The organism is Amycolatopsis echigonensis, assembly GCF_002846615.1.
Taxonomy (GTDB): domain Bacteria; phylum Actinomycetota; class Actinomycetes; order Mycobacteriales; family Pseudonocardiaceae; genus Amycolatopsis; species Amycolatopsis echigonensis.
Genome location: NZ_PJMY01000003.1, coordinates 457,797 through 514,355 on the forward strand (window position 1 = coordinate 457,797; position 56,559 = coordinate 514,355).

General features: G+C 70.0%; 55 protein-coding genes and 1 pseudogene (2 of these 56 running past the window's edge). 16 read left to right on the forward strand and 40 right to left on the reverse strand.

Going from position 1 to position 56,559, the window contains the following annotated elements:
• Positions 1-393, reverse strand: partial view of an acyl-CoA dehydrogenase family protein gene (locus tag ATK30_RS06595; protein ID WP_101434786.1) — the beginning only. The gene continues 759 nt to the left of window position 1, outside the view; 393 of the gene's 1,152 nt are visible here — the first part of the coding sequence; its start codon is at positions 391-393; its stop codon lies beyond the left edge, outside the window.
• 98 nt (positions 394-491) lie between these two features.
• Here ATK30_RS06595 and ATK30_RS06600 point away from each other — a divergent pair, with 98 nt between their 5' ends.
• Together ATK30_RS06600 and ATK30_RS06605 are read left to right on the forward strand one after the other, a co-directional pair.
• Positions 492-1,100 carry a TetR/AcrR family transcriptional regulator gene (locus ATK30_RS06600; RefSeq protein ID WP_037356246.1) on the forward strand — a complete coding sequence of 203 codons (609 nt, stop codon included), beginning with the start codon at positions 492-494 and terminating at the stop codon, positions 1,098-1,100.
• 67 nt (positions 1,101-1,167) lie between these two features.
• Positions 1,168-2,778, forward strand: coding sequence for a succinic semialdehyde dehydrogenase (locus tag ATK30_RS06605; RefSeq protein WP_101434787.1), 1,611 nt, complete (start codon positions 1,168-1,170; stop codon positions 2,776-2,778).
• A gap of 321 nt (positions 2,779-3,099) precedes the next feature.
• Here ATK30_RS06605 and ATK30_RS06610 read toward each other — a convergent pair whose 3' ends face one another.
• From ATK30_RS06610 to ATK30_RS06645, 8 genes are all read right to left on the reverse strand, one after another.
• Entirely contained in the window at positions 3,100-6,111 is a 3,012-nt protein-coding gene (locus ATK30_RS06610) for a helix-turn-helix transcriptional regulator (protein WP_101434788.1), read from the reverse strand.
• Positions 6,112-6,592: 481 nt separating this feature from the next.
• Complete coding sequence (locus ATK30_RS06615; protein ID WP_101434789.1) at positions 6,593-6,799, reverse strand: hypothetical protein; 207 nt, start codon at positions 6,797-6,799, stop codon at positions 6,593-6,595.
• A gap of 185 nt (positions 6,800-6,984) precedes the next feature.
• Positions 6,985-7,188 carry a DUF397 domain-containing protein gene (locus ATK30_RS06620; protein ID WP_101434790.1) on the reverse strand — a complete coding sequence of 68 codons (204 nt, stop codon included), beginning with the start codon at positions 7,186-7,188 and terminating at the stop codon, positions 6,985-6,987.
• 13 nt (positions 7,189-7,201) lie between these two features.
• Positions 7,202-8,101 (reverse strand): helix-turn-helix domain-containing protein, encoded by a 900-nt coding sequence (locus tag ATK30_RS06625; RefSeq protein ID WP_101434791.1) that lies wholly within the window; start codon positions 8,099-8,101, stop codon positions 7,202-7,204.
• 426 nt (positions 8,102-8,527) lie between these two features.
• Positions 8,528-9,427 carry an acyl-CoA thioesterase II gene (gene tesB / locus ATK30_RS06630; protein ID WP_101434792.1) on the reverse strand — a complete coding sequence of 300 codons (900 nt, stop codon included), beginning with the start codon at positions 9,425-9,427 and terminating at the stop codon, positions 8,528-8,530.
• A gap of 36 nt (positions 9,428-9,463) precedes the next feature.
• Complete coding sequence (gene pyk, locus ATK30_RS06635) at positions 9,464-10,888, reverse strand: pyruvate kinase (RefSeq protein ID WP_101434793.1); 1,425 nt, start codon at positions 10,886-10,888, stop codon at positions 9,464-9,466.
• A gap of 165 nt (positions 10,889-11,053) precedes the next feature.
• Positions 11,054-11,719, reverse strand: a complete 666-nt coding sequence (locus ATK30_RS06640; protein WP_101440672.1) for a DUF2461 domain-containing protein — start codon at positions 11,717-11,719, stop codon at positions 11,054-11,056.
• 50 nt (positions 11,720-11,769) lie between these two features.
• Positions 11,770-12,996, reverse strand: a complete 1,227-nt coding sequence (locus tag ATK30_RS06645; protein WP_101434794.1) for a glycoside hydrolase family 18 protein — start codon at positions 12,994-12,996, stop codon at positions 11,770-11,772.
• 166 nt (positions 12,997-13,162) lie between these two features.
• Between ATK30_RS06645 and ATK30_RS06650 the strand changes: the two genes are divergently transcribed.
• Both ATK30_RS06650 and ATK30_RS06655 read left to right on the forward strand, forming a co-directional pair.
• Positions 13,163-13,468, forward strand: a complete 306-nt coding sequence (locus ATK30_RS06650) for an ArsR/SmtB family transcription factor (RefSeq protein WP_101434795.1) — start codon at positions 13,163-13,165, stop codon at positions 13,466-13,468.
• A gap of 10 nt (positions 13,469-13,478) precedes the next feature.
• The gene (locus ATK30_RS06655; RefSeq protein WP_101434796.1) at positions 13,479-14,915 is read left to right on the forward strand and encodes an aromatic amino acid ammonia-lyase; all 1,437 of its coding nucleotides are present in this window, start codon (positions 13,479-13,481) and stop codon (positions 14,913-14,915) included.
• Positions 14,916-15,112: 197 nt separating this feature from the next.
• On the opposite strand, the gene ATK30_RS06660 is transcribed toward ATK30_RS06655, so the two are convergent.
• Together ATK30_RS06660 and ATK30_RS06665 are read right to left on the reverse strand one after the other, a co-directional pair.
• Entirely contained in the window at positions 15,113-15,541 is a 429-nt protein-coding gene (locus ATK30_RS06660; RefSeq protein WP_244194538.1) for a 3'-5' exonuclease, read from the reverse strand.
• Positions 15,542-15,567: 26 nt separating this feature from the next.
• Positions 15,568-18,384: an ATP-binding protein gene (locus tag ATK30_RS06665; RefSeq protein ID WP_158242455.1), complete on the reverse strand. Its 2,817-nt coding sequence runs from the start codon at positions 18,382-18,384 to the stop codon at positions 15,568-15,570.
• 165 nt (positions 18,385-18,549) lie between these two features.
• Here ATK30_RS06665 and ATK30_RS06670 point away from each other — a divergent pair, with 165 nt between their 5' ends.
• Positions 18,550-20,295, forward strand: a complete 1,746-nt coding sequence (locus ATK30_RS06670) for a putative Ig domain-containing protein (protein WP_158242456.1) — start codon at positions 18,550-18,552, stop codon at positions 20,293-20,295.
• 45 nt (positions 20,296-20,340) lie between these two features.
• Here ATK30_RS06670 and ATK30_RS06675 read toward each other — a convergent pair whose 3' ends face one another.
• The 3 genes from ATK30_RS06675 to ATK30_RS06685 all read right to left on the reverse strand — a co-directional run bounded on the left by ATK30_RS06675 (position 20,341) and on the right by ATK30_RS06685 (position 23,169).
• Complete coding sequence (locus tag ATK30_RS06675; protein ID WP_101434799.1) at positions 20,341-20,775, reverse strand: VOC family protein; 435 nt, start codon at positions 20,773-20,775, stop codon at positions 20,341-20,343.
• Between the two features lie 9 nt (positions 20,776-20,784).
• The gene (locus tag ATK30_RS06680) at positions 20,785-22,059 is read right to left on the reverse strand and encodes a S41 family peptidase (RefSeq protein ID WP_244194539.1); all 1,275 of its coding nucleotides are present in this window, start codon (positions 22,057-22,059) and stop codon (positions 20,785-20,787) included.
• 84 nt (positions 22,060-22,143) lie between these two features.
• The gene (locus ATK30_RS06685; RefSeq protein WP_101434800.1) at positions 22,144-23,169 is read right to left on the reverse strand and encodes a 6-phosphofructokinase; all 1,026 of its coding nucleotides are present in this window, start codon (positions 23,167-23,169) and stop codon (positions 22,144-22,146) included.
• Positions 23,170-23,459: 290 nt separating this feature from the next.
• Here ATK30_RS06685 and ATK30_RS06690 point away from each other — a divergent pair, with 290 nt between their 5' ends.
• On the forward strand, positions 23,460-24,548 hold the full coding sequence (locus ATK30_RS06690) for a 3-deoxy-7-phosphoheptulonate synthase (protein WP_101434801.1): 1,089 nt from the start codon (positions 23,460-23,462) through the stop codon (positions 24,546-24,548).
• 547 nt (positions 24,549-25,095) lie between these two features.
• Here ATK30_RS06690 and ATK30_RS06695 read toward each other — a convergent pair.
• Positions 25,096-25,584, reverse strand: coding sequence for a polyadenylate-specific 3'-exoribonuclease AS (locus tag ATK30_RS06695; RefSeq protein ID WP_101434802.1), 489 nt, complete (start codon positions 25,582-25,584; stop codon positions 25,096-25,098).
• A 20-nt stretch (positions 25,585-25,604) separates the two neighbouring features.
• The gene (locus ATK30_RS06700; protein ID WP_101434803.1) at positions 25,605-26,366 is read right to left on the reverse strand and encodes a lysophospholipid acyltransferase family protein; all 762 of its coding nucleotides are present in this window, start codon (positions 26,364-26,366) and stop codon (positions 25,605-25,607) included.
• A gap of 219 nt (positions 26,367-26,585) precedes the next feature.
• Between ATK30_RS06700 and ATK30_RS06705 the strand changes: the two genes are divergently transcribed.
• Genes ATK30_RS06705 through ATK30_RS06720 form a run of 4 tightly spaced genes read left to right on the forward strand, consistent with a single transcriptional unit; the run spans position 26,586 to position 29,498 of the window.
• Positions 26,586-27,353, forward strand: coding sequence for an alpha/beta hydrolase (locus tag ATK30_RS06705; RefSeq protein WP_101434804.1), 768 nt, complete (start codon positions 26,586-26,588; stop codon positions 27,351-27,353).
• Complete coding sequence (locus ATK30_RS06710) at positions 27,350-27,889, forward strand: hypothetical protein (protein ID WP_101434805.1); 540 nt, start codon at positions 27,350-27,352, stop codon at positions 27,887-27,889. Before ATK30_RS06705 ends, ATK30_RS06710 begins: the two co-directional genes overlap by 4 nt.
• A gap of 10 nt (positions 27,890-27,899) precedes the next feature.
• On the forward strand, positions 27,900-29,039 hold the full coding sequence (locus tag ATK30_RS06715) for a glutamate--cysteine ligase (RefSeq protein ID WP_101434806.1): 1,140 nt from the start codon (positions 27,900-27,902) through the stop codon (positions 29,037-29,039).
• Positions 29,040-29,057: 18 nt separating this feature from the next.
• A complete protein-coding gene (locus tag ATK30_RS06720; RefSeq protein ID WP_101434807.1) occupies positions 29,058-29,498 on the forward strand; it encodes a YdeI/OmpD-associated family protein in 441 nt (146 codons plus the stop codon).
• Here ATK30_RS06720 and ATK30_RS06725 read toward each other — a convergent pair.
• Positions 29,495-30,061, reverse strand: coding sequence for a TetR/AcrR family transcriptional regulator (locus ATK30_RS06725; RefSeq protein ID WP_167441849.1), 567 nt, complete (start codon positions 30,059-30,061; stop codon positions 29,495-29,497). The genes ATK30_RS06720 and ATK30_RS06725 overlap by 4 nt on opposite strands.
• Positions 30,062-30,168: 107 nt before the next feature.
• Between ATK30_RS06725 and ATK30_RS06730 the strand changes: the two genes are divergently transcribed.
• Positions 30,169-30,957 carry an oxidoreductase gene (locus ATK30_RS06730; RefSeq protein WP_101434808.1) on the forward strand — a complete coding sequence of 263 codons (789 nt, stop codon included), beginning with the start codon at positions 30,169-30,171 and terminating at the stop codon, positions 30,955-30,957.
• A 50-nt stretch (positions 30,958-31,007) separates the two neighbouring features.
• Here ATK30_RS06730 and ATK30_RS06735 read toward each other — a convergent pair whose 3' ends face one another.
• The 7 genes from ATK30_RS06735 to ATK30_RS06765 form a co-directional block, all read right to left on the reverse strand.
• A complete protein-coding gene (locus ATK30_RS06735) occupies positions 31,008-31,892 on the reverse strand; it encodes an NUDIX domain-containing protein (RefSeq protein WP_101434809.1) in 885 nt (294 codons plus the stop codon).
• Positions 31,893-31,953: 61 nt separating this feature from the next.
• Entirely contained in the window at positions 31,954-32,880 is a 927-nt protein-coding gene (locus ATK30_RS06740; protein ID WP_101434810.1) for an ROK family protein, read from the reverse strand.
• Positions 32,881-32,895: 15 nt separating this feature from the next.
• Complete coding sequence (locus ATK30_RS06745) at positions 32,896-33,378, reverse strand: hypothetical protein (protein WP_101434811.1); 483 nt, start codon at positions 33,376-33,378, stop codon at positions 32,896-32,898.
• Positions 33,375-34,532: an ArsA family ATPase gene (locus ATK30_RS06750; protein WP_101434812.1), complete on the reverse strand. Its 1,158-nt coding sequence runs from the start codon at positions 34,530-34,532 to the stop codon at positions 33,375-33,377. The genes ATK30_RS06745 and ATK30_RS06750 overlap by 4 nt, the downstream gene beginning before the upstream one ends.
• Positions 34,533-34,970 carry an SRPBCC family protein gene (locus ATK30_RS06755; RefSeq protein ID WP_101434813.1) on the reverse strand — a complete coding sequence of 146 codons (438 nt, stop codon included), beginning with the start codon at positions 34,968-34,970 and terminating at the stop codon, positions 34,533-34,535.
• A 27-nt stretch (positions 34,971-34,997) separates the two neighbouring features.
• Entirely contained in the window at positions 34,998-35,792 is a 795-nt protein-coding gene (locus ATK30_RS06760) for a metallophosphoesterase family protein (protein WP_101434814.1), read from the reverse strand.
• Positions 35,793-35,801: 9 nt separating this feature from the next.
• Positions 35,802-36,212 (reverse strand): polyketide cyclase / dehydrase and lipid transport, encoded by a 411-nt coding sequence (locus tag ATK30_RS06765; protein WP_101434815.1) that lies wholly within the window; start codon positions 36,210-36,212, stop codon positions 35,802-35,804.
• Positions 36,213-36,324: 112 nt separating this feature from the next.
• On the opposite strand from ATK30_RS06765, the gene ATK30_RS06770 reads away from it, so the two are divergent.
• A complete protein-coding gene (locus tag ATK30_RS06770) occupies positions 36,325-38,121 on the forward strand; it encodes an AMP-dependent synthetase/ligase (RefSeq protein WP_101434816.1) in 1,797 nt (598 codons plus the stop codon).
• A 201-nt stretch (positions 38,122-38,322) separates the two neighbouring features.
• On the opposite strand, the gene ATK30_RS06775 is transcribed toward ATK30_RS06770, so the two are convergent.
• The 3 genes from ATK30_RS06775 to ATK30_RS06785 form a co-directional block, all read right to left on the reverse strand.
• The gene (locus ATK30_RS06775) at positions 38,323-38,796 is read right to left on the reverse strand and encodes a YbjQ family protein (protein ID WP_101434817.1); all 474 of its coding nucleotides are present in this window, start codon (positions 38,794-38,796) and stop codon (positions 38,323-38,325) included.
• 27 nt (positions 38,797-38,823) lie between these two features.
• Positions 38,824-39,918 (reverse strand): FAD-dependent monooxygenase, encoded by a 1,095-nt coding sequence (locus ATK30_RS06780; RefSeq protein WP_101434818.1) that lies wholly within the window; start codon positions 39,916-39,918, stop codon positions 38,824-38,826.
• A 66-nt stretch (positions 39,919-39,984) separates the two neighbouring features.
• Complete coding sequence (locus ATK30_RS06785; RefSeq protein ID WP_101434819.1) at positions 39,985-41,223, reverse strand: aspartate aminotransferase type Ic; 1,239 nt, start codon at positions 41,221-41,223, stop codon at positions 39,985-39,987.
• Positions 41,224-41,294: 71 nt separating this feature from the next.
• Here ATK30_RS06785 and ATK30_RS06790 point away from each other — a divergent pair, with 71 nt between their 5' ends.
• From ATK30_RS06790 to ATK30_RS06810, 4 genes are all read left to right on the forward strand, one after another.
• Positions 41,295-41,777, forward strand: coding sequence for a hypothetical protein (locus tag ATK30_RS06790; protein ID WP_101434820.1), 483 nt, complete (start codon positions 41,295-41,297; stop codon positions 41,775-41,777).
• A gap of 44 nt (positions 41,778-41,821) precedes the next feature.
• On the forward strand, positions 41,822-42,967 hold the full coding sequence (locus ATK30_RS06795) for a GDSL-type esterase/lipase family protein (RefSeq protein ID WP_101434821.1): 1,146 nt from the start codon (positions 41,822-41,824) through the stop codon (positions 42,965-42,967).
• A 272-nt stretch (positions 42,968-43,239) separates the two neighbouring features.
• Positions 43,240-43,788: a MerR family transcriptional regulator gene (locus tag ATK30_RS47645; protein WP_244194540.1), complete on the forward strand. Its 549-nt coding sequence runs from the start codon at positions 43,240-43,242 to the stop codon at positions 43,786-43,788.
• Positions 43,789-43,813: 25 nt separating this feature from the next.
• Positions 43,814-44,755, forward strand: a complete 942-nt coding sequence (locus tag ATK30_RS06810) for a methylenetetrahydrofolate reductase (RefSeq protein ID WP_101434822.1) — start codon at positions 43,814-43,816, stop codon at positions 44,753-44,755.
• Here the strand turns inward: ATK30_RS06810 and ATK30_RS06815 are convergent.
• The 13 genes and pseudogenes from ATK30_RS06815 to ATK30_RS06875 all read right to left on the reverse strand — a co-directional run.
• The gene (locus tag ATK30_RS06815; protein ID WP_244194541.1) at positions 44,733-45,221 is read right to left on the reverse strand and encodes a hypothetical protein; all 489 of its coding nucleotides are present in this window, start codon (positions 45,219-45,221) and stop codon (positions 44,733-44,735) included. The two genes, ATK30_RS06810 and ATK30_RS06815, sit on opposite strands and share 23 nt — an antisense overlap.
• Positions 45,218-45,756 (reverse strand): annotated as a pseudogene (locus tag ATK30_RS06820) (hypothetical protein). The gene ATK30_RS06815 and the pseudogene ATK30_RS06820 overlap by 4 nt, the downstream one beginning before the upstream one ends.
• Positions 45,756-46,997 carry an MCE family protein gene (locus ATK30_RS06825; RefSeq protein ID WP_101434823.1) on the reverse strand — a complete coding sequence of 414 codons (1,242 nt, stop codon included), beginning with the start codon at positions 46,995-46,997 and terminating at the stop codon, positions 45,756-45,758. Before ATK30_RS06825 ends, ATK30_RS06820 begins: the two are co-directional and overlap by 1 nt.
• Positions 46,997-48,193 (reverse strand): MCE family protein, encoded by a 1,197-nt coding sequence (locus ATK30_RS06830; RefSeq protein ID WP_101434824.1) that lies wholly within the window; start codon positions 48,191-48,193, stop codon positions 46,997-46,999. The genes ATK30_RS06825 and ATK30_RS06830 overlap by 1 nt, the downstream gene beginning before the upstream one ends.
• Positions 48,190-49,386, reverse strand: a complete 1,197-nt coding sequence (locus tag ATK30_RS06835; RefSeq protein ID WP_101434825.1) for an MCE family protein — start codon at positions 49,384-49,386, stop codon at positions 48,190-48,192. The genes ATK30_RS06830 and ATK30_RS06835 overlap by 4 nt, the downstream gene beginning before the upstream one ends.
• 34 nt (positions 49,387-49,420) lie before the next feature.
• Complete coding sequence (locus ATK30_RS06840; protein WP_167441850.1) at positions 49,421-50,452, reverse strand: MlaD family protein; 1,032 nt, start codon at positions 50,450-50,452, stop codon at positions 49,421-49,423.
• Positions 50,449-51,486: an MCE family protein gene (locus ATK30_RS06845; protein WP_101434827.1), complete on the reverse strand. Its 1,038-nt coding sequence runs from the start codon at positions 51,484-51,486 to the stop codon at positions 50,449-50,451. Before ATK30_RS06845 ends, ATK30_RS06840 begins: the two co-directional genes overlap by 4 nt.
• Positions 51,483-52,838, reverse strand: a complete 1,356-nt coding sequence (locus ATK30_RS06850; RefSeq protein ID WP_101434828.1) for an MCE family protein — start codon at positions 52,836-52,838, stop codon at positions 51,483-51,485. Before ATK30_RS06850 ends, ATK30_RS06845 begins: the two co-directional genes overlap by 4 nt.
• On the reverse strand, positions 52,835-53,695 hold the full coding sequence (locus ATK30_RS06855; RefSeq protein WP_101434829.1) for an MlaE family ABC transporter permease: 861 nt from the start codon (positions 53,693-53,695) through the stop codon (positions 52,835-52,837). The genes ATK30_RS06850 and ATK30_RS06855 overlap by 4 nt, the downstream gene beginning before the upstream one ends.
• 1 nt (position 53,696) lies before the next feature.
• Positions 53,697-54,488, reverse strand: coding sequence for an MlaE family ABC transporter permease (locus ATK30_RS06860; RefSeq protein WP_101434830.1), 792 nt, complete (start codon positions 54,486-54,488; stop codon positions 53,697-53,699).
• 117 nt (positions 54,489-54,605) lie between these two features.
• Positions 54,606-55,370: a glucose 1-dehydrogenase gene (locus tag ATK30_RS06865; RefSeq protein ID WP_101434831.1), complete on the reverse strand. Its 765-nt coding sequence runs from the start codon at positions 55,368-55,370 to the stop codon at positions 54,606-54,608.
• A gap of 13 nt (positions 55,371-55,383) precedes the next feature.
• Positions 55,384-56,265 carry a 3-oxoacyl-ACP reductase gene (locus ATK30_RS06870; protein ID WP_101434832.1) on the reverse strand — a complete coding sequence of 294 codons (882 nt, stop codon included), beginning with the start codon at positions 56,263-56,265 and terminating at the stop codon, positions 55,384-55,386.
• Between the two features lie 124 nt (positions 56,266-56,389).
• Positions 56,390-56,559, reverse strand: the 3' portion of a protein-coding gene (locus ATK30_RS06875) for a ferredoxin (RefSeq protein ID WP_101434833.1). The gene runs 16 nt beyond the window's last position; 170 of the gene's 186 nt are visible here — the last part of the coding sequence; its start codon lies off the right edge, out of view; the stop codon is at positions 56,390-56,392.

The following is a 56,559-nucleotide window of genomic DNA, read 5'->3' on the forward strand; positions in this document are numbered from 1 at the left end:
GGTCATCGCGACCGCGCCGACCATCTCGCCGGTGGCCATTTTCGGCAGCCACTCGCGCTTTTTCTCTTCCGACGCGTACGCCAGGAGGTAGTGCGCCACGATTCCACTGTGGACGGTGACGCCCCACGCGCTGTCCCCGGCGCGGGCCTGCTCCTCGTACAGCACGGCTTCGTGCGCGAACGTGCCGCCGCCCCCGCCGTACTCCTCCGGGATCGACAGGCACAGCAGGCCGAGCTCGCCCGCCTTGGTCCAGATCTCGCGGTCGAGCTTCTTCTCGGCCGCCCAGCGCTCCTGGTTCGGCACGAACTCCTTCTGCAGGAACGACCGGGCGAGCTCCCGAAGGTCTTCGAGTTCGGTGGTGCTCCACGAGCTCTTCTGGATCTGCAACGGCACGGCTACGCCTCCTGCGAACTGGAAAACATGACGCTTGGCAGGTAAGTTCTAGCCGGAATGTACATGCCATCCGTCCGGTACGTAAAGCAGGAGCCGCGATGACCGAGGTCGCCCGGGGACACCGCACTCAGGCCGAACGCCGCGAGCAGACGCGCACGGCCCTGCTGGACGCGACGATCGACTGCCTGGTCGACATCGGGTACTCGCGGGCGTCGGTGCAGGAGATCTGCACCCGCGCGGGCGTCTCGAAGGGCGCGGTGCAGCACTACTTCGCCACGAAAGCGGAGCTGATGGCGGCCGCGGTCGAGCACCTCACCACGAAGCTGCGCACCCAGCTCACCGCTTCGCTCGGCTCCCTGCCGGGCGGCGCGTCCGGCGTCGCGGCGGCGATCGACCTGCTCTGGGAGGGCTACTCGGGCACGCTGTCCACGGCGGTCACCGAACTGTGGGTGGCCGCCCGCACCGACCCGGAACTGCGCGCGGCGATCCGGCCGGTGGACCGCGCGCTGGGCCGGGCGACGCTGGAGCACATCAGCGAGGTCGCCGGCGATCTGCCGAAAGAGCGTGCGGAGATGCTGTTCTGGCTCACCGTGAACCTCACGCGGGGCCTCGCCCTCGACGCCGAACTGGGCGGCGACCCCCGCCGTCGCCGTCAGCTGCTCGAGGAGTGGAAGCGGATCGCCGTGCTGCTGTACTCGGGCGACTAGTTTCCATACCGCCGGTATGGTGTACTCGTCGGTAACACCCGGCCCCGCACGGAAGAAGGTGCGCTCGATGACGAGTACGACCCCGGCGAACCTCACCGGCCAGCCCCTGCCCGCGACAGTGGGCGGCGTGGCAGGCGCTCCGTCCGCGGCCCGCGCGGCCGCGCTCGTCGCCCGCGTGACCGGCGGCGCCGACAACGCGCCGGTGCAGATGACCGCGCCGTTCACCGGGCAGCCGATCGCCTCACTCCCCCAGGCCGACGACGCCGAAGTACGCGCCGCGTTCGCCTCCGCGCGCGAGGCGCAGCGCGAGTGGGCAGCGCTGCCGGTGGCCCGGCGCCAGCAGTTCCTCCTGCGGTTGCACGACCTGGTGCTCGCGCGACAGGCGGAAGTCCTCGACCTCGTTCAGGTGGAGGCCGGAAAGGCCCGGATCGACGCGTTCGACGAGGTCAGCGCCACCGTGCTGGTCGCGGCCTACTACGGCAAGCACAGCGCGAAGATCCTCTCGCCGCGGCGCGCACCCGGCGTGATCCCGGGCCTGACCCGGGCAGGCGAACTGCGGCACCCCAAGGGCGTCGTCGGGATCATCTCCCCCTGGAACTACCCGCTGGCACTGACCGCGATGGACGTCTTCCCCGCGCTCGTCGCCGGAAACGCGATCGTGCAGAAGCCGGACAACCAGACCGCGTTGTCCGCCCTGTGGCTGCAGGAACTGGCCGAGGAGGCCGGGCTGCCCGCGGGGTTGTGGCAGATCGTGCTGGGCCGAGGCTCGCAGATCGGCACCGCGCTGCTGGAAGAGTGCGACTACCTGTGCTTCACCGGCTCCACGCCGACCGGCAAGGACCTGGCGGCCCGGATCGCGCAGCGGCTCACCAGTTATTCGCTGGAACTGGGCGGCAAGAACCCGATGATCGTCCTGCCGGACGCGAACATCGCCAAGGCCGCCGTCGGCGCGGTCACGGCGTGCTTCTCGTCAGCGGGCCAGCTGTGCGTATCGGTGGAGCGGATCTACGTGCACGACAGCATCCGCGAGGAGTTCACCCGCGAGTTCGTAGCGCGGACGGCAGCCCTGCGACTCGGGGGCTCGCTGGACTACCACGCCGGAATGGGTTCGCTGACCTCACAGAGTCAGCTGGAAACCGTGACAGCGCACGTGGAAGACGCCCGAGCGAAGGGCGCCCGCGTCCTCACCGGCGGACGACCTCGGCCCGACCTCGGACCGTTGTTCTATGAGCCCACTGTGCTGACAGACGTGCGGCCGGGAATGACGCCGTTCGCGTCGGAAACGTTCGGCCCGGTGGTGTCGATCTACGGGTTCAGCGATGTCAACGACGCGATCGAGCGAGCGAACGACACCCCGTTCGGACTGAACGCAAGCGTCTGGACCCGAAACGGCCGAGCAGGCTGGGAAATCGGCGCGCGTCTGAAGGCGGGCACGGTCAACGTGAACGAGGGCTACGCAGCTACCTTCGGAACAGTCGGCGTCCCGATGGGCGGCATGAAAGATTCCGGCGCCGGACGCCGCAACGGCGCAGAAGGCCTCCTGAAGTACACGGAACCCCAATCGATCGCCGTACAACGCGGCCTGGCCCTGCGCCCGCCGAAGCGAGTGCCGGGATCGCTGTGGGCCCGCTTCATGACGCTGAGCATGAAACTGCTGCGCCGCCTCCCCGGACGATGAGCTGTCCGTCAAGGGCCCCTTCAGGGACATAGATTCCCTCAAGGACCCCTTCACGGACCACAGTGCACCGCCCGCCGCCCCCACCGCCGCGATGCACCCAACCCGCGCAACCCACCCCAAAACCGCACCAGCGCACCCAACAATCGAGGCACACACACCACCCCCGCACCCCGATACGAAGCCTCCTCTGCGGTCTGGGGGTGCTTGTCAAGGCATCTTTCCCGCCTTGACAAGCACCCCCAGACCGTCAGCACACTTGGGCTTCGGGGTGCCCCACGCGAGGACCGCAATGTCGCCCGCCAGGGCGACGAGCCGCCCCCCTCACTCAGGCGCGCTCAACAACCCCCGGTCATAAGCAATCGCCACCGCCTCCGCCCTCCGGCTGGCCCCCAGCTTCGCCATCACCCGGGAAAGATGCACGCTCACCGTCTTCTCGCTGATGTACAACTCCTCCCCCACCTGCCGATTGGTCCGCCCCAGCGCGACCCGCTCCAGCACGTCCCGCTCCCGGTCCGTCAACGGATTCACCTGCGGCCGCACGACCGGCGCCACCACCCCCGACAGCTCGACCCGAGCCCGGTGCGCCACATCCCTTACCGCATCCCGCAACGGCACGGCATCGAGCTTCACCGCGACCGAATGCGCGGCCTCCAACGCTTCCGCCGCCCCCGGCCGTCCAGTGGCCAGCAACGCTTCCGCCTGCCGCCACCGGCACACGGCCTGCTCGTAAACCGCACCGTAGGAATACGCCTCGGCCGCCTCAGCCCACAGATCCGGATCCGCCGGTCCTTCCAGCCCCGACGCGGCAGCTTCCAACCGGGCCAGCCACGCCCGGCCTTCCGGCCCCATGGTCCCGGAACGGGGATGCCCCTCAGCGGCACAACGGCGACCGTGCTCCAAGAGCCGTCGCCCAGCGGCCACGAACGCTTCCGCCGCGGCCTGGTCCCCCTTGGCCCGGGCCTCCGCGGCCAACGCGGCGGCCGACGGAATCGCCAGCGTCACGATCCGGATCCCGCCGAGCAGCCCGGGCTCGACTTTCTCCAGCCACGACACCAATTCCTCAGTGATCCGCAACGCTTCGGCATGCTCGCCGCGCCAAGCGGCCAGTTCGATCGCGGCATCGCCCGCTGCCAAGGCGATCTGCAGGTCCGCCATCCACTGCTGCCGGAGCCCGGGCAACGCCTTGGCCGCCTCGGCGAACCGGCCGCGTCCCACCAGGAACAGCACCCAATTGGCCAAGATCCGCGCGGCGACCGCACTCGACACGCCTCGCCGCGCGCGGCCCGCGGCGTCCTCCTTCGGCCAGTCTCCGCTGAGGTAGCGCAGATAAAGGAGGCGGGCGCGCAACTCCAGCCCGTACGCGCTCCAAGTCAGCCCGACCGCCTCGGCCCTCTCGACCCCGCGCGCGGCGTGGGCCAGCGCCAGGTCCATCTCGGCCTGGTCGTCGTAGCTGAGGGCGAGGAAGTACATCGCGCGGATCTCGACGTTCAAGGCGCCCGCGTCGTGCGCCTTGCGTTCGGCTTCGCACAACCGCTCGCGGGCCTCGACCGGATCGCCTGCGGTGTCAGCCAACGTGCCCAGCGTGACCAGCGCCGACGCCTCAGCACCGACCGCCCCGACGGCGCGCGCGTCGGCGACTGCGGTGTGCGCGCTGGCCAACGCTTCGTCCGGCTGGTCGAGCAGCCGCTGGAATCCGGCCCGCGACGCCAGCACCCAGGCCCGCGCCCCGCTCGGCTCCCGGTCGGCGACCAGTTCCCAGGCCCGCTCGATCGCCCGCACCGCCTCGTCGAACGTGCCTTCCAGCGTGAGCAGCGTTTCGGCCAGCCGACGCCAGACCTTCGCCGCGTGTTCCGGCGACGCGTCCGGCTTGAGCGCTTCGGTCGCCGATCGCGCGTACGCCACCGCGCGCTCCGGCTCGCCCGACGTGCCCGCGAAGTACGAGGCCTCGCTGAGCAGTTTCAGTTCGTCGACGCCTTCCGGGCGCTTCTCCGGAGCCACGGCGTCCCAAATGGACTGTGCTTGCTCGATGTGTCGCAGAGCAGCGCCGGGCGCGCCGAGTTTTTCCGCTTCGTCGGCGGCACGCAGCAAGGCGGGCAGGGCGGTTTCGAAATCCCGGCTTTCCAGGCTGTGGAAGGCCAGCTTCGCGTCGTGACCGCGGCCTTGCGGCATCGACTGGATCCGCGCCGCGTACCCCGCGTGCATCCGCGTGCGCTCGCCGGGAAGCAGGTCCGCGTACACCGCTTCCTGCAGCAAGGCGTGGCGGAAGGTGTAGAAACCGTCCTCGATGACCAGGACGTGGTGCTGCACGGCTTCCCGCAGCGCTTCGTCCAGCTCCAGATCGCCGAGCCCCGCCACTTGCGCGAGCGCGGCGTGCGACACCGATTCGTTGGCGACCGAAATGACGCGCAGCACCCGGCGCGTCTCCGCCGGGAAGCGTTCGAGCCGGGCCAGCAGGACTTCGGCGAGCCCGGCGGGGAGGTTTTGGCAATCGGCGCCAGTGGCGAGGAGTTCCTCGACGAAGAACGGGTTGCCTTCGGAGCGTTTGGCGATGTCCGCGACCACGTCCGGCGAAAGCGGCTCTTCGGCCAGCGCCGCCACGAACGCCCGCGCGTCGGCCGGTCCGAACGGGGCGAGCGTGAGCTGTTCCACGGTGTTCAGCCGGACCAGTTCGGACAGCAGGCCGCGCAGCGGATGCCTGCGGTGGACGTCCTCCTCGCGATAGCTGCCGACGACCAGCAGCCGCTGCGCGCGCAACCGGCTCAGCAGGAAGGACAGCAGGTTGCGGGTGGAGGAATCCGCCCAGTGCAGGTCTTCGAGCAGGAGGACCACCGGCCGCTCCTGGCCGACCTCGGTGAGCACCCCCAGCACCGCGTCGAACAGCTGAAGCTGGCCCAGGTCCTGTTCAGGCCGGACCCGGCGGACGCCCTCGCGTTCCCCTTCCGAAACCTGCCCGTGGTCGCCGGTGACCGCCGGCCGCGGATCGCCGCCCTGCGGCAGCAGCATCCCGAGCGCGGAGCGCGCCCGCACCGCGGCCGCCACCGCCGGATCGGCCGACGACCCGAGCGGAGCCAGCGCCTCGGCGAACGGCAGATAGGGCAGACCGCCGTCGCGCACGTCGATGCACCGGCCGGTGAGCACGAGCCCTCCGCACGCGGCGACATGCTCCCCGAGCGCGGTGAGCAGGCGGGTCTTGCCGACCCCGGCGTCGCCCGCGATCAGCACCGCACCTGCCTCTCCGCGTTCAGCGCGCGCGAAGGCCGCTCGCAGCCGCCGCATCTCCTGCGTGCGGGCGACGAGCGGAATACCGGAACCGAGACGAGGCACGAGATGCATTCTCACCTACACCCCCGACAGTTCCGACATGGATTTCCTCGTGGCGGCCGGATCGGCCAGTGATCTCCGTCCTGGTCGACGGACGAAGCGGGTGCCGTGCGGCGCTTTCCGGAGCCGGTCCGGCCGGTTGGTCCCGAGACTGATCGGCGCACGGACCGCGGCGAGCTTCTGGCGGGAAGGCCCGAGGCTCACGGCGGTGCTTCGAAGCGGACTGCCCGAAAGCCGCATTGGGGCGATCGTCAGCGGTCGCAGCGGCGGGACGGGCGGCGGTCGGAGCACCTCGCGACGCGGCAGGAATGCGAGGTCGATCCGGCCCTGCGGCCAAAACGGTCTCGGAGCACTCCTCCGAAGCGGCTTCGGTTCCGGTCCGCGCAGCCAGGCCGGGTCCGGTCCGGCGGACGGAGCGGCCGAGCCGGAAACCGTGTCCCGGCGCGGCCGCCCCGCCCGACCCCCTTGCCGTTCCCCGACCCGGGACCGGGGCTCAAGCGCTATGTCGCGCCCTGGCCTCCGGCACCGTCGCCGTGCGCCTTTCCTGGCGCGGCACCTCGATGTTCGTGATGCGGTGTGCCCGGATCCAGCGGACCACCCGGTTGCCGCGGCTCAGGCGCGCGTGGCGGGCGGCGCGGCGCAGTTCGGCCATCCGGTAGTCGACCTCGGCGCGGGTGGCGTCCCAGTTGTAGTCGCTCATCGTCTTCTCCCCAGCGGGTCGTCGTTCCTTGACGACGTCCACTTTCGTGCTGAGGGGCCGCCCCGGACATCAGGTGATCGCCTACCCCCGGACGCGAAAAGACCCCTTACCCGCGGTCGCGACCGGAGATGTCCAGGTCGAGCGGGGTAAGGGGTCTCAGTACGGCGATCAGCCGAACGAACGGGTCAAGCCCGTCCCTGGCCGTCGGCACGCACCGCGTCCAGCAGGCCCTGCCAGCCGGCGGCGGGCAGGCGGAAGGCTCCGCCTTCGGGGTCTTTCGAGTCCCGCACCGCGGCGCCGCCCGCGACGAAGGCGACCTCGACGCAGTCGTTGCCGCCGCCGCTGTAGCTGCTCTTGCGCCACTGGGCGCCGGAAAGGTCGGCCATCATGCTCCTCACATCCTCACTGTCTCGGGTTGGTGTTCCTCGGTTCCTGAACCGCGGCGGCCTGTTCGGCGAACCGGCCGGCCGCGTCGGTGATCAGCGCCACCGAATCGTCCGGTTTCAGCGCTGCTGCGCGCAGGTGGTCGAACATCAGCGCGTAGCGCCGGACGTCGTCGGGCTGTTCGAGGTACAGGCCGCTGGAAGTGCTGTCGTCGACGTAGACCACGTCGGGATCGGCCTGCTCGGGGAAGCCCATGATGAGGAACGGTCCCTCCATGCCGGGGTGCGCCCCGGCGCCGAACGGCACCACCTGCACGGTCACGTTCGGCTTCTCGGCCATCGCGGTGATCCGGTACAGCTGCTCGGCCATCACCTCGGGGCTGTCGACCACGCGGTGCAGCACCGCTTCGTCGATCACCGCCCAGTACTCGACCGGCGGATCGTCGGTCAGCAGCTGCTGGCGGGCCATCCGCGCGGCGACCCGGCGGCGCGTCTCGGACTCTTCGGCGTCCGGGCGCAGCGCACGGATCACCGAGAACGCGTAGCGCTCGGTCTGCAGCAAGCCCGGAACCAGCAGCGCCTGGAACGCGCGCAGCGAGCTGGCGTCGGCTTCGAGGCCGACGAAGGTGCCGGTGAAGACTTCGTTGTACGCGTGCCACCAGCCGCGTTTGCGCGCTTCCCGCGCCAGCTGGACGAGCGCCTCCTGCTCGTCGCCGGTGATGCCGTACAGCGCGAGCATGTCCCTCGCGTCGCGCGGGGTGACGCCGACGTGGCCGGTCTCGATGCGGCTCACTTTGGACGCCGAGCACTCCAGCTTCTCGCCGACCTCGTCGATCGTCAGATCGGCGGCTTCGCGCAGCCTCCGCAGCTCGCTCGCGAGGCGCCGGCGGCGAACAGTCGGTCCCTGGCCTCTCGCCACGGCAGCACCTCCGGTCCGTATTGTTGCCCGCACTGCATATCTAACCAGGTGATCGACTTGTCAGTGGACTAATAACACCGCGAATTCCCGCTGCCGCGGCGGGAGCCGACCGTCGCTGGTTCCGACCTGCATTGTGCAGAGTGCGCTTGTACTCTGGCATCCTGCGGGCCGAGACGCGAATCCAGCCGCGCCGACGGCCCTGAGCAGCGTAGACGACGGCTGTCCCCGGCTATTCGCGGACACCGGCCGAATGCGGACGACCACGGTGTCCGGGACCGCCCCCCGACCGGTCCCGGGCACCTTCCTTTGCTTCCCGGTATTACTCAGACGGGTTTTCCCGCGCAATTTCGCCACGAGAGTGTGACGGTTTCCGACGATTTCTCTGCAGACAGCCACTCTGAGTGGTCATCGGCGAGACGGAACTCCTTATCGGACCCGCAGCAGTCCTTCTTGGACAACGGTCGCGACGTGCCGGCCGTCGCGGGTGAAGAACCGTCCAGTGGCCAGACCGCGGGCGCCCGAAGCGCTCGGCGAGGTGCTGTCATAGAGGAACCACTCGTCGGCGCGGAACGGGCGGTGGAACCACAGCGCGTGGTCGAGGCTCGCGCCGAGCACCTTGTCGACGTCCCAGTACACGCCGTGCCGCGCGAGGACCGAGTCGAGCAGCGTCATGTCCGAGGCGTAGGCGAGCACGCAGACGTGCAGCAGCTGGCTGTCGGCCAGGGTGCCGTCGGCCCGCATCCAGACGCGGTGATGGGTGGGGCGTTCGCCGGTGGTGCGGGTGACCCACGGCGGCTCGCCGATGTAGCGGATGTCGATCGGCCGCGGGATCTCGCTGAAGCGCAGGCCGTAGCCCGCCGTCAGCTCGGGGAAGGTCGGCAGCGACTCCGGATCGGGCACGTCCGGCATCGTCTCGCCGTGGTCGATGCCCGGCTCGTCCTTCTGGAACGACGCGGACAGCGAAAAAATCGCCTTGCCGTGCTGGACCGCGACCACGCGCCGGGTGGTGAACGAGCGGCCGTCGCGGATGCGGTCCACTTCGTACACGATCGGGACGCTCGGGTCGCCGCCGCGGATGAAGTACGCGTGCAGCGAATGGACCCGCCGCTCCTCCGGGACGGTCCGGCCCGCCGCGACGAGCGCCTGCCCGGCGACCTGCCCGCCGAACACCCGCACCGACGAGTGGGCGGGCGAGACGCCGCGGTAGATGTTCTCTTCGATCTTCTCCAGGTCGAGCAGCGCGACGAGCTTGTCCAGCACGGGCTGCCCGCCGCCACCGGGGCTCGTGTCGAGTTCGGTGGCGGCTTCCCTGGCCATCTCAGTCATGCCGGAACACTATGCAACGGGGTTCCCGCATGTCCCTTATGCGTGGTCGTCTTCACCGAGCCGGTGGACGTGGATCAGGTTGGTCGAGCCGACGGTCCCGGGCGGGGAGCCGGCGACGATCACCACGAGGTCGCCGCGCTGGTACTTGCCCATTTCGAGCATCGCGTGGTCGACCTGCTGGATCATCTGGTCGGTCGAGTCCACCCTCGGCACGATCTGCGTCGTGGTGCCCCAGGTCAGCGCGAGCTGGCTGCGGACGCTCTGCTCCGGCGTGAACGCCATCAGCGGCAGCCGGGTGTGCAGCCGGGCGAGGCGGCGCACGGTGTCGCCGGACTGCGTGAACGCGACCAGCGCCTTGGCGTTGAGCCGTTCGCCGATGTCGCGGGCGGCGTAGGAGATCACGCCCCGCTTGGTGCGCGGAACGTGCGACAGCGGCGGCACGACCGGCGAATCCGTCTCGACGGCCTCGACGATCCGGCCCATGGTCTGGACCGTTTCGATCGGGTACCGGCCGACGCTCGTCTCGCCGGACAGCATCACCGCGTCCGCGCCGTCGAGGACCGCGTTCGCGACGTCGGACGCCTCGGCGCGGGTCGGGCGGGAGTTGTTGATCATCGACTCCAGCATCTGCGTGGCGACGATGACCGGCTTCGCGTTCTCGCGGCAGATCTGGATGGCGCGCTTCTGCACCAGCGGGACCTGCTCGAGCGGCAGTTCGACGCCGAGGTCGCCGCGGGCGACCATCACCGCGTCGAAGGCCAGCACGATGGCCTCGAGGTTGTAGACCGCCTCGGGCTTCTCGATCTTCGCGACGACCGGCAGCCGTCCCTTGCCGACGCGGTCCATGACCTGGTGCACGAGGTCGATGTCGGCGGGAGAGCGCACGAAGGACAGCGCGATGAAGTCGACGCCGAGGTGCAGCGCGAACTCCAGGTCCTCGATGTCCTTTTCGGACAGCGCGGGCACCGAGACGTCCATCCCGGGCAGCGACACGCCCTTGTTGTTGCTGACCGGGCCGCCCTCGGTCACCTCGCACACGACGTCCTGGCCCTCGACGTCCTTGACCACCAGGCCGACCTTGCCGTCGTCGACCAGCAGCCGGTCGCCCGGCTTGGCGTCCTTGGCGAGTCCCTTGTAGGTGGTGGAGACCCGGTCGTGGGTGCCGGCGACGTCCTCGACGGTGATCCGGACGACGTCCCCGGTGTGCCATTCCGCCGATCCGCTGGCGAACGTGCCCAGCCGGATCTTCGGTCCCTGCAGGTCGGCGAGGATCCCCACCGCCCGGCCGGTTTCGGCGGCCGCGGACCGGACCAGGTCGTAGACCTGCTTGTGGTCGCTGTGGCTGCCGTGGCTGAAGTTCATCCTCGCGACGTCCATTCCGGCGTCGACGAGTGCCCGCATCTTCTCCGGCGTGGAGGTCGCGGGACCCAATGTACAAACGATCTTCGCGCGTCGGCTCACGTCCGGAGAGCCTAGTCGCTCGGACGGCTCCCGTCTGTACCGATCCCGAAACTCCGGCCGAAGAACACGGGAAGGATTCAGTTCCGGCATCGGCGTGCGCTGCGCCGCGGTGCCGCTCCGCGCGTGCCGACGGGCCGGGGAATCACCCGGTCGGGGGAGGCCGGGTCAGCGGCGCGGCTGCTCGCTCGGCCCCACGTGGTCGCGGGCCCATTCGTTGAACTTCCGCAGCTGGCGCCACGATTTCCGGACCCGGTCCAGTGCCTCCCGCTCGTGCAGGAAGTCGTCCGGCTCCCAGACGCGCACGGCGTACACCGAACGGTGCCGCAGCAGGTCCAGGCGCGGATGGTCCTCGGCGAACCCGCGCGGTTTGGACTTCAGCCGGTCGCCGAGAATTTGCCAGCCCGCCTTGCGCAGGCTCGCCAGGATTTTCTCCAGCGCGGGCCCGTGCAGTTCGGTGTCGACCGCCGTGCGGTAGCGGGCCAGCTGGTCGGAAGCCAGGTGGAAGCAGCCGCCGCCGACGCGCAGCCCGGCCGGGCCCACCTCGACGTAATACGCTCCCCCGCCGCGGCCCGCCTCGATCACGCCGCCGCAGTGCGTCTTGTACGGCGTCTTGTCCTTGGCGAACCGGACGTCGCGGTACGGCCGGAACACCTTCGCCTCGCCGAAGCCCGCGCCGAACTCCGGCTCCAGTTCGGCCAGCAGCGCCTCCATCGGAGCCCGGACGTGCTCCTTGTAGATGGCCACGTGGTCGTCCCAGTAAGCCTTGGTGTTGTCCGCGAGCAGCCCGTCGTAGAACTCGACGGCGTGCTCCCCGAATCCGCTGAACTTCACCCGCAGCACGATAAACCGGGGCACCGACAGAATCGGCGCCCCGGCCGCGCTCACTTGGCGAGCGCCGTGATCAGCTCGCCGTTCGAGGTGTCGCCGGACAGCTCCCAGAAGAAGGTGCCGCCGAGGCCCTGGGACCTCGCGTACGCCGTCTTGCCCGCGATGGTCGACGGGGTGTCGTAGCTCCACCAGTTCGCACCGCACTTGGCGTACGCGGTGCCCGCGACGGTTCCGGTCGCCGGGCAGCTGGTCTTGAGGATCTTGTAGTCCTCGATGCCCTGTTCGTACTTTCCCGGAGCCGGTCCGGTCGCGGTGCCGCCCGGCGCGCTCTGGGTGACGCCGGTCCAGCCCCGGCCGTAGAAACCGATGCCCAGCAACAGTTTCGACGCCGGGACGCCCTTGCTCTTCAGCTTCTGGATGGCCGCGTCCGAGTAGAACCCTTGCGTCGGGAGTCCGTTGTACGAGGTCAGCGGCGAATGCGGCGCGGTCGGGCCTTGCGCGGCCCAGGCTCCGAAGTAGTCGTAGGTCATCACGTTGTACCAGTCGACGTACTGCGCGGCGCCCGCGTAGTCGGCGGCGTCGAGCTTGCCGCCGTTGCTGCCGTCCGCGGTGATCGCGGCGGTGACGAGCTTCGACGAGCCGAACTTCGCCCGCACTGCCGCGAGCAGCTTCTTCACCGCGTCGGGACCGCTCGTGTCGCAGCTCAGGCCGCACGCGTTCGGGTACTCCCAGTCGAGGTCGATGCCGTCGAACAGGCCGGCCCAGCGCTTGTCGTTGACGAGGTTGTAGCAGGAATCGGCGAAGGCTTGCGGGTTCTTGGCAGCCTGCCCGAAGCCGCCGGACCAGGTCCAGCCGCCGAACGACCAGATGATCTTCAGCCCGGGGTGCTTGGCCTTCAGCTTCTTGAGCTGGTTGAAACTGCCCGCGAGCGGCTGGTCCCAGGTGTCGGCGACGCCGTCGACGCTGCCCGCCGCGTCGTAGGTCTTCTGGTAGTCGGCCCACGCGTCGCCGATCGCGCAGCCGCCGCCGGTGACGTTGCCGAAGGCGTAGTTGAGGTGCGTGAGCTTGGTCGCCGACCCGGACGTCTCGATGTTCTTCACGTGGTAGTTGCGGTCGTAGACGCCCCAGTCGGTGAAGTAGCCGACCACCTTCCCGGACGCGGCCTCCGTTCTCGCCGGGGCGGCTGTCGAAGCGGCGGGGACGAGCGCGGCCGCGGCGGCGAACGCCGCGGTCGCCAGTCCGGCCAAGGCCAGCAGGCGTTTTCTGCGCAAGCGAAGCATCGTTGCTCCCTTCAGGAGTCACCGTCGGTGACGAAGCGGTAACGGTGGGGACGACTGCACCGTAAGTGGACTAGACCACCAGGTCAATGGTTTAGACCATAAACCGGACAATCGGCGGTACGCGCATTCCTTGACAGGCATATGCCCCGCGAGGCAGATTTCCGGGGTGATGCAGACCTTCGACGTGCTGGCCGAACCCCGCCGCCGCGCGCTGCTGGACCTGCTGCTCGAGGGCGAGCGGTCGGTCGGCGAACTGGTGGCCGAACTGCGGCTCAGCCAGCCCGCCGTGTCCAAGCACCTGCGCGTCCTGCGCGAGGCGGGGCTGGTGACCGTGCGGGTGTCCGCGCAGCGCCGCTGCTACCGGCTGCGGCCCGAACCGCTGGCCGAAGTGGACGCGTGGCTCGCGCCCTACCGGCAGTTCTGGGAGAACCGGCTCGACGCGCTCGAACAGCGGCTGGACGAAACCGAATGAGGAGCACGCCGTGATCCGAGTGGACGGCCGGACCCTGCGGTGCGCCGACGTGGTCGCGGCGGCGCACACCGAGGGCCCGCTGGCGATCGACGTGTCCATCGCGGCGATGCGCGCCGCCGAGCATTCGTGGAAGCTCGCCGAGGACCTGAGCACCCGGCGCGTGGTCTACGGGCGCACTACCGGCGTCGGAGCGAACAAGGACGACGCGGTGGACGAGCCCGCCGAACACGGCCTTCGCTTGCTGCGCAGCCACGCCGGCGGCAGCGGCGACCTGCTGCCGGACGGCCAGATCCGCGCGATGCTGCTGATCCGGCTCAACCAGCTGCTGGCCGGTCGGTCCGGGATCAGCCCGGAGCTGATCGGCGCGCTCGCCGAGGCCGTCCGCAGCGGAGCCCTGCCCGTGGTGCACCGGCTGGGCGCGATCGGCACCGGCGACCTCGCGCCGCTCGCGGAAACCGCGCTCGCGTTGGCCGGAGAACGCGAGTGGGCGACCGGTGCGGTGCCACCGGTTCCCGTGCACGCGGGTGATGCGCTCGCGTTCATGAGCAGCAACGCCGCAACGCTCGCCGAGGCGACACTCGCCGCGATGAGCCTGGACACGCTCACCCGCGCGAGCCACGCCGTCGCCGCACTCACGTACGTGGCTCTCGACGGCAACCCCGAGGCGTACGCGACGCCTGTGCACGAAGCACGTCCGCATGCCGGGCAGGTCGCGTGCGCGGCCGAGATGCGTCGGCTGTTGGGCATGCACGGCACGCCTAAGCCGGGGCGTCGGCTTCAGGATCCCTTCGGGCTGCGCGCTTTCCCTCAGGTGCAAGGTCCCGCGCTAGACGCGATTCACTATCTGCGCGACGTTCTCGCTGTGGAGATCAATGCCAGCACGGAGAATCCGATGATCTCCACGGTGCACGGCGACGCCTACCATCACGCGCATTTCCACACCGCGTACGTCTCGACTGCACTCGACCAAGCCCGTGCGACGGTGCATCAAGTCGCGGAGCTGTCGGTGGCTCGGTTGGGCGACTTGGTGGAACCGGAATTCACTGGCTTGCGGCCGTTTCTCGCGGTGGGTCCGCCGGGGAGTTCCGGGGTGATGATCCTGGAGTACGTGGCGCACGACGCGCTGACCGAACTGCGGCAGGCGGCGTTGCCCGCGACGCTCGGGACCGCGGTCGTGTCGCGCGGGATCGAGGACCACGCGAGCTTCTCGACCCAGGCAGCGCGAGCCGCCACCGCGGCGGCGACTGCCTACCGGCAGGTGCTGGCCTGCGAACTGGTGGCGGCGGTGCGTGCGTTGCGGATCCGGAAGGCGGAGCTGGTGGACCTGCCGGTACGAGCTGCTTTCACGGCGGCGGTGGAGGTGCTGGACAAGCGGTTCGAGGACCGGCCGCTGACGGACGACATCGCGAAAGCGGCTGGAGTGCTGGACAAACTGGCGCGGATCTGACTGGCCACAGTGGACACTTGTTCCCGAGCCGCGCGAGCGTTCGCTGTGACCGGGTGGATTGCAGCAGCGGGGCTTGGTGGCGCGGGAGGTGCTGGGCGATCGGCTGGATGACCGGTCGTGGCCGCCGACCATCGCGAAAGCCACCGGGTGGCGGACGAGCTGGCGCGAACCCTAGCCGCGCGGCCACGCTCCGCGTCTCACGAGGTCCGCACCAGAGCGGCGATGTTCCACGCGTCGTCGTCGCCGCGATGGTGACGGCCTTCCAGCGGGAGGCCCGCGAGGGCAAGTGCCTGCGCCATTCCAGGGCGACGGTGCAGTCCGCGGGCTGCGGTGAACGCGACCTTCGCGTTGGTGTGCTGGCCCGCGAACGGGTACTCAACGCCCGTGTCGCGGCATTGCCTGGTGAACTGATCGCGGTCGTAGTCTCCCCAGCTGGCCCACGGCAGCTCCGCCGAGCGGTGCCGCGCCGCCAACGTCCGGCAGGCCTCCCGAAACGACAAGGCCGGGCGGACCAGTATCCGGTGCTTGGCCATCCGCTCGCCCGCACGCAGATCGACGACTGTGAGCCCGATTTCGATGATCTCGCTGACCTGATCGGACGGCAGCTCCTTATCCCAGCACAGCACCGGCACGCCCTACGCGGACACTCCAGTCAGTCCTCCGCCAAGGCGTCCCGCCGCAAAGCCGTGAACAACTCCTCCGCCCGCTCCCGATCCCGGATCGCAGCGGCACGGTCGCCGCGGTGGTCCGACAACGCGGCGTGTGCGGCGCTCACCCGTGCGAGCAGGTACGGCGAAGCCATCCGTTCCGCCAGCGAGCGCGCTTCCGCCATGCTCTCCTCCGCCGAGGAAAGGGCACCGCACCGAAGGAAGGCGAGGCCCTGCACCCGGAAAGCGTCCGTGCGGGCGAGGATGTGGTCGATGTGTTCAGTGCAGGCAACCGCCTCCGCGGCGGTCTCCCCGGCGGCAACCGGGTCGCCGGCGGCCAGTTGTGCTTCGGCGAGGAACGGCAGCGCGTCGGTCATCTGCCAGCTTCGTTCCCCTTGCAGTGCAAGCAAAGGCAGCAACCGGCTCACGCCTCGCTCAGGGCGGCCCGCGCGCACATCGTTCTCCGCCAGTTGCGCGGACGCGTTGCAGATGATGTCGGCATTGTCGCTTTCCCGACCCAACTGGATAACCTTCGTCAGGTCCTCAGCTGCCACGTCGTAGCGGCCGCAGGCGGACCACAGGGCACCTCGGCCGATGAGGGCCATCGCGCCGCACATGGGCGACCTGCCGTGTCCAGCCAGTTCGAGTGCCTGGCTGAACCGCCGCCGCGCGACGCCCCAGCGGCCGACGTACACCGCGCTCGCGCCGACGTTGCAGACCGCTCGGCTGAGCAGTTCCCGGTCGCCGAGTTCCTCGGCCAGCCGGAGGATTCGCTCGAACTGCCGGTCGGCCCTCGCCAGTTCGCCGCGGTAGTGGTGCAGCACGGCGACCCCGGTCAGCGCGCGGACGACGATCTCCCGGTCGCCGCACAGTTCCGCGGTGGCGGCGGCTGTGTGCAACTCGGCCAGTGCTTCCTCGTTGCGGCCAAGCAGGCGTAGCGCGAGTCCACGACGCAGGTGTCCGCCCGCGAGGCCGTGCTCATCTCCCGTCGCCTCCGCCGCAACGATCGCGGCGGTGGAGACCTCGACGGATTCTCGGTAGCGCGTGCTCTGGTAGAGGTTGGCGGCGCGAGCCAGCCGCAGCCGTACGGCAGATCCGCCCGGCCGGTCCTCGGTCAGCGTCGGCGCGATCCGGGCCAGGCCCTCGCGCGGAGTGCCGCGTTGGTAGTGCAGGTAACCGATCCGGGCGATCACCAGGCGTTGCCGTTCCTCGTCGCCTTCCTTGCGGTACACCAAAAGCGCGCGTTCGGCGGCGGCGAGCGCGGCGTCGTACCGACCTGCCGCGGCGAGCGCGTCCGCCCAGGCTTCGGCGGCTTCGGCGACGGCTGCTTGGGAACCGGTGCGGTCCAGCAGATCGACCAGTGCGCCCCAGTGCTGGGCAGCCGTGTCGTGCGCGGCTTGTCTGCTGGCTTTTTCCGCGGCGTGCCGCAAAGTCTGCGCTGCCCGTTCGGTGTCCTGCGCGTGCGTGTAGTGATAGGCCGCCGCCGCGCCGCCCAGGGCCTCGGCGAGTCTGCGGTGCAGCACATGCCGACGGCTCGGCGGCAGATCTCCGTTCACCACCTCGGCGACCAGTTCATGCGTGAGCCGGACGCCCTCGGCGTTCTCGTCCAGCAGCCGCGCGGTGTGCGCGGGAGCCAGCACCTCGGACAGTTCGGCGGGATCCAGCCCGGCGGCCGCGGCCAGGACGTCCGGGTCCATCCGCTGCTGCCCCACCGCCAGCAGCGTCAGCACCTCAGCCGTGCGTTCGGGCAGCGAACCGACTTGCCGCCGCACCGCGTGCGCGAGCCCCCACGGCAGTTCCGCGGGCGGTTTGCCGGAGCGGCCCAGCACGTGTCCCAGCTGGACCAGGAACAACGGGAGACCGCCGGCCAGCCGGAGCACCCGGTCGCGGGCGGATTGCCCCACTTCGGTTCCGGCGCTGTGATGCAACAGCGTCGTCGCGTCCTCGTCCGCCAGCGGGGCCAGAGCATGCTGGGTCAGCAGGCCTTTCCGGTACAAATCGAGCAGCGTGTCGGCCAACGGTTCGGCCGCGTCGAGTTCGGTGTCGCGGTAGGCGGCGAGGAAACGGACGCGGTCCGGCCGGACGTCCTGGGCCAGCGAAGCCAACAGTGCGAGACCGTCCGGACCAGCCCATTGCAAGTCGTCCAGGATCACGAGCACGCCGCGGTGCCGCGCGAGCGTATCGAGGAACCGGGCCGCTTCCGCGAACATCTGCCAACGAGGCGGAGCCGGTTCGGCGGTGCGTTGTTCGGGCAGCAGGAGCGCGAGGCCGGGCCCAGCGGGATGTTCGGACACGTGCCGGGCGAACGCTTCGGAGAGCGGCGCGTACGGCTCTCCGCCGTGTCGGGAACACGCGGTCGAGAGCACCACCGTGCCTCGCGCCTCGGCCAGCGTCGCCGCTTCGGTGAGCAGCCGGGTCTTGCCGATGCCGGTTTGTCCGGCGAAGACGAGAAACGGCCTGCCCGTGCCCGAAATGTGCTTGTCCAGCAAGGCGTGTTCCTCGGTCCGGCCGATGAGATCCGGAGCCGGACGGGGCGGCGGGCCCGGGTGGTCCGGCGGACGCTGCCTGCCGCGCCGGGCGGCCGCGAGAAGCTCGGCACGACTGTCGTCGGGCAGCGCGAGACCGTCGGCGAGCAGGTGCACGGTGACCCGGCGCGGATGCTGCTGCCCGCGTTCGAGATTCCCCACGCCGCGGGTGCTCAGCCCGCAGCGCTGCGCCAGTTGTTCCTGCGTCAGCCCGGCCGCCCGGCGCAACCGGACCAGCGTCCGGTCGAACGTTTCCGTCGCGCCGTCCGGCATGTCCCGCACCTCCCGCCGCTCCATGGTCGCTCTCCCCGGGGCGCGGAACATCCTCCGAAGGTCGGGTTCCTCCTCCGGCACAACGGCCCGTTGTGCCGGTTGTTCCTGGTTCGCGCCGTCCCGGTGAAATCCAATGGCGGCACCGCTTTTCGCCCGTCCTCCGGGCAGCGGCGTACGAGGAAGGACGCGATGATGCGTGCAGGAATGACCTTGAGACGGCTGGCCGCCGCCGGTGCCGCGCTCGCCCTCGGGGCGGGGATGGCGGCGACCTTCGCCCCGGCCGCCGGCGCCAGCCCTCAGCTGAGCCCGGCGTCGTGTGCCAACGCACCTGAGGGCTACGCGAAATGCCAGGCCGTGCAACTGGTTTCGGCAGGTGCGCGACCGGCCAGCGCGATGAGCCCGGCCGACCTGCAGAAGGCCTACGGCGTCGCCGGAATGAAGAGCGGCGGGACCACCGTCGCGATCGTCGACGCCTTCGACGACCCCGGCATCGAGAAGGACCTCAACGACTACCGGTCGCAGTGGAACCTGGGCTCCTGCACCAAGGCGAACGGCTGCCTGACCGTGGTCGGCCAGGACGGCACGAGCACGCTTCCGTCCAAGACCGACTCGGGCTGGGCGACCGAGATGGCCATCGACGTCGACGCGGTCAGCGCGCTCTGCCCGGACTGCAAGATCCTGCTGGTGGAAGGCAACAGCAACGAGGACAGCGACCTCGCCGCGGGCGTCGACAGCGCGGTCCGGCTCGGCGCGAAGATCGTGTCCAACAGCTACGCCGACAACGAAAGCGCGATCCCCGCGGACGCCGAGCAGCACTACAACCACCCCGGCGTCGCGGTTCTCGGCGCCACCGGCGACTGGGGCAGCGAAAGCGGTACCCAGGCCGAATACCCGGCTACCTCGCCGGAGGTGGTCGCGGTGGGCGGCACCACGCTGACCGCGTCCGGCGGCGGCTACTCCGAAACCGCCTGGAACAAGGCGGGCAGCGGCTGTTCGAGCAAGTTCAGCAAGCCCGCGTTCCAGAACGGGATCACCACCGCGTGCGACAACCGGGCCACTTCGGACATTTCGGCCGACGCGGATCCCAACACCGGCATCACGATCTACGTCAACGGCCAGCAGTCGCAGTACGGCGGCACCAGCCTCGCCACCCCAATCGTCGCCGGGATCTGGGCGCTCGCGGGCACGCCGAAGGACGGCGACAACGCCGCGACCTACCCGTACGCGCACCCCGGCGACTTCAACGACGTCACGTCGGGCAGCAACGGCAGCTGCGGCACGGTGATCTGCGACGCGGGCACCGGCTGGGACGGCCCGACCGGCCTCGGCACCCCGCACGGCGTCACCGGCCTGACCCCCGGCGGCGGCACCAACGGCAAGCTCAGCGTCAGCAACCCGGGCAATCAGAACAGCGTGGTGGGCAAGGCGGTTTCGCTGAAGGTCACGGCCTCCGGCGGCACCTCGCCCTACACCTACTCGGCGGACGGCCTCCCGGCCGGGCTGGCCATCGACGGCAAAACCGGCTCCATCACCGGCACGCCGACCACCGCGGCCACCAGCAACGTCACCGTGACGGCCACCGATTCCGCCGGGGCGACCGCGCAGGCTCCGTTCACCTGGACCGTCACGACGGCACCGGTGGGCAAGCTGACCGCGACGTTCGCCACCGACTACGACTACGGGTTCGGCGCCTTCGCACACTTCACGATCACCAACGGCGGGGCGTCGGCGGCGAACGGCTGGACGCTCTCGTTCGACCTGCCGTCGAACGAGTCGCTGTCGACGACGAACCCGGGCACCGCGTCCGGGTCCACCGGGCACGTCGTGATCACCGGCCAGGACAGCATCCCGGCGGGCGGCAGCCTCCCCGTGCAGCAGATCTACCAGGTGTCGGGCGGCACGTTCACCGCTCCGGCCAACGTTTCCGTTTCCTGACCACCCGGCAGTCGCCGTGCCGCGGCCGATCCGCGGCACGGCGGCTCAGTCCAAGCAGAACTCGTTGCCCTCGACGTCCTGCATCGGAATGCAGGACTCGTTCACGCCGTCGGCACGCAGCACCTGGACGATGGAAGCGCCCAGCGCGACCAGCCGCTCGGCCTCGGCTTCGAGGGCCGCCAGCCGCTCGTCGCCGACGAGGCCGGTGCCCGCGCGCACGTCGAGATGGACCCGGTTCTTCACGACGCGGCCTTCGGGCACGCGCTGGAAGTACAGCCGAGGGCCGACGCCGTTGGGATCGACGCAGGCCGCCCACGCACCCTGTTCCTCGGGCGGCAGGGAACGGTCGAACTCGGCCCAGTCGGCGAACCCTTCCGGCGGCGGCGGTTCGACGTACCCCAGCGCCTCGCACCAGAAGCGGGCGACGCGCGCGGGTTCCGCGCAGTCGAAAGTGACCTGGAATTGCTTGACCGACCCCATGCGCTCACCTTACCGGCGGGCGGCGGCGAGTGCCGGATCTTTTCCGGCGGCGAGGTCGTCCGGGGCGAAAACCGGGACGGGGATATCCGGGCCGATGCCGGTGCCGTCGTACGTGCGGCCATGCGGGTCGAGGTACTCCTCGTTCGGCAGCGCCACCTTCCAGCCCGGCTTCGGCAGCGTCCGCTCCAGCAGGTCCGAAAAAGCGCCCTGAGTGGACTGTCCGATCAGGACTGGCCGCGGATGCCGGTTCAGCAGCGCCTGCAGGAAGGTCTCCCCGGCGGAGACGTCCAGGCTGCCGGTCAGGACGGTCAGCGGACCGGTGTAGTGCGGCGCCGCGGCGGGCTGCACGAAGAACGGCTGCGGCACGGTGAACTTCGCCGGGTCGTCGGGGTCGTTGCGGGCGCGTTTGGCGTAGGCGAAATGCGGGACGTCGGTCAGCCGGGCGGCAACCTGCAGGCCGAGCGGATCGTCGCCGCCGCCGTTGACGCGCAGGTCGAGGATCAAGCCGCGCAGCGTGTGCACCCGATCGACGGTGAAAATCTCGTCCAGCGCTTTCGCCAGGACCTTGCTGCTCGCGGCGAAGGTGTCGGCGTAGTCGTGGAATCCGCTGATGCGCAGGTATCCGCGCCCCTCCGGCAAATCCGCGTAGGCGATCGCTCCCTCGGCCCACCGCTGAATCGGTGCGCCGAGGTTCGCGTCGGCTACCGCGATCGCGCGCGGGACGGTCGTTTTCAGATCCGGAGTGCCGGGCAGGGGCGAAGAGCAATGCCGACCGGACGCCAGCAGGCCGACATGAGCGTCGTGCAGCGGACGGATCAGTCCACATAGGACTTCGAAGAGCCGTTCCGGATGTGCGGCGACCTCGCGGCGGGCAGCGTCCCCTTCGGACTTCCAGTCGACGCCTTTCGCGCCGAAAAACGGGTAGTTCTCCGCGAAGGTGTGCCAGAAAACGTCGAACAGGTCCGTGGGCGAATCCCGGCACGCGGGCGGCACCCCGCCGGGAACGCGACGCAACGACCGCACGCCCAGGTTGTCGTCGAAACTCATCCTTCCCGGCCGGACAGTGACGACCGAGCCTTCGTTCGTGGAAAACCTTGTGCCGTCGCCAGTTCCGGAAAGGGTGCCGGGCAAGCAGCTGACCTCGGTGACGTCGTAGGTCGTCAGCTTGCCGCCGGACACCTGGATCAGCTGCCCGTATCCGTCGGTCCGCCACACACCGTCCACAGTGGAGGGTGGAGCCGCGGTCACCGAGAGCATCGTCAAGCCCGCCAGGAAGATTCGCACGAGTCCGACGATAGAAAAAGCCGGGAACGCACGGAATACCGCGCGCCCCCGGCACTGTGGTGGGGTTGCCCCTACCTGAGAGACTCAGCCGAAGAAGACTTCGGCTTCCTGGTACCGCTCCAGCGGAACGGTCTTCAGCTCGGCCGTCGCCTCGGACAGCTTCACGCGGACGATGTCGGTGCCCTTGAGCGCCACCATCACGCCGAAGTCGCCGTCGGCGACCGCGTCGACCGCGTGCAGGCCGAAGCGGGTCGCGAGGACCCGGTCGTACGCGGTCGGGGTGCCGCCGCGCTGGACGTGGCCGAGCACGACCGCACGGGATTCCTTGCCGGTGCGCTCGGAGATCTCGTCGGCCAGCCAGTTGCCGATGCCGCCGAGCCGGACGTGCCCGAAGGCGTCCTTCTCGCCGGTCAGCAGCTTCTCCTCGCCGCCCTCGGGCAGCGCGCCCTCGGCCACGACGATGATCGGCGCGTACTCCTTTTCGAAGCGCTGCTCGACCCACTGCACGACCTGGTCGACGGAGAACTGCCGCTCCGGCACCAGGATCACGCTCGCGCCGCCGGCGAGGCCGGAGTGCAGCGCGATCCAGCCCGCGTGCCGTCCCATGACCTCGATGACGAGTGCGCGGTGGTGCGATTCGGCCGTGGTGTGCAGCCGGTCGATCGCCTCGGTGGCGATGGAGACCGCGGTGTCGAAGCCGAACGTGTAGTCGGTGGCCCCGAGGTCGTTGTCGATCGTCTTGGGCACGCCGACGACGCCGATGCCGTCGTCGGTCAGCCGCTTGGCGACGCCGAGGGTGTCCTCGCCGCCGATCGCGATCAGCGCGTCGACGCCCTGGTCGGCGAGCACCTTGCGGATCTGGTCGACGCCGCCGTCGACCTTGTACGGGTTCGTCCGCGACGACCGCAGGATGGTGCCCCCGCGGGTGAGGATGTCCTCGACGTCGGCGAGGCCGAGCGGCCGGCTGTCGCCGGTCAGCGGGCCCTGCCAGCCGTTGCGGAAGCCGACGAACTCCCAGCCGTGCACCTCGATGCCCTTGCGGACCACCGCGCGGATGACCGCGTTCAGGCCGGGGCAGTCGCCGCCCCCCGTCAGCACACCGACTCGCATTCTGTTGCCTCCGTCTTCCTCGCAGGGAGAGTCCAGTCACAGTCCGCGGACAGCGTAGCGGTTTTCATCTGGATCGGTGCAGGGCGGACCACCTGCCGAATCGGTCCTGGCCAGAGGTCTCCCGGCGGTGTGTTACCGTGGCGGCGTGCAGCGCTATTTCTGGTTTACGAAGCCGGCCCCGGGTGGGCACGGCGGCGTGAACCTGCGCTGACCTCCACCCGAGCCGGATCTCGAACCGGCTCGGCGAGTCCCCCGCGGGTCGGTGTCCACCAGGAAGGAACCACCCGCTCATGAACACCCGCCTCGCCGCCGCCCCCGCCGACGCGAGCACGCTGGACAACCGCCGCACCACGTCGGTCAGTCCCCTGATCTCGCCCGCCCTGCTGCGCGAAGACCATCCCGTGGACGCCGCGGTCGCCAAGGTGGTGCAAACCGGCCGCACGGAAACGGTCGACATCCTCGACGGCCGCGACGACCGTCTCGCCGTGATCGTCGGCCCGTGCTCGGTCCACGACCCGGAAGCCGCCCTCGACTACGCCCGCCGCCTGGCCGCCAAGGCCGAATCGCTGCGCGAAGACCTGCACATCGTGATGCGGGTGTACTTCGAAAAGCCGCGCACCACGCTGGGCTGGAAGGGCCTGATCAACGACCCGGACCTGGACGGCACCTTCGCGGTCAACAAGGGCCTGCGCCTGGCCCGGAAACTGCTGCTGGACGTCTCCGGGCTGGGCCTTCCGGTCGGCTGCGAATTCCTGGACCCGATCACCCCGCAGTTCATCGCCGACATCGTCACCTGGGGCTCGATCGGCGCCCGCACGGCGGCCAGCCAGGTCCACCGGCAGCTGTGCAGCGCCCTGTCCATGCCGGTCGGCATCAAGAACTCGACCGAAGGCGACATCCAGGTAGCCGTGGACGCGACCCGCGCCGCAGCGGCTTCGCACGTCTTCCCCGGCATCAACGTGGACGGCCTGGCAGCCCTCGTGACGACCTCCGGAAACCCGGACTGCCACGTAATCCTGCGCGGCAGCTCCGCGGGCCCGAACTACGACCCGGCGTCGGTCGAGGAAACCCTCGCGCGCCTGGCGAAATCCGGGCTCCCGGAGCGCCTGGTCGTGGACGCGAGCCACGGCAACAGCAACAAGGACCACGTCCGCCAAGCCGAAGTCGTGCAAGACCTGGCCGCCCGGATCGCTTCGGGAGAACGCGGAATCGCCGGGCTGATGCTGGAAAGCAACCTGGTCGCCGGACGCCAGGACCTGGTGCTGGGCCGCTCGACGGAGCTGACCTACGGCCAGTCGATCACCGACGCCTGCATGGACTGGGACACGACCGACGACCTGCTGGACACCCTCGCCGCCGCCGTCCGCACCCGCCGCTGACCGGACCCCGCACACCCTTCCCGCGCGCCGTGAAGGGCCCCTTCACGGACTTAGATTCCCTCAAGGAGCCCTTCACGGACCACCCAACCGCAGCCGGCGCAGCCGATGCGGCTTGGGCACGCGCCGGGCGCGGGGCGCGCCCCGCGCACCCAACGACCATCGGGCCGAAACCCACCGCCCAGCCGCCACCAGCGCACCCACCCAGCCAAGCACCCACCGCCACCAGCGCACCCACCCAGCCAAGCACCCACCGCAGCCAGCGCACCCACCCAACCAGCGCACCCACCGCAGCCAGCGCACCCACCCAACCAGCGCACCCAGCACTCACACCCCGAACCGCAGCCCACGCACCCGACCAACCAGGCACCCACACCACCCCCGCACCCCGATACGAAGCCAAAAACACGGCGCGGGGGTGCTTGTCAAGGCATCTTTCCCGCCTTGACAAGCACCCCCGCGCCGTAGTCACACTCAGCTTCGGGGTGCCCCCAACGAGGCCCGGGTGCAATGTCGCCGCCAGGCGACGAGCCGAACCCCCAAGAACGACTCACCGCCTCCGGAAAGCCTCCTCAATAACCTCCCACCGCTGCAAGTTATGCCGGGCATCAGCCAACGCGTCATGCTGATCCCCAGGCGCAGCAGGCAACTTGGGCTTTCCCGCGTCCTCCCACCTCTGGCGGAGATCCCGGGTGAACCGAGGCAGCTGCCGGGGCAGCGCAGGCATCGGCCCCCACAACTGCGCCAGCGCCACGTGGTCATACGCCGCGAACCAGGCCCACAGCTCGATCCCGCCCGGCGGTTTCCCGAAGAACTCCAGCAGGTCGGTCCGGATCCGCTCCCGGCTCCGCCACGCCGGATCCGCCGGGGACGGCAGCTTGGGCAGCACGTTCTCCCGCACCCAAGCCCCGGCCCGTCCGGGGTCGAAATCGGTGGACACGGCATAGAACTCGCGTCCGCGCTCGTCAACGACACCGATCGACACCAGGTCGATCGTCACGCCGTCCTCGATGAATTCGGTGTCGTAGAAAAAACGCACCGGGGAACTCTAGTAGGGCGCTACCCGGCCTTCGTTTCCGGCACCCGGTCGGCGTCCAGGCCGCGGGCCTGGGCCGGCACCGCGGGCTTGACCCCGGCCGCCTCGGCGGCGAGCAGTTCCTTGGCCTTGGCCGCGTAGATGTCGACGTATTCCTGGCCGGACAGCTCCATCAGCGCGTACATGATCTCGTCGGTGATCGACCGTTCGATGAACCGGTCGCCGGCCAGGCCCTCGTAGCGGGAGAAGTCGAGCGGCTTGCCGAAGCGCACCTCGAGCCGCCGCGGCCACCACATCCGGGAACCGATCGGATTGACCTTGTCCGTGCCGATCACCGCCACCGGGATCACCACGCCGCGCGATTCGAGCGCGATCCGGGCGACGCCCGTTTTGCCCTTGTACAGCCGCCCGTCCGGGGAACGGGTGCCCTCGGGGTAGATGCCGAGCAGGTGCCCGTCCTTGACCAGCCGGATCGCGGTGTCGAGCGCGGCCTGCGCGGCGTTGCCGCCGGAGCGGTCGATGGGGAACTGGCCGACGCCGGTGAAGAACCACTTCTTGAGCAGGCCCTTGAACCCGGGCTCGGTGAAGTACTCCGATTTCGCCGGGAAGGTGACCTTGCGCTTGACCCGCAGCGGCATGAAGAACGAATCCGCGACCGCGAGGTGGTTGCCGGCGAGGATGGCGCCACCCGTCTCGGGGATGTTTTCGGCGCCGACGACTTTGGTGGGCCACAGCGTCTTCAGCAGCGGCCCGATGAACACCCACTTCATCAGCCAGTACAGCACCGGGTTCCAGTCCTTTCCTGCCCGCGCGGGCCCCGGCAGGCCAGGGTACGGAACAAGGACCGCCCCGCACAACGCGAGAGCGGGCGGTCACCCGGGGGCAGCGACCGATCTCACAGCGGAACCGGAAGGATCCTCGCTTCCGCGAGGGGGACCCACAACCCGGCTTCGTCGTGAGAGCATGGGAGGACTCCACCGCTTCGATTCGGAAGGGCGTTCGTGATGGGCGTGCTCGCCGGCGCGGAACCGTTCTCCCACCCGGGTTCCTCCGGGGCCGGCTTCCTGCTCTGCCACGGATTCACCGCGACGCCGCACGGCATGCGCGCCTGGGGCGAGCATCTGGCCCGAGAAGGCTTCGCGGTGCGCTGCCCGCTGCTTCCCGGGCACGGCACGCACTGGCGCGACCTCAACCGGACGACCTGGCAGGACTGGTACGGAACCGTCCGCGAGGCGCTGCTGGCGCTGCGCGCGGACTGCGACCAGGTGTTCGTCGGCGGGATGTCGATGGGCGGGACGCTGACCCTCCGCCTCGCCGAGGAGTTCGGCGCGGACATCTCCGGCCTCGTGCTGGTCAACCCGTCGGTCACGCGGCTGAGCCTCGACGCCAAGGTGCTGCCGCTGCTGTCGCGGGTGGTCCCTTCGATCCGCGCGATCGGCAACGACATCGCGAAGCCCGGCGAGGTCGAACTGGCCTACCCGCGCACGCCGGTGCGGGCCGCCGCGAGCCTCGCCCGGCTGTGGAAGATCGTGCGCGCCGACCTGCCGAAGGTGACGCAGCCGGTGCTGCTGCTGCACTCGCGGGTCGACCACATCGTCGAACCCGAGAACTCGCAGATCGTTCTGGACGGCATCTCGAGCACGAACGTGACCGAGGTGGTGCTGGAGAACAGCTTCCACGTCGCGACGCAGGACCACGACGCGGAGCTGATCTTCAGCCGCAGTGTCGACTTCGCCCGGCAGCTGCGGGCGGGACAGGTGGGTGCCGGATGAACCGGGGGAAAGGCGCGGACGGACCCGAGGACGTCGACGCCACGTTCGCCGAGATCGTGGCCGACCTCCGGGCCGAGGGCGTGGGCGTGTTCCTGGACGAGGACCCGTTCTCCGGCGCCGGCCCCGCGTCCGCCGAGCCCGACGCGTCCGCCAAGTCCGAACCCGAAGCGGGCAGCGCGAAGCCGAAGCCGTCCGCGGACCCGCCCGCCCCGTCCGCGCCGCCGGAGGGCTGGCGCACCGGCGGCGCCGACTGGGACACCACGATGTTCTCCGGCGACCCGGCCGAGGACGACGAGCACTACGTGCCGCCGGAGCCGCCGCCGCTGCCGCGCTGGCGCAAGGGCGCGTTCATCGTGCTGCTGTTCTTCGTCGTCGGGCTCCTGCTGCTGATCGTGCCGAACCTGATCGGGGTCGGCCCCGCGCTCGCCACGCCGCTCGGCATCCTCTCGCTCGCCACCGGCATCGCGCTGCTCCTGCTGCGCGTGCGCCAGGGTCCGCCGCCCGGCGCGGACCCGAGCAACGGCGCCCAGGTCTGACCGGGCGGGCATGCGGATCGACTTCCACGCGTCCCGGCGTTCCACCGTCGGCGCGGAATGGGAACTCGCGCTGGTGGACCGGCGCAGCGGCGAACTGCGGTCGGTCGCGGAGGAACTGCTCGCCGCGGTCCGCCCGGACGACCGGGCCGAGCATCCCCGGATCAAACAGGAACTGCTGCTCAACACCATCGAGGTGGTCAGCGGCGTCTGCCGCACGATCGGCGAGGTGAAACACGACCTCGACGAGGCGCTGGACGAGGTGCACCGGGTCGCCGATCCGCTGGGCGTCGAGGTGTTCTCCGCCGGATCGCACCCGTTTTCCTCGTGGTACCGGCAGAAAGTGACCGACAAGGAGCGCTACGCCAAGCTGATCGACCGCACCCAGTGGTGGGGCAGGCAGATGCTGATCTACGGCGTGCACGTCCACGTCGGGCTCGACCACCGGGACAAGGTGCTGCCGGTGCTCGACGGGCTGCTGCGCTACGCGCCCCACCTGCAGGCGCTGTCCGCGTCGTCGCCGTACTGGTCGGGCGAGGACACCGGGTACGCCTCGAACCGGGCGCTGATGTTCCAGCAGCTGCCGACCGCCGGGCTGCCGTTCCAGTTCCGCGAATGGGCGGAACTCGAGGGCTACGTCGAGGACATGTTCACCACCGGCGTGATCGACCACTTTTCCGAGATCCGCTGGGACATCCGCCCGGCCCCGCATTTCGGCACCATCGAGATGCGCGTGTGCGACGGGCTGCCGACGCTGCAGGAGGTCGGCGCGATTTCCGCGCTCACGCAGTGCCTGGTGGACGACTTCAGCGACCGCCTCGACAAGGGCGAAGCGCTGCCGGTGCTGCCGCCGTGGCACGTACAGGAGAACAAGTGGCGCGCCGCCCGCTACGGGCTGGACGCGATCGTCATCCTCGACGCGGCCGGTCGCGAACGCCTCGTCACCGAAGACCTCTCCGAACTGCTGGACCGGCTGGAACCGGTCGCCAAGCGGCTGGACTGCGTCCGCGAACTGCGCGATGTCGAGAACATCCTCCGCGTCGGCGCGAGCTATCAGCGGCAGCGGGCGGTCGCGAAGCAGTACAACGGATCCTTGAAGGCCGTCGTCGCCGCGCTGGTCACCGAGATGCGCGACGGCGTCCCGCACGCTTAGCTGGCCCGGGAGGCAGCGATGTCGCATACGTTCCGCACGCTCGTCGAGCTCAACGGCAAAACCGCCACCGGCTTGCGGGTCCCGGCCGAGGTGGTCGAGGCGCTCGGCCAGGGACGGAAGCCGAAGGTCCGGGTGACGATCGGCCCGCACACCTACCGGAGCACGGTCGCGGTCTACGCCGGCGAGTTCATGCTGCCGCTCAGCGCGGCGAACCGGGAGGCGGCCGGGGTCGCCGCCGGGGAGACGGTCGAGGTCACGCTCGAAGCGGACCTCGCCGAGCGGACGGTCGAGGTGCCGGACGACCTCGCCGCGGCGCTGGCCGAACGGACTGGCGCGCGGGCCGCGTTCGACAAGCTTTCCTTTACCGCACAACGAGAACGCGCCGAAGCCGTCACCTCGGCCAAACTTGCCGAGACCCGGCAGCGGCGGATCGCGAAAATCGTCGCCGAGCTCGCCTAGCTCACCGTCAGGCCTGGCTTGCCGAAGCCGCCGAGCACGGTGTCGACGACGCGGGTCGCCAACGCGTCCGGGTCGTCGGAGTCCTGGTCCTGCGCCGCTTCGTGGATGAGCGCGCAGTACACACGGCGCGCCCACACCAGGTCGACCCCGGGCCGCAGCGCGCCGCTCTCCTCCAGCCGCCGGAAGAACACGTCGCACTGGGCGACGACGTCCGGGGTCAGGACGCCCTCTTCCGCCGGGTGCGCGTTCATCGCGAAGCCCCACCGGAGCTTGACGCGCAGCACGTTCGCGGTCACCTGGTAAAGCGCGACCAGCGGCGGCGTGACGTCGGGACGGACGCTGGCGAGCGCGTTCTGGAACTGCTGCGTCGCCCAGAGAGTCATGGCGTCCACCAGCGCTTCCCGGCTGGCGAACCGGCGGTGCACGGTCGTCCGCGAGACGCCGGCGGCCTCGGCAATCTGCTCCATGGTCGCCGCCGGGTTGTCGCTGAGCACGCGTTCGGCGGCCTCGAGGATCGCCTGGGCCGTCCGTTCCGAGTCCGCGCGCCGGGCCCGTTTCTCCATGCCGCTCAGTTTACGCCACGGTTGCCATTCGGCACTTAGTTGCGTCACTGATGTTGCAACTGCTAGCTTAGCTGCATCGTCATTGACACACTTTGGGGGTTGTCCCGATGGACCTGCAGCTGACCGGCAAGACCGCCGTCGTCACCGGAGCGAGCCGAGGAATCGGACTCGCCACGGTTTCCACGCTGATCGGCGAAGGGATGCGAGTGGTGGCCGCCGCCCGCACGATCACGCCGGAGCTGAAGGAAACCGGCGCGGTGCCCGTCGCGGTGGACCTCTCGGCTCCAGACGGCCCCGGACAGTTGATCGACCAGGCCGTCGCGGAGCTCGGCGGGCTGGACGTCCTGGTGAACAACGTCGGCGGCGGCGACAGCGCCAGCGGGCAGGCCGGAGGTTTCCTGGCGCTCACTGATCAGCAGTGGACGGACATGCTGGAGCTGAATTTCCTCGCCGCGGTACGGGCTTCCCGGGCCGCGCTGCCGCATCTGGTCGAGCGCCGGGGCGCGATCGTCACGGTTTCCTCGAACGGTGCGCGGATGCCGCACTCGGGCCCGATCGCTTACACCACCGCGAAAGCCGCGCTGACCGCGTTCGGGAAGGCGCTGGCGGAGGAGTTCGGACCGCGGGGCGTACGGGTCAACACTGTCTCGCCCGGACCGGTTCGCACTGCGCTGTGGGAAGGTCCGGACAGCTACGGCGCCGAGCTGGCGTCGTCGATGGGGTTGTCGCACGAGGATTTACTGGCCGGGCTGCCCGCCGGTGCGGGGATGCTGACCGGCCGCCTGGTCGAACCGGATGAGGTGGCCACGTTGATCGCGTATCTGGCGTCGCCGCTGGCCGCGAGCATCACCGGGGCGGACCACCTTGTCGACGGGGGATCGGTGAAGACCGTGTGACGGCTGCTTGGCGCGCCGACACTCTTGGCTCGCCGGCTCAGTGCCCGCGATCAGTGCCCTGGACGGCGTTCGCCCAGCTCCCGCAGCAACGTTCCCGGACCAAGCACCCGCGCGCCCAGCTCCCCGACCCGGCCCCGCAATTCGCGGTCCGCCGTCACCACCACGACATGATCATCCGGACGCTGCCGCGCCACGGCGGTCACCTCGACGATCTTCGAATCGCCGTCGGTCTCCGCCGCGACGACCTCGACGCCCGGGATCGGTTCCACTCCCCTGGCCTTGCCCTCGACCACCAGCACCACGCGAGGCCACCAGGACCACGCCGGTCCCGCGCCGATGCCCGCCACGTCGTCGCGCAGACCGCGTTCGGCGGGGGCGGTCAGCTGGTCGCGCAACCGTTCCGCGGCGCCGCGGCGGTCGCGCCACCAGCCGTCCGGGCGGGAGCCCATCACGTTCGCCGCGTCGACCACCAGGACCAGTTCCCGGCCCAGCTGCTCGCGCAGCACCGGCCAGGCGGCGGCGAAATCGCGGTGGAGGTCGAGCGCGGCCACCTCGTCCGGCGGGACCCAGCGCATCTCGGCGCTTTCCTCGTTCGCGACCTGGGCCTGCAACGCGCTGTCGGCCAGGCCGAGGACGGTGGTGTACTGCCATTCGCCGTGGTCGAGCACCGAAGCGGACATCGCGCGGAACGCCGACGCGGGGATGGCGGCTTCTTCCCACGCCTCCCGGGCAGCGGCCTCGGGCACCGTCTCGCCGGCTTCGAGCGCGCCGCCGGGCAAGGCCCACGTGCCGCCGTTGTGCACCCACCACGCACGTTGCTGCAACAGCACGCCGCGGCGGGGATCGCACAACAACAACCCGGCCGCGCCGAACGCGCCCCAGTGCTGCCTGCCGCAGGAACACCGCACGAAGCGGTTGGCGGTCATCGGCGTCACCCGGCCCAGCCTTCCACAGAACGTCGTGCGTGTTAATCCCGGCAAGAACCGTGATCAGCACTCACAACGTGTCCATCGCCAGCGCCGCCGCCCCGACGATCGCCGTGTCGTCCCCGAGGTGCGCCGTGCGGATCCGGGCCAACGGCCGGTGCCGCGCGCCGGTGATCGCCCCGGCGTAGTGCTCCCGGGCCTCGTCCAGAAACAGCGGCGCGGACTCCGACACTCCCCCGCCGATCACGATGATCTCCGGGTCGAAGACGTCCGCCACCAGCGCCAGTCCCTCGCCCAGCCATTTCGCCAGTTCTGCCATGGCGCGCAAGGCGATCGGGTCGCCGTCGCGAGCCGCGCGGGCCACTCGGCGGCCGGTGACCGAGCCGGGGTCGCCGGCGATTTCCCGCGACAGCACGGTGGAACGGCCGGGGTATCGCGCCAGCAGCTCGACCGCGGTCGCGGCCAGCGCCGTACCGCTGCAGTAGCGCTCCCAGCATCCGTACTTGCCGCACGGGCACGCGCGGCCGTCGCGCACCACGGTGAGGTGGCCGAGTTCCGGTGCGACTCCGTGCGCACCGCGGTAGATCTCGCCGTCCAGCAACAAACCCGCGCCGATTCCGGTGCCCAGCGCGACCAGCGCAGCCACCCTCGCACCGCGCGCGGCGCCGAAGCGGTGTTCGGCCACGACCGCCGAATTGACGTCGTGCTCCAGTGTCACCGACAGGCCGACGCGCTTCGCGATCCGGTCCGCCACCGGGGCGTTGCGCCAGGCGAGATGCGGCGCGAACATCACCGTGCGGCGGTCGCGGGCCACGAAACCGGCCACGGCCAGGCCGACCGCGGCGACGTCGTGCCGGTTGCGCAGGTCCTCGACGACCCCGGCGATGGCGTCTTCGAGCGCGTTCTCCTCGCTCGGCGTCCCGACGCGCGCCGTGTCGAGCAGCGAGCCGCGCTCGTCCACGACGCCGGCGCGCACGCTGGTGCCGCCGACGTCCACCCCTACGGTCAGCAATCAGTTCTCCCGCTCCGGCTGCCACTCCGCGCGCTTGCGGACGGCGATGTGCTGGACCCGCGACGACGGCTCCGAAAACGCTCCCGCCCCGGTCGGCGCGGGCGGATGCGCGGCGGGCCGGAACCCCGGCATGTGCACGCCCTCCTCCGGCTCCCACCGGTCCGCGAGCACCGCCCGCAGCAGCGCGACGAGCTGGGCGGCCTGTTCGAGGACCCTGGCCACGAACTCCGGCCGCTCACCGCGCACGACGGCGACGATCGCACACAGCGGGCACCACCCGCATCCCGAAGTGCTGTCCTCCACACCGGACGCGCCCGGCTCTTCGGGGCCGGTGCGGTCTCCGTGTCCGGCGGCCATGACGCCTTCCAGCCACGGCGCGGCGCGTTCGATCACCATCTCGACCAGCAGCCGGATCTCCTCGGCCAGCTTCAGGCCGTCGGAAAACGACCCCGCGTCGTGCTCTTCGCGGTGTTCTTCGCTCATCCGGGTTCCCGGTTCCCGGCCAGGCTGACCACCAGGCCGTCGGCGTCGGATTCCGCGCCGGTGATCCGGCACGGGCGCAGCGTCTCGGGCAGGGCGACGAGCCTGCGAAACCCGTCCACGGTGATCGCCAAGTCGTCGTCCACGCGGGCGAGGTCGACCGCCGAGTCCCTTTCCAGCGGGAGCGCGATCCGCAGCCGGAAGCCGTCCCCGTCCGGGGCGACGGACAACAGCGGCGTGACCGGTTTTCCGTTGCCGGACAACGGATCCCGGCTGCCGTACAGCTCGCGGGCCAGCTCGGCGAGCGCTTCCGCGCCCACCGGTTCGCTCGCCCGGTGCTCGACGCGGGCCAGCTCCTCCGGGCCGAATCCGGCCTCGGCCAGTTCCGCCAGCACCGCGTCCTGCTGCTCGCGCCGGGTGCGCAGCCACTTCGCCGCCGAACCGCGCCAGAACCCGGGCGCGGGCATGAGCCGGTTGGCGATCAGGCCGTCCACCGCGATGCCGCGCAGCGCGAGCGACGTGAGCGTGCGCCGGGCTTCGGCGACCACCACTCGTTCCGGTGTCAGCACCAGCCGCACAGTCGTCACGCGTGGGTCGGTGAGCAGCTCGCGCAGCGCGTCGAGATGCGCGCCGAGCCGCCGGACCGACGCCGCGACGCGCCGGTTGCCGAACACCCGGCCCAAGTAGCCCGACACGGCTTCCGGCAGGGAAAGCAACCGCAGCGTCTCAGCGGTCGGACCGCAGTCGACCACCACGGTGTCCCACGGCCCCTGCGAAGCCAGCCGTCGCACCTCGCTCAGCGCGAGCAGCTCGTCGACGCCAGGCAGCACGGTCAGCTCTTCCGCGTCCAGGACGTCCAGACCGGCCCCGGCCAGCACTTTCCGCAGTTCGCCGCGCAGCTCGTGCCAGGTGCGGTCAGCCAGCGCCCGGGAGTCCACCTGCGCCGCCCACAGACCGGGCGGCGTGCCGTCGCGGCGGAGGTCCACTTCGGAGGGTTCATTGCCGAGCGGCGTGCCGAACGCGTCGCCGAGCGAATGCGCCGGATCGGTGGACACGACGAGGGTCTTCCTGCCGCGGCCGGCCAGCGCGGCAGCGGTAGCCGCGGCGAGCGTCGTCTTCCCGACACCCCCCTTGCCGGTGAACAGCAGGATGCGCATCTAGCCCTCGGCCCTGCGCTTGAGCTCCTTGAGCGCCGTGTCCATGACCATCTTCTCCGCCTTGCGCCGCAGCAGGCCGATCATCGGCAGGGCCAGCTCCACCGACAGCGTGTAGGTGACGCGGGTGCGCCCGCCGCCGAGCGGTTCGAGCGCGTACCGGCCGTTCTGCGCCTTCTGCATCTGGCCCTTGACCAGATGCCAGCTGACTCCGAGACCGGATTCGTCCCAGTCGTACTCGAGCGTGTACACGTCCTTGATCGGCCCGGCGTCGAGGGTGAGCTTCACCTGCTTCGCCCGGCCCGCGTCGTCGGTCGCGAGCACCTCGGTCTCGCGGACCGCCTTGGCCCACTCCGGGTACGCGGGGAAATCGGAGATCACCGACATCACCCGTGCGGGCTCGGCGTCGACCTCGATGGACTGCGTGGACTGCTCGGCCATGGGACGAAGCGTAGCCGGAGAGCACAGTCACCAGCGCAGCACGTAGGGCTGCCCGGTCTCCTTGAAGTGACCTACGTTACGGCACTCGGTGTGCCCGACCCGGCGCCGCACGGCCAGCGGCTGGTGCACGTGCCCGAACACCGACCAGCGCGGACGCTGCCGCTGGATCAGGTCCAGCAGCGCCTTCGACCCGAGTTCGGCACGGCGCGCGACCACGTCGTAGGTCAGTTCGGGCACCGCGGGCGGGATGTGCGTGCAGAGGACGTCGACCTCCTCCAGCAGCGAAACCGCCGCGTCGAACTCCTCGCGCGCCCGCAGGTACGGCCGCCACGCCGCGCCCTTGCGCGGACGCGGGAGCACGCCGTCGGGCAGCACCGCGCCGCCGGCGAAGCCGAACCGCAGGCCGCCGATGGAGACGACCTCGCCGTCGACCAGGTGCACGCCCTCGCCGGCGAAGTCCGGCCACGCCGACGGAGCGTCGACATTGCCGGGGATCGCGTACGTCGGCGCGGTCATCGAGGCGAACAACGTGGAGTACTGCTCCCGGATCGCTTCGTCGACCGCAGCGGCCGGATCGTCCAGGGTGGCCCAGAGCGTGCGCGAGTAGGCGACCGTCTCGTCCCTGGTGCCTTCGCGGCGCAGGCGGGCGAACTCGCCGACCTTCTCCGCGCCGAACAGCACGCCCATGATGCCTTTGTCGTGGTCGTGGTAGTCGACGAAGTCGAGCAGGTCGCCGAGCACGACCAGCGCGTCCGCCCCGTCCCCCGCCCGCTTCAGCGCGTCGGCGTTGCCGTGCACGTCCGAAACGACGTGAACCCGCACAAGAGCCTCCTACTCGACGGTCCGGGGCGGAACCCCCGGCTCGCGCCCGTCCTCGAGGATCTCCTTCAGCCCCAGCGCCACGTCCTTCGCCGCGCGCGCCCGCCGGTCGAATTCGCGGCGCAGTTCGCGCGGGCTCAGCTCGCGCGGGACGCCGCGGGGACCGGCCGGCGTGGCCCGCAGGAAGTAGTGCAGGACGGTGCCGTCGAGAACGGGTTCCAGCCAGACCTCCATGGTACCGATCAAGGCGCCCGTGACGGTCCAGCGCAGTCCCTTGTCCCCCCGGTCGGTGTAGACCCGCAACTCCAGGTCGGGCCAGTACCGCCGCCACGAGCGCGGGTCGGCGAACGCCGCCGCGACGGTGGACGGGGGCACCACGAGGAAGGTCTCGTCGACGAGATCGAGAGCTGGTGGTTCGTGCACCCGGACACGATGTCACGACCTCGCCGCGCGCCCCGTGCCAGCATGGTCTTAAGGTCTACGGCACGCTAAGTTGACTGGCGGGTAACCGCACGCGTCGAACACGGAGGTCCACGTGCGCGAATACAGCGCCCCCGCCGGGAAACCGGTGACCGACGACGAGAACCTGGCCGATGTCGTCTGGGCGAACGCGGAGCGGTTCTCCGACGTGGTCAGCTTCCGCAGGCAGGTCGAGGGCACCTGGCTCGACGTGACCGCGAAGGACTTCGCCGACCAGGTCGCGGCCGTGGCCAAGGGCCTGATCGCGGCGGGCGTCGGGCACGGCGACCGGGTCGCGCTGATGTCGAAGACCCGCTACGAGTGGACGCTGGTCGACTTCGCGATCTGGGCCGCCGGCGCGATCACCGTGCCGATCTACGAAACGTCTTCGCCCGAACAGGTGTACTGGATCCTTTCCGATTCGGCGGCCAAGGCCGTCGTCGTGGAGACCTCCGCGCACCGGAAAGCGGTCGAGGAGGTCAGCGGGCGGCTCAGCACACTGGAGCACACCTGGCAGATCGAGGGCGGCTCCCCCGCGGTCGACGAGCTGACCGCGCTGGGCGCCGAGGTCTCCGACGAGGACCTGCACACCCGCCGCCGCGGCGTGACCGCGAACGAGACGGCCACCATCGTCTACACCTCGGGCACCACCGGGCGGCCCAAGGGCGTCGAGCTGACCCACCGGAACCTGCTCGCCGAGATCCGCGCGGACATCGAGGCCTTCCCGGAGCTGATGGAGCAGGGCAACTCGCTGCTGTGCTTCCTGCCGCTGGCGCACATCCTCGCCCGCGCGATCGCGATCACCGCGCTCACCGCCCGCGTCACTCTCGGCCACACGCCGGACGTGAAGAATCTGGTCCCGGACCTCGGCACCTTCCGGCCGACGTTCGTGGTCGCCGTGCCGCGCGTGTTCGAGAAGGTCTACAACACCGCCAAGCAGAAGGCGCACGCCGACGGCAAGGGCAAGATCTTCGACGCCGCCGAGGCCACCGCGGTCGCGTACAGCGAGGCGCAGGAAAAGGGCGGCGCCGGGCTCGGCCTGCGCGCGAAGCACCTGATGTTCGACAAGCTGGTGTACGGCAAGCTCCGCGCCGCGCTGGGCGGCCGCTGCATCGCCGCGGTGTCCGGCGGAGCCCCGCTCGGCGCACGGCTGGCACACTTCTTCCGCGGCATCGGCGTGCCGGTGTTCGAGGGCTACGGCCTCACCGAAACGTCCGCCGCGGCGAACGTGAACACCAGCGCGGCGTTCCGCGTCGGCACCGTCGGGCGTCCGGTCGCGGGCACCTCGGTGCGCATCGCCGAGGACGGCGAGGTCCTGCTCAAGGGCGACGTCGTGTTCGGCCGGTACTACAACAACCCGGAGGCGACCGCGGAAGCTCTCACCGACGGCTGGTTCCACACCGGCGATCTCGGCGAGCTGGACGAGGAAGGCTTCCTCAAGATCACCGGCCGCAAGAAGGAGATCATCGTGACGGCGGGCGGCAAGAACGTCGCCCCGTCCGGGCTCGAGGACACCATCAAGGCCGCGCCGCTGGTGAGCCAGGTGATGGTGGTCGGCGACCAGCGGCCGTTCATCGCCGCGCTGGTGACGATCGACGAGGAGTACTTCCCGGCCTGGAAAGCCCAGCACGGCAAGCCGGAAGCGGCGACGGTCTCCGAACTGGCCGACGACGCGGACCTGCGCGCGGAGATCCAGGCGGCGGTCGACGAGGCGAACAAGCAGGTGTCGCACGCGGAGGCGATCAAGAAGTTCACCGTGCTGGCGAACGACTTCACCGAGGCGGGCGGCGAGATCACGCCGAGCCTGAAGCTGAAGCGGAACGTGGTGAACAAGAACTACGCCTCCGACATCGAGGCGCTGTACCGGAAGTGACCCGGACGAAAGAAGGCCCGCACCATTCCCGGTGCGGGCCTTTTTCGTCCGTCACGCCTTGGCCGAGTCCTTCGTCTCCGCGATCAACGGGTTGCGCACCGGGGCCGCTGTCCGGGGCGGAGAAGACGTTTTCCGGCCTCGCCCGCTAGCGCCAGTGCATCCACCGGACGGCCGGACGCACGGGCAAGCCTGCCGTGGCGCTCAGGCCTGCGGCGGCTGAGCCTGGTATTGCTGCTGCGGCGCCTGCGCGTACTGCTGCGGGGCCTGCTGCTGGTGCGGAGCCTGCTGCTGGGGCGCCTGCTGTTGCTGCTGCTGCGGAGCGCCCTCCGGGACCACGTACACCGCGGTGCCGTACGCGGCGATTTCGCTGGCCGTGCCGGCGATCTCGTTGCAGTCGAAGCGCAACGCCAGCACCGCGTTGGCCCCGTGCTGCATGCCTTCCTGGCACAGCCGGAAGAGGGCTTCGTGGCGCGAGTCGGACAGCAGCTTCGTGAGCCCCTTGAGCTCGCCGCCTCCCATCGCCTTGAACCCGGAGCCGATGTTGGAGAACATGTTGCGGCTGCGGACGGTGAGCCCGAAAACCTCGCCGAACACGCGGACTACGCGGTACCCGGGCAGATCGTTCATGGTCGACAGCAGGATCGGGAACTGCTGAGGTGGCGCGGCTTGAGTCATGCGCGGATCGTATCGTCGGCGGGCCGCTCACGCTGTGATTCGCGCGGTCCAGTCCAGATGATGCCGGTATGCCCAGCCTCGCTCGCCGCCGACGTCCTGGCCCGCGCTGGCCGCCACGAGCTTCTCGACCCGGGCGCGCCGCAGCCGGTCGTAAGCGGCGAACGCGGCGGGCGCGTCCGGCAGATCGCGCAGGCACTGGCCGAGCACCACCGCGTCTTCCAGCGCCATCGAGGCGCCTTGCCCGGCCGCCGGGGAGGCTGCGTGCGCGGCGTCTCCGGCCAGGACCATCGACGACGTCGACCACACGCGGGTGGTCGGCAGGTCGTAGGAGTGGCCGCCGTGCACGTCGTCGCCGGTCGCGGCCACGATCGCGGCGCACGGCAGCGGGTCGTCCGCGAAGGCGGCATGGGTGAACTCGCGCCAGCCTTCCGGGGTGACGGCGGCGATCTCGGCGCGCGAGCGTTCGCGGTCGGGGACGCGCGCGAACCAGTACGTCGCGCCGTCCGGGTCGGTGGTGTAGCCGAACGCGGCGCGGCTGCCGCGGAACATGCGGTAGATGCCGGGCGCGGCGGGAAGACCTTCGGCGCGGGTGTAGCCGTAAACGACGGTCAAGCCGGTGAAGCGCGGCGGCTCGGCGTCGGGGTCGATGAGCGTGCGGACGACGGAATGCAGACCGTCCGCGCCGACGAGCAGATCGCCGGACGCGGTGGTGCCGTCCTGGAAAGTGGCGGTGACGCCGTCGGCGGCGGAGACCAAGCGTTTGCCGTGGACGATCTCGATGCCCCGCCGTTCCGCTTCTTGTTGCAGCGCACGGTAAAGCGCCGCGCGCGTGAGAGTGCGCGGGCCGTCGAGTTCCGGGTCGAACTCGTGCGCGCCGAGCGTGGTTCCGTCCGGGCCGACGAGCTCCATGCCGGTGGAAGCGAAGGACGCCTCGATCACCGGGGTGTCGGCGTCGATTGCCCGCAACGCGTTCATGCCGTTGTGCATCACGACGAGAAACGCGCCCGCGTCCGCTCCCCCGCTGGGATGCGCCTCGTACACGACCGGCTCATGCCCGGCGAGCCGCAGCGCCATCGCCGTGACCGTGCCCGCGACTCCGCCGCCGGCGATCAAAACCCGCATCGTGCCCCCCTGGATACGACTGTGCCGCCGCCACCGTAGCGGGTGGCGGCGGCACAGACCGGTCGATCAGGCGCGCTGGGCGACCGCGAGCCGCACGCAGACGGCGAGGGCGCGGACGGCCTCCTCCACCTCGGCCAGCTCGGGGAAGGTCGGCGCGATGCGGATGACCGCGTCGGCCGGGTCGTTGCCGTACGGGTGGGTGGCCCCGGCCGGGGTCAGCGCGACGCCCGCCTCCTTGGCCAGCCGCACGACCTCCTTCGCGGTGCCCTCGGGCACGGTCAGCGAGATGAAGTAGCCGCCGGTCGGCTTGGTCCAGGACGCCAGGTCGCTCAGCTCCTCGGTGAGGATGCGGTCGACGGCGGCGAACTTGGGCGCGATCAGCTCCGCGTGCTTGCGCATCAGCGCGCGGACGCCGTCGGCGTCCTTGAGGAACAGCGCGTGGCGCAGCTGGTTGACCTTGTCCGGGCCGATGGTGCGCTTGCTGAGCACGCTCTGCCACCAGGCGAGGTTGGCCTCGGACGCGCCGAAGAACCCGACGCCCGCCCCGGCGAAGGTGATCTTCGAGGTGGAGCCGAACACGAACGCGCGGTCCGGGTTCCCGGCCTCGGCGCAGAGGGCGAGGATGTCGGCCAGCTCCGGCTCGTCGTCGGTGAGGTGGTGCACCGCGTAGGCGTTGTCCCAGATGATCCGGAAGTCCGGCGCGGCGGCCGGCATCGCGGCGAGCCGTCCGGCGACCTCGGCGCTGAAGGTGACGCCGGTCGGGTTGGAGTACTTCGGCACGCACCAGATGCCCTTGACCGCGGCGTCCTCGGCGACGAGCCGCTCGACGACGTCCATGTCCGGGCCGGTCTCGGTCATCGGCACCGGGATCAGCTCGATGCCGAACCGCTCGGCGAGCGCGAAGTGCCGGTCGTAGCCGGGCACCGGGCACAGCATCGCGATGCGGGGCTCGTCGGCCCAGCGGCGCGGCGCGCCCGGCAGGGTGCTCAGCATCGCCTGCGCGATGGTGTCGTGCATCAGCTCCAGGCTGGAGTTGCCGGCCGCGAACAGCTGGTCCACCGGCACCTGCAGGGCGCCGGCGAAGACGCGGCGCAGCTCCGGCAGCCCCTTGAGCCCGCCGTAGTTGCGGGTGTCGGTGCCGTCCTCGGCCTTGTACTGGCCGTTCGGCAGCGTCAGGAGATCCGCGGAGAGGTCGAGCTGCCGGGGCGACGGCTTGCCGCGGGTGATGTCCAGGGACAGGCCGCGCTCGACCAGCGCGGCGTAGTCGCGACGGGCAGTGTCGACATCGACAGGAGCTGTGGTCATATCACCACGCTAAACCGCTCGCGCAACCCAGTTCGGGTGACCCCCGGCTCCGGTGGGCTAGCGTGGGGCGCGTGCGGTACCTGGTGCATGCCGAGCAACGGCAGTTTTCCTTGCGGGACAAGGACGCCTGGCGTCCCGGCGACGGCGGGTGGACCGACGAGGCGGTGTCGGAGCACCGCGTCGCGGTAGAGCCGTCGTCGCTCTCCGTGGCGACCGCGCGGTCCGACTGGGTCGAGGTCGACGTGTCGGTCGCCACGTCCGCGCCGCCAGTGCTGCCGGACGCGTCCCACGTGGTGGAAGCCGATCTCGACGTCCCCGGCGGCGAGGCGACGCTGGCCGGTCCCGCCGATTACGCCGGCCGGGAGCACCGGATCGCGGTCCCGCCCGGCCGGTACCGGGTCCGAGTGTCCTATGTGGAGAGCGGGCCGCCGGACGCGGAATGGCACGACCACGAGTTCGGCGAGCATTTCCGGTACGTGCTGGACCTGTGGCCGTCCGCCGAGGCCGCCCCGGTCGCCGTGGTGCGCCAGGGCGCCGGGGTCTGGGACGGCTGATATCCCGTTGGCGGCGCGCCGCCGCGGACGGCAGACTCGGCGGCATGCAGTGGATCACCACCGAGATCGGCGAAGAGTTCGTGCGCGGTGCACTCGAGCTGGAACGCACGCCGCAGGGCTTGCTGCCGCACCGGCTGACCGCACGCGCGCGGGCGCAGAACACCGACAGCAGGCTCGCGATGGCCGAGACCCAGCCGTCCGGCGTGCGCTTGGCGTTCCGGACCGAGTCGAGCGCGATCGAACTGGACACCCACCGCACGAAGGTCGGCTATGTCGGCGTGCCGCCGCTGCCGGACGGCGTGTACGAGCTGGTGCTGAACGGGCGCCCGGCAGGGTCCGCGACCGTCTCCGGCGGCGACGAACTGATCCTCGACATGATGACCGGCGCCGGCGAAACCCGCCCCGGCCCGTCCGGCACGGTCCGCTTCTCCGACCTGCCTTCCGGCGTCAAGGACGTCGAGATCTGGTTGCCGTACAACGAAACCACTCGGCTGCTGGAACTGCGCACCACCGCGCCGGTCACTCCGCTGCCGCCCGCGCGACGCGTCTGGCTGCACCACGGCAGCTCGATCAGCCACGGCACTGGTGCGGCGGGCCCGTCGCAGACGTGGCCCGCGCTGGCCGCCGCCGCTGCCGGGGTGGACCTGATCAACCTGGGCTTCAGCGGGAGCGCTTTGCTGGACCCGTTCACCGCGCGGGCGATGCGGGACACGCCCGCGGACCTGGTGAGCGTGAAGCTCGGGATCAACGTGGTGAACGCGGACCTGATGCGGCTGCGCGCTTTCGGCCCGGCCGTGCACGGGTTCCTGGACACGATCCGGGAGGGGCATCCGGACGTTCCGCTGGTGGTGATTTCGGCGCTGCTGTGCCCGATCCACGAGGACACGCCGGGTCCGGGCGCGCCGGACTTCAGCAGCGGAACGCTCAAGTTTCGCGCGACCGGCGACCCGGCCTCCGTGGCGGAGGGGAAGCTGACGTTGAAGGTGATCCGGGAAGAACTGGAACGGGCCGTTCGCGCTCGGGAAGATCCGGCGTTGCATTACGTGGACGGGCTTTCGCTGTACGGAGAAGAGGATTTCGCCGCACATCCGCTGCCGGACGCGCTGCACCCGGACGCGGCTACGCACCGGTTGGTGGGAGAACGGTTCGCGAAGCAGGTCTTCGGGGACGGCGGTCCGTTCGCGGAGTGAGCCCGGTGGCCTCTTGCTGTCGCGATCCTCGCCAGCGTCCGCCGAAGGTCCGTGAAGGGCTCCTTGCGGGAATCTGATTCCCGCAAGGAGCCCTTCACGGACCGCCTCGCCCGGACCGGTCCGGAGACGTCCGCGTCCAGCGTCACCGCGGCGGTGCAGGCGGCGGTGTCCGCGACGGTCGTGAAATCGCAGGGCTGGTCGCCGTCGCCCCAATAGCTGAACGTTCCCTTCTCCCAGTCCACGATTTCCAGGAACGGCGCGGTCATCACCTCGTGAAACGCTCCGCTGAGGACGGACGTCACCTGAACCCCGGCGCCCGCGAACGCCTGCACCGCCGAGACGACCACGTCCACGCCGTCCAGCGCGCGGTCGGGGCGTTCGAGCGTGCCCGGCACGATTTCCGCTCCCCGTTCCTTCAGCGTCCGCGCCGCTTCGGCCCCCGCGCTCCCAGGCCGGACCAGCGCACGCACCTGCGCGCCGCGGCGCAGCAGGCTCGCAGCTGTCCCAGCGGACCGGCGTCGACGAGCAACTCCTGCGGTACTACGAAAAACAGGGCCTGCGCCCCGAACGGCTACCGCGACTACGCGGAGGCCGACGCCGGAGCGGTGCGGCGCATCCGGGAACTGCTCGCCGCGGGCCTGCCGACCGCGACCATCGCCGAGATCGGCTCGTGCGTGCGGGACGAGCCGCTCACGCCCGCCTGCGACGGGGTGCTCGAAAAGCTGCGCGGCGAACGCGACCGCATCGACGCGCCGCTGGCCCGGCTCCAGTCGTCCCGCGCGGCGCTGGACACAGTGATCCAGCGCCGGGCCGCGACCTGACGGTCCCGGCTGCTAACTTCCGCCCATGGCGGACCACACTCTCCAGCAGCTGCTGACCAGCCCCGACCGCGGCGTCCTCCTGTTCGGCATCACCCCGCCCCGCCTCAGCACCTCCCCGGAGCGGATCCAGGAGATCACCGCCGCCACGCTGGCGCGGCTCGGTTCCCTCGACGTCGACGGGCTCGCCCTCTACGACATCGACGACGAGAGCGACCGCAACCCGGACGAGCGGCCGTTCCCCTACCTGCCGACCCTCGACCCGGCCGTCTACCACGCGGACTATCTCAGCGAGTGGGACCGTCCGGCGGTCATCTACCGGTGCGTCGGCAAATACCCCGAGGCCGAGCTGCGGGAGTGGCTGCGGGCCGCCGACACCGACCGCGTGCTGTCCGTCTTCGTCGGGGCGTCTTCCCAGCACAAAGAGGTGCACACGAGCCTGCCCGAAGCGCAGGCGCTCCGCCGGAACGTCCGGCCGGACCTGCTGCTCGGCGGCGTCGCCATCACCGAACGGCCCGACGAGCACCTGCGGCTGATCGCCAAACAGCAGGCAGGCTGCGCGTACTTCATCTCGCAGGTGATCTACAGCACCGACGCGGCCAAGAGCATGGTCTCCGACTACTTCTACGCCTGCCGCGAGCAGCAGCTCGAACCCAAACCGGTCCTCTTCACCCTCTCCGTCTGCGGTTCGGCGAAAACGCTGGCGTTCCTCAAGTGGCTCGGCGTCCACGTCCCCCGCTGGCTGGAGAATTCCCTGCGCCACGCGGACGACACGCTGGCCGAGTCGTACGAGCAGTGCCTGGCGAACGCCCGCGAGCTGGCTGCCTTCTGCCGCAAGCTCGGGATGCCGTTCGGCTTCCTCGTGGAGAGCGTCTCGATCCGCAAGGTCGAGATCGAGGCGTCGGTGTCTCTCGCGAAAGACGTCGGCGCACTGCTCGACCGGACGGTTACAGCGGATCCAGCGCGGTGATCTTCCACTGCCCGTCGGTGCGATGCGCGGTCACCGACAGCTGTCCCACCGACGACTGAGGCGCGCCACCACCGGGCAGGATCGTTTGCTGGTCAAGGAAAAGCAGCAGGCTCGCGTCGTCGCCGTGCAGGGAGCGGACCCCGATCGCGCGCACTGTCGTTGTCCGGACGAGCTTTTCGTTCGTCGCGCGTTGGCGTGCCGCGGCGAATTGGCTTTGGTACTGCCCCACCGCCGAGCCGGTCAGCACGTCGGCCGCGGCGCGAGCCGTGCGGTCCAGGTTCGCGTAGTCGTACGAAAAAACTGCCTTGACCGCAGCGCTGACCTGGTCGGCGACCTGCGAAGTGGCTGCGGTGTCGACCATCGCCTCGTCGTCCTCCGGGTGCAGCAGCGACGCCTGCACCCCGAACCACACCGCGCACGTCAGCGCGACCCCGAGCACGCCGGCAGCGATCGTCCGCCGGTTCACGAGCCCACCGCCTGGACGCCGCCGATCTTCCACGTCTCGCCGTCTCGCGCGAAGTCCACGGCCAAGCGCGCCTGCTTCGCCGAAGGAGCGCCATCGCCGGTGCTCACGCGGACGTTCAGGACCGCGATCAGCCGCGCCGTGCCCGCGGCGGGGTTCAGGTCGGTGACCGCGGCCTGCACCAGGGAAGCCGTCGACACGGTTCTGGTGCGTTTCGCGCGGTCGATCTGCAGTTGCCGGTCGCCGGAGAGGTCTTTGCCGTACTGCCCGGTCGTCGCGGCGATCCAGCGTCCACGTCGACCGCGCTGGTGCGGTAGTCGATCGTGTTGAGCGTGACCAGCTCGGTGCTCGCGGCGGCCAGCACCGCGTCCCGGGCGCGGCCGCGGGCGAGGCCGTCGTCATGCGCCGCGCTCCACCACGACCAGCCGAACCACGCGGCGGCCAGCACCGCGACGACGGCCAGCACGGTCAGCACCCGTCCGTTCCGCAAGGACTGCGCCGGGACGACCTCGTCCTTCTCCGCGGTATCCACAGCCATCACGAACCGCCCAGCAACGCGCCGAGCCCGCCCTTCGGCGGCGCGCTCAGCTGCCCCAGCAGACCCGGCAACTGCTGCTGCGAACCCTGGTCCGAAGGCGCGGAAGCCTGGGGCGCAGCCGGAATCGCGGGCGGCTTCCCCGCGTACGGCGCGTTCTGCGCGCCCCGAACCTCGACCGGGCTGCCCGGCGGCTCCGCGCAGTAAGCGTTCATGTTGACCGGCGCTTCGCTCGTGTCGTTGGCCGGGCGCTGTTTCGTGCCCTCGTAGCCCTTCGTGCACGAATGCGGATCGAAGAAGTTGAACACCACGCCCAGATGCCCGGTGCCGTCCGGCGAAGTCGACGGCGAGAACGCCGAGATCACCGGATACGCCACCAGCAGTTCCTCGATCGCGTCCTTCCGCATCGAGGTGACCTGCGCGGTGGTGAGCGAGTTCGCGAACAGCACGCCGAGATCGGTCCCGGAAGTCGCGAGCACGTCGCTGATCTGCCGGCTCAGCTGCGGTGCTTCGTCGATCACCTTGCGGATGGCCGGATCCGACGACTTCAGCTGCCCGGCGATCGTCTTCAGCCCGGACGCGAACGCCGTGATGTTCTGCGCCTGCCTCTCCTGCGTCGCGAACACCGTGCGGGAATTCGCCAGCAGCCCTTGCGTGTCCGGCACGTATTGCGCGGCCGTCGCGGTGAGCGAACTGGTGCTGTCCAACAGTTTCTGCAGCTGCGGCCCGGAACCGGCGAACGCGTCGTATGTCTCGTCCACCACGGTCTTCAGCGACTCCGGATGGACGCTCGCGACCAGGCCGTCGAGATGCGACAGGACGGAATCCGGCGTCGCGGGGAGCGACGTGCGGTCCTGCGTGATCACCGCTCCGTCCTCCAGGTAAGGCCCGGACTCGCGGTCGGGCAGCAGGTCCACGAACTGCTCCCCCACCGCCGACCGGTTCGCGACCTGGGCGTGCAGCGCGGACGGGATGTCCGGGCCGCCCGAGTCGATGTCGAGCCGGACGTCGATGCCGTGCGGGGTGAGCGTCATGTCGCCGACCCGGCCGACCGTGACACCGCGGTAGGCGACCTCGGAGTTGACGAAAATCCCGCCGGAGTCGGGCAGCTGGAGCGTCACGTGGTAGCCGCGGTTGCCGAAGATCCGGTCGAGACCGGCGTAATGCCCGCCCGCGTACGTGACCGACACGACGGCGATCACGAAGAACACCAGCAGCTGGATCCGGATTTTGCGCGTGGTCATCAGCCGCCTCCCCCCAGACCGCCGAGCAACCCGCCCAGCACCCCGCCGTACCCCGGCTTCGTGCCGCCCGCGGGCGGCGGGGTGGCGGGCAACGGCAACGGAAGCTGCGGCGTCCCTTGCCCGGCAACGGGAGGAGCGCCGCCGGTCGCGGGCGTCGTCGGCAACTGGAACGGCGGCTGCGACGAGTTCGTGAAGTTCTGCACCAGCTTGTCGAGATCGAGGTTGACCCGCGCGTCGACGTTCGCGTAGTCGCCCTTGATCACGTTGCCCGCGTAGTCCGGGAACGGGTAGGTGAGCAGGATCTGCAGCGCGTGCGGCAGATCCTGGCCCGCCGCGCTGAGCTGGCGCAGCGTCGGCTCCAGCGCCTTGAGGTTCGCGACGAGCTGGTCCCGGCTGCGGTTCACCGTGTCCACCGCGACGCCGGACAGCTTGTTCAGCGCGTTCAGCATCCCCACCAGCTGGTCGCGCTGGTCCGCGACGATCTTCAGCCCGGGCGCGAGTTTGTCCAGCGCGGTGGCGAGGTTCTGCTTCTGCCCGGCGAGCGTGGTCGACAGCTTGTCCAGTCCGTCGATCGCGCGCAGGATCTCGCCCTTGTGCCCGTCCAGCTGGGTGGCCAGGTCGTCCACTCGGGACAGCAGCGCGCGCATCTGCGGTTCGTTGCCGGACAGCGCGTCGTTGAGTTCGTGGCTGATGTTCTGCAACTGGTCGACGCCGCCGCCGTTGAGCAGCAGCGACAACGCGCCCAGCACCTCTTCGATCTCCGGGTTGCGGTTCGTGCGGCCGAGCGGGATCTGCGCCCCGTCGGCGAGCTTGCCGGACGGCTTCTCCGCCGTCGGCGCGCTCAGCTGCACGAACTTCTCGCCGAGCAAGCTGGACTGGCGCAGTTCGGCGCGTGCGTTGGCGGGCAGCTGGACGTCGCCGTTCACCGTCATCGACACGAGCGCGGCGCGCGTGTCCGGGGTGAGCGCGATCCGGTCGATCCGTCCGACCGCGACGTCGTTCACCTTCACGTTCGCCTGCGGCACCAGGTCCAGCACGTCGGTGAACAGCGCGGTGACGTGGTACGGGTGGTCGCCGACGTCCGGGCCGCCGGGCAACGGCGTCGAGTACAGCCCGTTGAACCCGCCGTCGCTGCATCCGGCGAGCACCAGGACTCCGGCGAGCACGCCCGCCAGTCGTTTGCGGAGGCGGTTCACTTGGCGCCTCCGGGTTTCTGCGTCAGCACGTCCGACAGCGGCAGCGGCAACGGCGGCAGCTGGCCGTTCTCCAGCGAGTTGATCGCCTGCGGGATGGACGGCAGCTTCAGCGTGCCGTCGAGCACCGGCGCGAGCTTCTTGCAGATGCTGCCGAGCGTGTCCGGAATCGGCTTCGGCGTGCCCGCGCTGATCAGCCGGCACACGGTGAGGATCGGCGGGTTGGTGATCTCGTTCAGGTTGTCGCGCACCGCGATCGTGCCGGACGCCGCGTCGTAGGTGTTGATGAAGTTCGTCGCGCCGGTCGGCGCGATGTCGAGCACCTCGGCGAGCGCGGCCCGCTGGTCCACCAGCACCTTGGTGAGCGACGCCAGTTTGGCCACATTGGACGAAAGCCCGTTCTTGTTGTCCGCCACGAACTGCTTCACGTCCTGCAGCGACGTGGCCAGCGAATCGAGTGCGGCCCCGACGTCGTGCGAATCGTCGGCGAGGAATCCGCTGACGTCCGCGAGCCGCTGGTAGAACTCGTTGAGCTGACTGTCGCTCTGGGACAGCGCGGAGGTGAAGGAGTTCAGGTTCTTCACCGTGGAGAACAGGTCGTCCTTCGAATCGTCGAGCGTGCCGGCCAGTTCGGCCAGCCTGCTGACGGTCGAGTTCAGGTCCTTGCCGTTGCCCTTGAGGTTGGCCGCGGCGGTGTCGAGCAGATCGGAGAACGCGCCGTTTTTGTTGGCCCCGTTGGGTCCGAGCGCGGTGGACAGCTTGTCGAGGCTCGCGTAGAGGTCGTCCAGTTCGACCGGCGTCGCGGTTTTGTCGCGCGCCAGCACGGTTCCGCTCGCGAGCGTCGGACCGCTGTCGTAGGCCGGGGTCAGCTGGACGTACCGGTCGCTCACCAGGCTCGGCGAGACGACGACCGCGCCGACGTCCTTCGGGATGGGGACGTCGTCGTTCACCTTCATGTCCACGCGCACCGCTTGGCCCGCCGGAGTCACCGCGGTGACCTCGCCGACCGCGACGCCCAGCACTCGCACGGACGAACCGGCGTAAAGGCCGACGGTTTTCCCGAAGTACGCCGAGATTTTGGTTCCGCCGGTGTCGCGCAGCACGAGGTAGATGCCCGCGGTGAGCAGAAGCGCTGCCACACAAGCGAACCCAAGCCAGGTGACCAGACTTCGTCCGGCGCGAGTCTCAACAGTCATGACGCCTCCGCGGGAACACGAACGTCGGCGGTAGTCATCGGCCACCCACCCCCTGATCAGGCGCGGAGATCGGCGGCGTGCAGCCCTCCGGGTTGATCGACAGCCCGCCCGCCGTGATCGTCGGCGGCAGCAGGCCGCACAGGTACCCCTCGAACCAGCGCCCGTTGCCGGTCGCGTTCGCGCCGACCCGGGCGAACGGGGCCATCAGCTGCAGGCTCCGGTCGAGGTTGCCCTGGTTGCGCTGCAACACGTCGGTGACCTTCCCGAGCGCGGCGAGCGTCGGCCCGATCTGCGTGCGGTTGTCCGCGACCAGCCCGGACAGCTGCTGCGAAATCTGCTGCGTGCCCTTGAGCAGCGTGCTGATCTGCTCGCGGCGCTGCTGCAGCTCGGTCAGCAGCAGATTGCCGTCGCTGATCACCTGCTGCAACTGGGCGTTCCGGTCGGACAGCGTCTTCGAGATCTTGCTCGTGTTGGACAGCAGCGCGTGCAGATCGGCGTCGCGCGAGGACACCGTCTTCGACAACGCCGACAGCCCGGACAGCGTGTCCTTCAAGTACTGCGGACTGTCCTTAAGGGAATCCGACAGCGCGGTGAAGCTCTGCGCCAGCTGTTTCGTATCGATGTCGCCGACCGTCGTGGACAGCTGGTTGAACGCGTCCTGCAACTGGAACGGCGTCCGCGTCCGCTGCACCGGGATGGTGTCGCCGGGTGACTGGGTGCCGCCGCCCTTCGTGTCCAAAGCGAGGTACTTCTCCCCCAGCAGCGTCTTGATCTCGATCGAGGCCGTCGACGCGTCGCCGACCCGCACGCCCTTCACCCGGAACTTCACGAGCACCTGTTTGTGCCCCAGCTCCACCGAGGTCACCTGCCCGACCTTGACGCCGGCGACCTGCACCTCGTTGTCCGGCGCGAGCCCGGCGGACTCGGCGAACGCCGCGGTGTAGGTGGTGCCGTTGCCGAACATCGGGATGCTGTCGGAAAAGTACGTCACCGCGGTGATCAGCACGATGAGCACCAGCGTCACCGCGCCGACGCTGGCCTGGTTCCGGTCCTTCAGTCGTTTCACGGCCCACACCTCGGCGCGCGTTCGGTGCCGGGAATCGGCACGATCGGCAGCGTCACGTCGAGCGAGGAAACGCCGATGGTGCCTTCGATCCCGCACAGGTAGTAGTTGAACCAGCTGCCGTAGCTCAGGGTCCGGGTGAACTTCTCCAGGTTGCCCGGCAGCACCTGCAGCAGATGCTCGATGAGCGGCTGCGAATCGTTGAGGTTGTTCGACAGCTTCCCGAGCTGGGTCACGTCCTCCTGCACCGCGGGACGGGCGTCGGCGAGCAGCCCGGCGGTCGCGTTGGTCAGGTCGCCGAGCGCGCCCACTGCGTCGCCGATCGGCTTGCGCTGCTCGGCCAGCCCGCTCACCAGCCGCTGTGTCTGGTCGACGAGGTCGCCGAGTTGCGTGCCGCGCGCGTTGACCGTGCTGAGCACCTGGTTGAGGTTGTCGATGACCTGCCCGATCACCTTGTCCTTGCCCGCGATCGCCGTCGTGATCGACGCGGTGTGCGACAGCAGGCTGGTGATCGTGCCGCCCTCGCCCTGGAACACCTGCACGATCTCGGCGGAAAGCTGGTTGACCTCCTTCGGGTTCAGCGCCTTGAACAGCGGTTTGAACCCGTTGAACAGCACCGTCAGGTTCAGCGCCGGTTTCGTCCGCTCCGGCGGGATGGTGTCGCCGGGGGACAGCGTGCCGCCGCCATTGACGTCGGTGCCGAGCGAGAGGTAGCGCTGGCCGACGAGGTTGCGGTACTTGATGGTCGCGGTGGCGAGCGAGGGCAGCTTGTACGCCGATTCGACGAGGAACCGGACCTCGGCGTAGTTCTGCTCGCCCTGATCGACCCCGATGGTCTCGACCTGGCCGACCTTCACGCCGGAGATCCGCACGTCGTCGCCCGCTTGCAGGCCGGACGCGTCGGTGAACTTCGCGATGTAGGACGCGGTGCCGCCGAAGTTCGTGTTCGCGATCGTGGTGGCGAGGATCCCGGTGAGCAGCACGGTGACCACGGCGAAAATGCCGATCTTGACCAGCGCCGGAACGAACGACCTCATTTCAGCTCCACCTCCGCCCCGCGGTACAGCGGCCCGACCAGCAGCGCCGACCAGCCCGGCACGTTCTCCGGGCTGGTGTTCAGCGTCGGCGAGGCGAGCAGGTCGAGCAGCTTCTGCTCGTCGGCCGACCCGACGATGCTCGGCGCGCCGCCGGTCGATCCCGACCCGCCGGGCAGCGGGCCGTTGGTGAAGTCGCTCGGCAGCGTGCCGTCCGGATCGTGCGGCGGGGCGGGTTTGGTCGCCCCGTCCTTCACCGGGCCGTCCGGCGGATACTGCGGCCAGCGCCCGGGTTTCGGCACCTGCGGGTAGCAGCGCGGGCCGCGTTTGTCGTCGTACTTCGGCTCGTCGACGCCGGGCAGGTACTTGCCGCGGCTCGCCGAGAACTCGATCGTCACGCGGCTGACCTCCGGATGCGCGGTGCCCTTGCCGAACGCCAGCTCGGCGGTCGGCACCGACCCGGCGAGCTGCTTGAGCAGGCACGGGTATTCCGGCGCGTACTTCGCGAGCACGTCGAGCGTGGGCTGCACGGCGGTGGTGAGACGGATGATGTTGTCCTTGTTGACTTCCAGGAAGCGCGTCAGGTCGGTCGCGGTGCCGCTGACCGAGGAGTACAGATCGGTCAGGCCGCGCTGTTTCTCCACAATCGTCTGCGTCGTCGTGGTGAGGTCCGACAGCGCCTGCAGCGCGTCCGGGGCGGCCTTGTCGTAAATGCCGGAAACGTTGGCCAGCCCGGTGATGTCCGCCTTGAGGTCGGGCAGCGACGGGTTGAGCTGGCCGAGGTAGTCCGACAGCTGAGTCAGCGTTTCGCCGAGCTTCTTGCCGCGTCCGTCGAGCGCGGCGGACACGGCGTTGAGCGTGCTCGAAAGCTTCTCCGGCTGCACCGCCCGCAACAGCGGCATGACGTGGTTGAGCACCTGCTCCAGCTCGATCGCGGTGCTGCTGCGGTCCTGCGGGATGACGTCGCCCGCCTTGATCGGCCGCTGCGGCTGTTCGGGCAGCTGGAGCGCGACGTACCGTTCGCCGAACAGCGTTTTCGGCAGCAGCCGCGCCGAAACGTTCGCCGGGATCACGTCGGTCTTGTCCGGCTGCAGCGCCAGTTCGAGCTCCGCGTGGTCGCCGACCGCCCGCACGTCGCGGATCTCGCCGACGAGCATGCCGCGCACCTTCACGTCGCCGCCGACGCGCAGCTGGCTGCCGACGTGGTCGGTCTCCAGCTTCACCAGCGTCACCGGCGTGAACACCTTGCGGTACGCGGCGATCGTCGTCGTGAAGAACAGCGCCGCCACGACCAGGAAGATCAGCCCCAGCAGCTGGTACTGGAGCCGTTTGCGCAACTCTCGACGGGTACTCATCCGGATATCCGCACTGTCGTGTTCGCGCCCCAGATCGCGAGGCTCAGGAAGAAGTCCAGCACCGAGATCAGCACGATCGACGTCCGCACCGCGCGGCCCACCGCGATGCCCACCCCGGCCGGCCCGCCGGACGCGGTATAGCCGTAGTAGCAATGGGAAAGGATCACCAGCACGCTGAACACGATCACCTTCGCGAACGACCACAGCACGTCCTCCGGGGGGAGGAACAGCGTGAAGTAATGGTCGTAGGTGCCCGCGGACTGGCCGTAGAGCCAGATGGTGATCTGCCGCGACGCGAGATACGAGGACAGCAGGCCCACCGCGTACAGCGGGATCACCGCGGTGACCCCGGCGAGCACGCGGGTGGTGACCAGGTACGGCATGCTCGGCACGGCCATCACTTCGAGCGCGTCGATCTCCTCGGAGATCCGCATCGCGCCGAGCTGGGCGGTGAACCCGCAGCCGACGGTGGCCGACAGCGCGAGCCCGGCCGACAGCGGAGCGACCTCGCGGGTGTTGAAGTAGGCCGAAATGAACCCGGTGAGCGCGGCGGTGCCGAGCTGATTCAGCGCCGAATACCCCTGCAGGCCCACGATGAGGCCGGTGAAGAGCGTCATGCCGATCATCACGCCGAGCGTTCCGCCGATCACCGCGAGCCCGCCGGTGCCGAAGCAGACTTCGGTGAGCAGCCGCGTGGTTTCCCGGCCGTAGCGGCGGACGGTGCGCGGCGACCAGGCGAGCGCCCGGCCGTAGAACGACAGCTGCTTCCCGAGTCCTTCGAGACTCGCGCCGGGGCGCGCGATGATTTCGAGCGTCCGGTCGGACGCGCGGGTCTGCTCGATCGGTTCGGCCGTCATGTCACAACGCCTTCGGGGGCACGACTTTGAGGTACACGGCGGTCAGCACGACGTTGATGAGGAACAGCAGCAGGAAGGTGATCACCACCGCCTGGTTCACCGCGTCGCCGACGCCCTTCGGGCCGCCCGCCGGGTTCAGCCCGCGGAACGCGGCGACCACGCCCGCGACGAAGCCGTACAGGAACGCCTTGATCTCGCTGATCCAGAGGTCCGGCACCTGCGCGAGCGCGTTGAAGCTGGCCAGGTACGCGCCGGGCGTCCCGCCTTGCAGGACGACGTTGAAGAAGTAGCCGCCGAGCACGCCGACCACGCTGACCAGGCCGTTGAGCAGCACCGCCACCACGATCGCGGCGAGCACCCTCGGCACCACGATGCGCTGCACCGGGTTGACGCCGAGCACTTCCATCGCGTCGATTTCCTCGCGGATCTTGCGCGCGCCGATATCGGCGCAGACCGCGCTTCCTCCGGCCCCGGCCACCAGCAGCGCGGTGATCAGCGGGCTCGCCTGCTGCACGATCGCGAGCGCGCTGGCCGCGCCGGTGAACGACTGCGCGCCGATCTGCGTGGTCAGCGATCCGAGCTGCAGCGCGATGACGGCGCCGAACGGGATCGCGACCAAGGCCGTCGGCAGGATGGTCACGCTCGCGAAGAACCAGCACTGCTGGATCCATTCGCGGAATTGGAACGGGCGTTTGAAGATCGCCCGCAGGACCTCCCAGGACAGCGTGGCGAGCCGGCCGACCTGGGTCAGCGCCGCGGTGCCCGGGAGAGTGACCGAGCCGCTTCCGCCCACCGCACCTCCCAGTAGTCACCCCCGAGTCTTGCCCATCCCCGCCCGCCGATTTCGGTTAGCGGTGTTCACTCCCGTCCCTTCGGCCCCCAGTCGTCACCTTAGGCGCACCAGCACCGTTCACAGTTTCAACGCGTGGGTCGCGGTAGCCCCGCCGTCGGCGACGAACTCGCCGCCCGTGCAGTACGAACTCTCGTCGCTGCCGAGGAACACGAGCAGCGGCGCGATCTCGTCGGCGCGGCCGACCCGGCCGAGCGCGACCTTCTTGCCCACCCAGGACACGTCCACGTCCGCGCCCGCCGCGTCGGACACCATCTTCGTGTCGATCATGCCCGGGTGCACCGAGTTGACCCGGATCCCGCGCGCGCCCAGTTCCAGCGCGGCGACCTTGGTCATCCCGCGGATCGCGAATTTGGTCGCCGTGTAGGCGACGAGGAACGGCATCCCGGCCAGACCCTCCACAGAGGACACGTTGACGATGGAGCCGCCGCCGGCCCCGGCCATGGGTTCAACGACCGAGCGCATGCCGAGAAACGCCCCGATCTGGTTGATCCGCACGACGCGTTCGTATTCGGCCAGCGGCGTCTTCGCGAGCTCCGAAAAGTACAGCACCCCGGCGTTGTTGACCAGCACCGTCGGCGGCCCGAATTCGGTCACCGTGCGCTCGACCGCCGCGGTCCAGCCGTCCTCGTCGCTCACGTCGAGATGGCAGAACACCGCCGACGCGCCGAGTTCGGCGGCGAGCTCTTTGCCCTCCTCGTCCAGAACGTCGGCGATCACCACTTTCGCGCCTTGGGCGACGAACGCCCGCGCGGCGGCCGCGCCCTGTCCTCGGGCAGCGCCGGTGATGAGGGCGACCTTGCCGGAAAGCCGGTGCTCAGTCATGCGTCCTCCGGGTTCAGGGCAGCGAAAGCAGATCGGTCGCGGCGAACATCCGCTCCGGGTCCCGACCGGCGAAGTGCGCGCCGACGGTCGCGGCGAGTTCGCCGGTGGTCCAGGCGCCGTTCGCGGCGTCGAACCGCTCCTCCACCGACGGCGGCTTCAGCAAGGCGACCATGCCGCCGTGCACGACGAAAACCTGGCCGTTGACGGCGTCCGCGTCCGGCGAAGCGAGGAATGCGACAAACGGAGCAACGTGTTCGACTGACAACGGATCGAGCCCGTCCTTGGGTGCTTCGCCGAAGACATCCGCGGTCATCGCGGTGCGGGCACGCGGGCAGATCGTGTTGGCGCGCACGCCGTATTTCGCCAGCCCGCGCGCCGCGGACACGGTGAGCGCCGCGATCCCCGCCTTGGCCGCCGAGTAGTTGGGCTGACCGGGAGAACCGACCAGGAACGCCTCGGAAGCGGTGTTCACCAGCCTGCCGTACACCGGCCGTCCCTCCATTTTGGAGCGATCGCGCCAGTACGCGGCGGCGTTGCGGGACAGCAGGAAATGCCCGCGCAGGTGCACCGCGATGACCTTGTCCCAGTCCTCGTCGGACATCGAGAACAGCATCCGGTCGCGGAGCACTCCCGCGTTGTTCACGACGATGTCGAGGCTGCCGAAGTGGTCCACCGCGGCGGACAGCAGTTCCTTCGCGGTTTCGGCCGCCGAGACGTCGCCGGCGACGGCGAGCGCTTTGCCGCCGTGCTTTTCGATCTCGGCGACGACGTCCTTCGCCTCGCCGATGTCGTTGACCACGACGGACGCGCCTTCGCGGGCCAGCGCGAGCGCCTCGGCCCGGCCGAGCCCCGCTCCTGCCCCGGTGACGACAGCGACCTTGCCCTCGAGCGTCATCGAACCGCACCTGCCCGGTCGTCGTTCGTGTTCCGCGTCGACGGTTCCACCCGCGAGCCTCCTCGTCGAAGCCTGCCTGACGCAGCACAGACTAGAATCTGTTCTCGTATTGAGCAAGCCCCGATTAACCGGTCGTGAACAGGGCGTTCTTCGGGCAGCTCTGGACCGCTTGCGAAACACGTTCTACTTCACTGTCCGGAACCGGTCCGATGACCAGGTTCTCGTCGTCGTCGAGATCGAAGACCTCCGGCGCGAACCCCACGCAGACCGCGTTCGCCTCGCACAGCGACCGGT

Bases quoted from the DNA above. Each gene is read 5' to 3' on its own strand.
- ATK30_RS06600 (WP_037356246.1), top strand. From the start codon at position 492: ATGACCGAGGTCGCCCGGGGACACCGCACTCAGGCCGAACGCCGCGAG.
- ATK30_RS06605 (WP_101434787.1), top strand. From the start codon at position 1,168: ATGACGAGTACGACCCCGGCGAACCTCACCGGCCAGCCCCTGCCCGCG.
- ATK30_RS06610 (WP_101434788.1), bottom strand. From the start codon at position 6,111: ATGCATCTCGTGCCTCGTCTCGGTTCCGGTATTCCGCTCGTCGCCCGC.
- ATK30_RS06615 (WP_101434789.1), bottom strand. From the start codon at position 6,799: ATGAGCGACTACAACTGGGACGCCACCCGCGCCGAGGTCGACTACCGG.
- ATK30_RS06620 (WP_101434790.1), bottom strand. From the start codon at position 7,188: ATGATGGCCGACCTTTCCGGCGCCCAGTGGCGCAAGAGCAGCTACAGC.
- tesB (WP_101434792.1), bottom strand. From the start codon at position 9,427: ATGACTGAGATGGCCAGGGAAGCCGCCACCGAACTCGACACGAGCCCC.
- ATK30_RS06645 (WP_101434794.1), bottom strand. From the start codon at position 12,996: ATGCTTCGCTTGCGCAGAAAACGCCTGCTGGCCTTGGCCGGACTGGCG.
- ATK30_RS06665 (WP_158242455.1), bottom strand. From the start codon at position 18,384: ATGGAGCGGCGGGAGGTGCGGGACATGCCGGACGGCGCGACGGAAACG.
- ATK30_RS06670 (WP_158242456.1), top strand. From the start codon at position 18,550: ATGATGCGTGCAGGAATGACCTTGAGACGGCTGGCCGCCGCCGGTGCC.
- ATK30_RS06675 (WP_101434799.1), bottom strand. From the start codon at position 20,775: ATGGGGTCGGTCAAGCAATTCCAGGTCACTTTCGACTGCGCGGAACCC.
- ATK30_RS06685 (WP_101434800.1), bottom strand. From the start codon at position 23,169: ATGCGAGTCGGTGTGCTGACGGGGGGCGGCGACTGCCCCGGCCTGAAC.
- ATK30_RS06690 (WP_101434801.1), top strand. From the start codon at position 23,460: ATGAACACCCGCCTCGCCGCCGCCCCCGCCGACGCGAGCACGCTGGAC.
- ATK30_RS06705 (WP_101434804.1), top strand. From the start codon at position 26,586: ATGGGCGTGCTCGCCGGCGCGGAACCGTTCTCCCACCCGGGTTCCTCC.
- ATK30_RS06710 (WP_101434805.1), top strand. From the start codon at position 27,350: ATGAACCGGGGGAAAGGCGCGGACGGACCCGAGGACGTCGACGCCACG.
- ATK30_RS06715 (WP_101434806.1), top strand. From the start codon at position 27,900: ATGCGGATCGACTTCCACGCGTCCCGGCGTTCCACCGTCGGCGCGGAA.
- ATK30_RS06720 (WP_101434807.1), top strand. From the start codon at position 29,058: ATGTCGCATACGTTCCGCACGCTCGTCGAGCTCAACGGCAAAACCGCC.
- ATK30_RS06725 (WP_167441849.1), bottom strand. From the start codon at position 30,061: ATGGAGAAACGGGCCCGGCGCGCGGACTCGGAACGGACGGCCCAGGCG.
- ATK30_RS06730 (WP_101434808.1), top strand. From the start codon at position 30,169: ATGGACCTGCAGCTGACCGGCAAGACCGCCGTCGTCACCGGAGCGAGC.
- ATK30_RS06745 (WP_101434811.1), bottom strand. From the start codon at position 33,378: ATGAGCGAAGAACACCGCGAAGAGCACGACGCGGGGTCGTTTTCCGAC.
- ATK30_RS06750 (WP_101434812.1), bottom strand. From the start codon at position 34,532: ATGCGCATCCTGCTGTTCACCGGCAAGGGGGGTGTCGGGAAGACGACG.
- ATK30_RS06755 (WP_101434813.1), bottom strand. From the start codon at position 34,970: ATGGCCGAGCAGTCCACGCAGTCCATCGAGGTCGACGCCGAGCCCGCA.
- ATK30_RS06775 (WP_101434817.1), bottom strand. From the start codon at position 38,796: ATGACTCAAGCCGCGCCACCTCAGCAGTTCCCGATCCTGCTGTCGACC.
- ATK30_RS06780 (WP_101434818.1), bottom strand. From the start codon at position 39,918: ATGCGGGTTTTGATCGCCGGCGGCGGAGTCGCGGGCACGGTCACGGCG.
- ATK30_RS06785 (WP_101434819.1), bottom strand. From the start codon at position 41,223: ATGACCACAGCTCCTGTCGATGTCGACACTGCCCGTCGCGACTACGCC.
- ATK30_RS06795 (WP_101434821.1), top strand. From the start codon at position 41,822: ATGCAGTGGATCACCACCGAGATCGGCGAAGAGTTCGTGCGCGGTGCA.
- ATK30_RS06810 (WP_101434822.1), top strand. From the start codon at position 43,814: ATGGCGGACCACACTCTCCAGCAGCTGCTGACCAGCCCCGACCGCGGC.
- ATK30_RS06825 (WP_101434823.1), bottom strand. From the start codon at position 46,997: ATGACCACGCGCAAAATCCGGATCCAGCTGCTGGTGTTCTTCGTGATC.
- ATK30_RS06835 (WP_101434825.1), bottom strand. From the start codon at position 49,386: ATGACTGTTGAGACTCGCGCCGGACGAAGTCTGGTCACCTGGCTTGGG.
- ATK30_RS06845 (WP_101434827.1), bottom strand. From the start codon at position 51,486: ATGAGGTCGTTCGTTCCGGCGCTGGTCAAGATCGGCATTTTCGCCGTG.
- ATK30_RS06850 (WP_101434828.1), bottom strand. From the start codon at position 52,838: ATGAGTACCCGTCGAGAGTTGCGCAAACGGCTCCAGTACCAGCTGCTG.
- ATK30_RS06855 (WP_101434829.1), bottom strand. From the start codon at position 53,695: ATGACGGCCGAACCGATCGAGCAGACCCGCGCGTCCGACCGGACGCTC.
- ATK30_RS06865 (WP_101434831.1), bottom strand. From the start codon at position 55,370: ATGACTGAGCACCGGCTTTCCGGCAAGGTCGCCCTCATCACCGGCGCT.
- ATK30_RS06870 (WP_101434832.1), bottom strand. From the start codon at position 56,265: ATGACGCTCGAGGGCAAGGTCGCTGTCGTCACCGGGGCAGGAGCGGGG.